The sequence below is a fragment of the Burkholderia sp. 22088 genome (genome assembly GCF_052045915.1).
Classification (GTDB): domain Bacteria; phylum Pseudomonadota; class Gammaproteobacteria; order Burkholderiales; family Burkholderiaceae; genus Burkholderia; species Burkholderia cepacia.
The window spans coordinates 115,344-172,118 of the sequence record NZ_JBQEPY010000005.1; the positions used below are offsets into that span (position 1 = coordinate 115,344).

The 56,775-nt window shown below is 68.1% G+C and carries 49 protein-coding genes (2 of these 49 running past the window's edge); 23 read left to right on the top strand and 26 right to left on the bottom strand.

All coding sequences use genetic code 11. The features are described 5' to 3' along the window. The 3 genes from ACTJLD_RS11290 to ACTJLD_RS11300 all read right to left on the bottom strand — a co-directional run. On the bottom strand, positions 1–9 hold the 5' portion of the coding sequence (locus tag ACTJLD_RS11290) for a glycosyltransferase (RefSeq protein ID WP_440658927.1). 1,140 nt of this gene lie to the left of the window's left edge; the window shows 9 of its 1,149 coding nt (coding positions 1–9); the start codon lies at positions 7–9; its stop codon lies off the left edge, out of view. 453 nt (positions 10–462) lie between these two features. Continuing rightward, the gene (locus tag ACTJLD_RS11295) at positions 463–2,034 is read right to left on the bottom strand and encodes a mannose-1-phosphate guanylyltransferase/mannose-6-phosphate isomerase (RefSeq protein WP_440658754.1); all 1,572 of its coding nucleotides are present in this window, start codon (positions 2,032–2,034) and stop codon (positions 463–465) included. Further along, entirely contained in the window at positions 2,031–2,615 is a 585-nt protein-coding gene (locus tag ACTJLD_RS11300) for a GNAT family N-acetyltransferase (protein ID WP_027791409.1), read from the bottom strand. The genes ACTJLD_RS11295 and ACTJLD_RS11300 overlap by 4 nt, the downstream gene beginning before the upstream one ends. Before the next feature lie 1,438 nt (positions 2,616–4,053). On the opposite strand from ACTJLD_RS11300, the gene ACTJLD_RS11305 reads away from it, so the two are divergent. After that, complete coding sequence (locus ACTJLD_RS11305) at positions 4,054–5,445, top strand: sigma-54 dependent transcriptional regulator (RefSeq protein ID WP_034196042.1); 1,392 nt, start codon at positions 4,054–4,056, stop codon at positions 5,443–5,445. A 45-nt stretch (positions 5,446–5,490) separates the two neighbouring features. On the opposite strand, the gene ACTJLD_RS11310 is transcribed toward ACTJLD_RS11305, so the two are convergent. The 6 genes from ACTJLD_RS11310 to ACTJLD_RS11335 form a co-directional block, all read right to left on the bottom strand. Next, complete coding sequence (locus tag ACTJLD_RS11310) at positions 5,491–7,971, bottom strand: glycoside hydrolase family 2 protein (protein WP_146253249.1); 2,481 nt, start codon at positions 7,969–7,971, stop codon at positions 5,491–5,493. Further along, positions 7,968–9,026: a DUF1839 family protein gene (locus tag ACTJLD_RS11315; RefSeq protein WP_440658757.1), complete on the bottom strand. Its 1,059-nt coding sequence runs from the start codon at positions 9,024–9,026 to the stop codon at positions 7,968–7,970. Before ACTJLD_RS11315 ends, ACTJLD_RS11310 begins: the two co-directional genes overlap by 4 nt. Beyond that, positions 9,023–9,997 (bottom strand): amino acid--[acyl-carrier-protein] ligase, encoded by a 975-nt coding sequence (locus ACTJLD_RS11320; protein WP_059696323.1) that lies wholly within the window; start codon positions 9,995–9,997, stop codon positions 9,023–9,025. Before ACTJLD_RS11320 ends, ACTJLD_RS11315 begins: the two co-directional genes overlap by 4 nt. Further along, positions 9,994–11,190 carry an acyl-CoA dehydrogenase family protein gene (locus ACTJLD_RS11325; RefSeq protein WP_027791415.1) on the bottom strand — a complete coding sequence of 399 codons (1,197 nt, stop codon included), beginning with the start codon at positions 11,188–11,190 and terminating at the stop codon, positions 9,994–9,996. The genes ACTJLD_RS11320 and ACTJLD_RS11325 overlap by 4 nt, the downstream gene beginning before the upstream one ends. Next, positions 11,187–11,438 (bottom strand): acyl carrier protein, encoded by a 252-nt coding sequence (locus tag ACTJLD_RS11330; protein WP_006490451.1) that lies wholly within the window; start codon positions 11,436–11,438, stop codon positions 11,187–11,189. The genes ACTJLD_RS11325 and ACTJLD_RS11330 overlap by 4 nt, the downstream gene beginning before the upstream one ends. A 190-nt stretch (positions 11,439–11,628) precedes the next feature. Next, positions 11,629–12,411, bottom strand: coding sequence for a Crp/Fnr family transcriptional regulator (locus tag ACTJLD_RS11335; protein ID WP_027791416.1), 783 nt, complete (start codon positions 12,409–12,411; stop codon positions 11,629–11,631). Positions 12,412–13,334: 923 nt separating this feature from the next. On the opposite strand from ACTJLD_RS11335, the gene ACTJLD_RS11340 reads away from it, so the two are divergent. From ACTJLD_RS11340 to polX, 4 genes are all read left to right on the top strand, one after another. Beyond that, positions 13,335–14,117 carry a Crp/Fnr family transcriptional regulator gene (locus ACTJLD_RS11340; RefSeq protein WP_027791417.1) on the top strand — a complete coding sequence of 261 codons (783 nt, stop codon included), beginning with the start codon at positions 13,335–13,337 and terminating at the stop codon, positions 14,115–14,117. A gap of 2 nt (positions 14,118–14,119) precedes the next feature. After that, on the top strand, positions 14,120–15,535 hold the full coding sequence (locus ACTJLD_RS11345) for an undecaprenyl-phosphate glucose phosphotransferase (protein ID WP_027791418.1): 1,416 nt from the start codon (positions 14,120–14,122) through the stop codon (positions 15,533–15,535). Positions 15,536–15,915: 380 nt separating this feature from the next. Next, positions 15,916–16,308, top strand: coding sequence for a TraR/DksA family transcriptional regulator (locus ACTJLD_RS11350; protein WP_034196043.1), 393 nt, complete (start codon positions 15,916–15,918; stop codon positions 16,306–16,308). 148 nt (positions 16,309–16,456) lie between these two features. Then, positions 16,457–18,223 carry a DNA polymerase/3'-5' exonuclease PolX gene (gene polX / locus ACTJLD_RS11355; RefSeq protein WP_334003022.1) on the top strand — a complete coding sequence of 589 codons (1,767 nt, stop codon included), beginning with the start codon at positions 16,457–16,459 and terminating at the stop codon, positions 18,221–18,223. A 48-nt stretch (positions 18,224–18,271) separates the two neighbouring features. Here polX and ald read toward each other — a convergent pair whose 3' ends face one another. Next, a complete protein-coding gene (gene ald / locus ACTJLD_RS11360; RefSeq protein WP_060207496.1) occupies positions 18,272–19,387 on the bottom strand; it encodes an alanine dehydrogenase in 1,116 nt (371 codons plus the stop codon). Between the two features lie 301 nt (positions 19,388–19,688). Here ald and ACTJLD_RS11365 point away from each other — a divergent pair, with 301 nt between their 5' ends. Next, complete coding sequence (locus ACTJLD_RS11365) at positions 19,689–20,105, top strand: DUF3995 domain-containing protein (protein WP_027791422.1); 417 nt, start codon at positions 19,689–19,691, stop codon at positions 20,103–20,105. Positions 20,106–20,114: 9 nt separating this feature from the next. Here the strand turns inward: ACTJLD_RS11365 and ACTJLD_RS11370 are convergent, their stop codons facing one another. Then, the gene (locus ACTJLD_RS11370) at positions 20,115–20,699 is read right to left on the bottom strand and encodes an RNA 2'-phosphotransferase (protein WP_440658762.1); all 585 of its coding nucleotides are present in this window, start codon (positions 20,697–20,699) and stop codon (positions 20,115–20,117) included. A gap of 604 nt (positions 20,700–21,303) precedes the next feature. On the opposite strand from ACTJLD_RS11370, the gene ACTJLD_RS11375 reads away from it, so the two are divergent. The 4 genes from ACTJLD_RS11375 to ACTJLD_RS11390 all read left to right on the top strand — a co-directional run bounded on the left by ACTJLD_RS11375 (position 21,304) and on the right by ACTJLD_RS11390 (position 27,152). Then, on the top strand, positions 21,304–22,041 hold the full coding sequence (locus ACTJLD_RS11375) for a gluconate 2-dehydrogenase subunit 3 family protein (RefSeq protein ID WP_060207677.1): 738 nt from the start codon (positions 21,304–21,306) through the stop codon (positions 22,039–22,041). Next, positions 22,041–23,819 carry a GMC family oxidoreductase gene (locus ACTJLD_RS11380; RefSeq protein WP_021163240.1) on the top strand — a complete coding sequence of 593 codons (1,779 nt, stop codon included), beginning with the start codon at positions 22,041–22,043 and terminating at the stop codon, positions 23,817–23,819. The genes ACTJLD_RS11375 and ACTJLD_RS11380 overlap by 1 nt, the downstream gene beginning before the upstream one ends. After that, positions 23,816–25,228: a c-type cytochrome gene (locus ACTJLD_RS11385; protein ID WP_440658764.1), complete on the top strand. Its 1,413-nt coding sequence runs from the start codon at positions 23,816–23,818 to the stop codon at positions 25,226–25,228. The genes ACTJLD_RS11380 and ACTJLD_RS11385 overlap by 4 nt, the downstream gene beginning before the upstream one ends. Positions 25,229–25,436: 208 nt before the next feature. Next, entirely contained in the window at positions 25,437–27,152 is a 1,716-nt protein-coding gene (locus ACTJLD_RS11390; protein ID WP_021164046.1) for a cation:proton antiporter domain-containing protein, read from the top strand. Between the two features lie 58 nt (positions 27,153–27,210). Here ACTJLD_RS11390 and ACTJLD_RS11395 read toward each other — a convergent pair whose 3' ends face one another. The 4 genes from ACTJLD_RS11395 to ACTJLD_RS11410 form a co-directional block, all read right to left on the bottom strand. Next, entirely contained in the window at positions 27,211–27,975 is a 765-nt protein-coding gene (locus ACTJLD_RS11395; protein WP_440658767.1) for an SDR family oxidoreductase, read from the bottom strand. A gap of 19 nt (positions 27,976–27,994) precedes the next feature. Continuing rightward, positions 27,995–28,990: an arabinose ABC transporter substrate-binding protein gene (locus ACTJLD_RS11400; RefSeq protein ID WP_027791427.1), complete on the bottom strand. Its 996-nt coding sequence runs from the start codon at positions 28,988–28,990 to the stop codon at positions 27,995–27,997. Positions 28,991–29,200: 210 nt separating this feature from the next. Beyond that, positions 29,201–31,096, bottom strand: a complete 1,896-nt coding sequence (locus ACTJLD_RS11405) for a peptidoglycan D,D-transpeptidase FtsI family protein (protein WP_027791428.1) — start codon at positions 31,094–31,096, stop codon at positions 29,201–29,203. A 418-nt stretch (positions 31,097–31,514) separates the two neighbouring features. Continuing rightward, positions 31,515–31,859, bottom strand: coding sequence for a DUF3564 family protein (locus tag ACTJLD_RS11410; RefSeq protein ID WP_027791429.1), 345 nt, complete (start codon positions 31,857–31,859; stop codon positions 31,515–31,517). Between the two features lie 645 nt (positions 31,860–32,504). Between ACTJLD_RS11410 and ACTJLD_RS11415 the strand changes: the two genes are divergently transcribed. Then, complete coding sequence (locus tag ACTJLD_RS11415; protein ID WP_021164053.1) at positions 32,505–33,716, top strand: SDR family oxidoreductase; 1,212 nt, start codon at positions 32,505–32,507, stop codon at positions 33,714–33,716. 55 nt (positions 33,717–33,771) lie between these two features. Here the strand turns inward: ACTJLD_RS11415 and hpaR are convergent, their stop codons facing one another. Next, positions 33,772–34,212, bottom strand: a complete 441-nt coding sequence (hpaR, locus tag ACTJLD_RS11420) for a homoprotocatechuate degradation operon regulator HpaR (protein WP_021164054.1) — start codon at positions 34,210–34,212, stop codon at positions 33,772–33,774. 152 nt (positions 34,213–34,364) lie between these two features. Between hpaR and ACTJLD_RS11425 the strand changes: the two genes are divergently transcribed. Genes ACTJLD_RS11425 through hpaI form a run of 7 tightly spaced genes read left to right on the top strand, consistent with a single transcriptional unit; the run spans position 34,365 to position 40,268 of the window. Next, positions 34,365–35,054 carry a fumarylacetoacetate hydrolase family protein gene (locus ACTJLD_RS11425; protein WP_060085165.1) on the top strand — a complete coding sequence of 230 codons (690 nt, stop codon included), beginning with the start codon at positions 34,365–34,367 and terminating at the stop codon, positions 35,052–35,054. After that, complete coding sequence (locus ACTJLD_RS11430) at positions 35,051–35,815, top strand: fumarylacetoacetate hydrolase family protein (RefSeq protein WP_322036299.1); 765 nt, start codon at positions 35,051–35,053, stop codon at positions 35,813–35,815. The genes ACTJLD_RS11425 and ACTJLD_RS11430 overlap by 4 nt, the downstream gene beginning before the upstream one ends. Before the next feature lie 22 nt (positions 35,816–35,837). Continuing rightward, positions 35,838–37,301: a 5-carboxymethyl-2-hydroxymuconate semialdehyde dehydrogenase gene (gene hpaE, locus ACTJLD_RS11435; protein WP_027791432.1), complete on the top strand. Its 1,464-nt coding sequence runs from the start codon at positions 35,838–35,840 to the stop codon at positions 37,299–37,301. A 49-nt stretch (positions 37,302–37,350) separates the two neighbouring features. Continuing rightward, on the top strand, positions 37,351–38,199 hold the full coding sequence (gene hpaD / locus ACTJLD_RS11440; protein ID WP_334003034.1) for a 3,4-dihydroxyphenylacetate 2,3-dioxygenase: 849 nt from the start codon (positions 37,351–37,353) through the stop codon (positions 38,197–38,199). A gap of 33 nt (positions 38,200–38,232) precedes the next feature. Then, a complete protein-coding gene (locus ACTJLD_RS11445; RefSeq protein ID WP_440658771.1) occupies positions 38,233–38,625 on the top strand; it encodes a 5-carboxymethyl-2-hydroxymuconate Delta-isomerase in 393 nt (130 codons plus the stop codon). A gap of 20 nt (positions 38,626–38,645) precedes the next feature. Next, positions 38,646–39,449: a 2-oxo-hept-4-ene-1,7-dioate hydratase gene (gene hpaH, locus ACTJLD_RS11450; protein WP_021164056.1), complete on the top strand. Its 804-nt coding sequence runs from the start codon at positions 38,646–38,648 to the stop codon at positions 39,447–39,449. A gap of 12 nt (positions 39,450–39,461) precedes the next feature. Continuing rightward, positions 39,462–40,268 carry a 4-hydroxy-2-oxoheptanedioate aldolase gene (hpaI, locus tag ACTJLD_RS11455; protein WP_440658773.1) on the top strand — a complete coding sequence of 269 codons (807 nt, stop codon included), beginning with the start codon at positions 39,462–39,464 and terminating at the stop codon, positions 40,266–40,268. A gap of 29 nt (positions 40,269–40,297) precedes the next feature. Here hpaI and ACTJLD_RS11460 read toward each other — a convergent pair whose 3' ends face one another. Further along, entirely contained in the window at positions 40,298–41,089 is a 792-nt protein-coding gene (locus tag ACTJLD_RS11460; protein WP_226149992.1) for an AraC family transcriptional regulator, read from the bottom strand. Between the two features lie 95 nt (positions 41,090–41,184). On the opposite strand from ACTJLD_RS11460, the gene ACTJLD_RS11465 reads away from it, so the two are divergent. Beyond that, positions 41,185–41,436, top strand: coding sequence for a hypothetical protein (locus tag ACTJLD_RS11465; RefSeq protein ID WP_027791439.1), 252 nt, complete (start codon positions 41,185–41,187; stop codon positions 41,434–41,436). A 46-nt stretch (positions 41,437–41,482) separates the two neighbouring features. After that, on the top strand, positions 41,483–42,448 hold the full coding sequence (locus ACTJLD_RS11470) for a quinone oxidoreductase family protein (protein ID WP_440658779.1): 966 nt from the start codon (positions 41,483–41,485) through the stop codon (positions 42,446–42,448). 170 nt (positions 42,449–42,618) lie between these two features. Here ACTJLD_RS11470 and ACTJLD_RS11475 read toward each other — a convergent pair whose 3' ends face one another. The 5 genes from ACTJLD_RS11475 to pdxR form a co-directional block, all read right to left on the bottom strand. Continuing rightward, on the bottom strand, positions 42,619–43,710 hold the full coding sequence (locus ACTJLD_RS11475; protein ID WP_440658781.1) for a porin: 1,092 nt from the start codon (positions 43,708–43,710) through the stop codon (positions 42,619–42,621). Positions 43,711–43,869: 159 nt separating this feature from the next. Then, positions 43,870–44,937 (bottom strand): ABC transporter ATP-binding protein, encoded by a 1,068-nt coding sequence (locus ACTJLD_RS11480; protein WP_027791442.1) that lies wholly within the window; start codon positions 44,935–44,937, stop codon positions 43,870–43,872. Beyond that, the gene (locus tag ACTJLD_RS11485; RefSeq protein ID WP_021164063.1) at positions 44,930–46,702 is read right to left on the bottom strand and encodes an ABC transporter permease; all 1,773 of its coding nucleotides are present in this window, start codon (positions 46,700–46,702) and stop codon (positions 44,930–44,932) included. The genes ACTJLD_RS11480 and ACTJLD_RS11485 overlap by 8 nt, the downstream gene beginning before the upstream one ends. A 114-nt stretch (positions 46,703–46,816) precedes the next feature. After that, a complete protein-coding gene (locus ACTJLD_RS11490; RefSeq protein WP_027791443.1) occupies positions 46,817–47,917 on the bottom strand; it encodes an ABC transporter substrate-binding protein in 1,101 nt (366 codons plus the stop codon). Between the two features lie 218 nt (positions 47,918–48,135). Further along, the gene (gene pdxR, locus ACTJLD_RS11495; RefSeq protein WP_440658782.1) at positions 48,136–49,623 is read right to left on the bottom strand and encodes a MocR-like pyridoxine biosynthesis transcription factor PdxR; all 1,488 of its coding nucleotides are present in this window, start codon (positions 49,621–49,623) and stop codon (positions 48,136–48,138) included. A gap of 102 nt (positions 49,624–49,725) precedes the next feature. Between pdxR and ACTJLD_RS11500 the strand changes: the two genes are divergently transcribed. From ACTJLD_RS11500 to ACTJLD_RS11510, 3 genes are all read left to right on the top strand, one after another. Beyond that, complete coding sequence (locus tag ACTJLD_RS11500; RefSeq protein ID WP_440658784.1) at positions 49,726–50,967, top strand: multidrug effflux MFS transporter; 1,242 nt, start codon at positions 49,726–49,728, stop codon at positions 50,965–50,967. A gap of 131 nt (positions 50,968–51,098) precedes the next feature. Continuing rightward, positions 51,099–51,779, top strand: a complete 681-nt coding sequence (locus ACTJLD_RS11505; protein WP_059696281.1) for a response regulator — start codon at positions 51,099–51,101, stop codon at positions 51,777–51,779. Between the two features lie 79 nt (positions 51,780–51,858). Then, positions 51,859–53,277 (top strand): sensor histidine kinase, encoded by a 1,419-nt coding sequence (locus ACTJLD_RS11510; RefSeq protein WP_060315286.1) that lies wholly within the window; start codon positions 51,859–51,861, stop codon positions 53,275–53,277. Between the two features lie 107 nt (positions 53,278–53,384). On the opposite strand, the gene ACTJLD_RS11515 is transcribed toward ACTJLD_RS11510, so the two are convergent. The 4 genes from ACTJLD_RS11515 to ACTJLD_RS11530 form a co-directional block, all read right to left on the bottom strand. Next, positions 53,385–54,251 carry an MOSC domain-containing protein gene (locus ACTJLD_RS11515; RefSeq protein ID WP_059696279.1) on the bottom strand — a complete coding sequence of 289 codons (867 nt, stop codon included), beginning with the start codon at positions 54,249–54,251 and terminating at the stop codon, positions 53,385–53,387. 88 nt (positions 54,252–54,339) lie between these two features. Beyond that, the gene (locus tag ACTJLD_RS11520) at positions 54,340–55,293 is read right to left on the bottom strand and encodes an ABC transporter substrate-binding protein (protein WP_060085179.1); all 954 of its coding nucleotides are present in this window, start codon (positions 55,291–55,293) and stop codon (positions 54,340–54,342) included. 37 nt (positions 55,294–55,330) lie between these two features. Continuing rightward, a complete protein-coding gene (locus tag ACTJLD_RS11525) occupies positions 55,331–56,524 on the bottom strand; it encodes a c-type cytochrome (RefSeq protein ID WP_440658785.1) in 1,194 nt (397 codons plus the stop codon). Positions 56,525–56,574: 50 nt separating this feature from the next. After that, a protein-coding gene (locus ACTJLD_RS11530) for an ABC transporter ATP-binding protein (protein ID WP_059696271.1) crosses the window boundary here: on the bottom strand, positions 56,575–56,775 show its 3' end. The gene runs 627 nt beyond the window's last position; the window shows 201 of its 828 coding nt (coding positions 628–828); its start codon lies beyond the right edge, outside the window; it ends in the stop codon at positions 56,575–56,577.

A 56,775-nucleotide genomic window follows, 5' to 3' on the forward strand; every position in this document is an offset into this window, starting at 1 on the left:
GGTGGTCATCTTCTGGCCTGCCTGTTCGACCGGATACTGCGCGGTCGACCGCAAAATCGAATATCTGACGGGCCGCCACGTCGACGGCATTCAATTCGGTTGATGGAATACATCGAAAAGATATGTATGACTAAGTGACTGGATGTAATCGAACCGGTCTATCCTTATCCGTTCTACCTTGCTCAGGCGCGCGATATGTCGACTTTGCCGCGGGCTCGATCCGGTCGATCAAGCGCCGACATGGCGAGAGCGCGAAACGCGTCTCCACCGTTGAACGCGATCGGACGATACACGTCATGCAACGACGGTCGCGCATTCGAGGACGCGTGACGCCACGTGTCTGAAGCATTGTGCTACGCACGCACGACGTGCTGGGTGCGATGGCTTACATTGGGCGAGTGAAGCGTGGGTGGCCGCGCATCGGTTTTCTACGCACGTGGTGGCGTGGTCGACACATGCTTGTCAAGCGACGTCCGGTGCGGCCGTTGGCACGTGCGTTTTCTGTGACGCAATCGGAACCGATTGCGCCGCCCGTGCCTCGACCGCCCGCCCATACTGATCGTCGAACCGAACGATATCGTCCTCGCCGAGATAGTCGCCCGATTGCACTTCGATGATTTCGAGCGGAATCCGGCCGGGATTCTCGAGGCGGTGCACTTCGCCGACCGCAATGTACGTCGACTCGTTCTCGCACAGCAGGAACGTCTCGCTGCCACGCGTCACCTTCGCGGTGCCGCGCACGACGATCCAGTGCTCGGCGCGGTGATAGTGCATCTGCAGCGACAGTCGCTTGCCGGGCTCGACGACGATCCGCTTCACCTGGAAGCGCTGGCCGAGATCGATCGAATCGTAGTGCCCCCACGGCCGCTGCACCTTGCGGTGCTCGCGCGCCTGCGGGCGCCGGTCGGTCTTCAGGCGCTCGACGATGTTCTTCACGCGCTGCACGTCGTGCTTGTTCGCGACCAGCACGGCATCGGGCGTCTCGATCACGACGACGTCCTTCATCCCGACGCACGCGATCAGGCGGCCCTCCGAACGCACGAGGCTGTCCTGCGTGTCCTCGAACACGATCGGGCCGCGCGCGACGTTGCCGTGATCGTCCTTCGGCATGATTTCCCAGATCGCATCCCAGGTGCCGACATCCGACCAGCCGGCCGCGAGCGGCACCACGATGCCTTCGATGCCGAGTTCGCCGTGTTCCGCGAGCCGTTCCATCACCGCGTAGTCGATCGAGTCCGACGGGCAAGTGTCGAAGGCCGCCGCATCGATCCGGAAGAACGGATCCTCGGGGATGCCCGCGCGCCACGCGGTTTCGCAGGCCGCATGGATGTCCGGTGCGAGTGCGCCGATCGCCTTCAGCCAGACCGATGCGCGCGTCACGTAAATCCCGCTGTTCCACCAGTAATCGCCGGATTGCAGGTAGCGCTCGGCCAGCGTCGCATCGGGTTTTTCGACGAAGCGTCCGATCGCGTAGCCGCCCTGGCCACCGTGGCGGCCCGTGCGCGGCTCGCCGACCTGGATGTAGCCGTAGCCCGTCTCCGCGCGTCGGGGCAGCACGCCGAGCGTGACGATCGCCCCTTCCTGAGCGTAGCGCGCCGCGCGCGCGATCGCGTCCTGGAACGCGCCGACGTCGGTGATCACGTGATCGGCCGGCATCACCGCGAGCACGGGATCGTCCGCGAGCTGGCTTGCGTCGAGTGCCGCGAGCGTCAGCGCGGGCGCGGTGTTGCGCGCGGCCGGTTCGAGCAGGATGCGGGCGGGCGCCGCGCGACCGAGCACCTGCGCGGCACTCATGACGCGATGCTGTTCGCCGCAGACCAGCAGCAACGTGTCGCCGAGCGACGCGTTCGCGATGCCGTTCAGGCGGCGCGCCGTCGCCGACAGCGGCGATTCGTTCGAAATCAGCTCGATCAACTGCTTCGGATACTGCTCGCGCGACAGCGGCCACAGCCGGGTGCCGGAGCCGCCGGCGAGAATCACCGGCAGGATGCGCGGCAGGTCGGGATCGGGAACCGGGCGAAGGGTGCGGGTCATCGATTGGCTCCGGTGTCGGCGGGCAGCCGGTTGTGTGTACGGCTGTCGGCACGTGCGTCGTCGTCGCGCGACCGGTGTGCCGAAACGACCCGGTGCAGCAGGCCGCGCAGCGCGCCTGCTGCGCGGTCGCTGGGCCGCACCAGGCCGACGAACGGCGCACCCTGTTCGAGATACGGGCCGTAGGCCTTGCGAAATCCGAAACGCTTGTAGAACGCCTGGCGCGGTGCCGGGACGTGCGTGCGCACCGCGGCGTCTGGCCACGCCGCCTGCGCGGCGGTGAGGGCGCGCCCGATCAGCTGCTCGAGCGTAGCGTCGTCGCGCCGGCGCTCGCTCGTCAGCACCTTGTCGATCACGGCGTCCGGGTCGATGTCGTCGCCGGGCAGGATGCGTGCGTAGGCCGCGACTTCCATCGTGTCGCCGTCGCGTACGGTTGCATAGACATGCAGCGCGCCCGCGTCCTTGCCGTCGATGTCGAGATGCGTGTGCGCGTCCTCGACCACCAGCACGGCGTTGCGCGCGCGCAGGATTGCATAGAGATCGACGGCGCCCAGATGTTCGAATTCACAACAATGCCATTCCATGATGCTGTCCTCGCGTGATGCCTTCGGCACGCCGTGCCGCGCGGACGCGATCGTTCCGTGCGGTGCGGCGATTCTCATCATCCGGGTGCGCCGTGCGCCGGTCTGTTCGAAAGCGTACTCTCGCTCCGGATTCGCGCGGCCGGCACGGCATGCACGGCGCGGCCTGCCGCGCGAGCGCCGCAAAGTGCGGTAGCACACACCGCGGCGGCCGGTGCTTTTCCATAATTGATCCATCGTCGCGGCCCGCCTCGATGCGCGGCCAGCCAACATCGAACGTCAATAAAGAACCGGGGCAGGACTTGAAGATTTCGAGCATTCACGACGGGGCGATCGTGCATGGCGGTGCCAGGTGCACCCTCGCGCACGCGGTCGGCTGCATCGCATGGGCAGACCGTGTGGAGCCTCGTCGAATTCCTTCCGGATCGTGCGCGCCCGCGCGGCACACGCGTCCCTCATCCCCACGCCATTGTTTGCACGCATGCGCCACCGCGGCGATGCGTCGTCGCCGCGGCTGGCGACCAGGCGGTGCGGCATGGCCGACTGCGACAACGGGCAGCCCGCATCCTTACAGATGGAATGCAGTGCACGGGCGTGACGCAACCGGGCGTCGCCATGCTGCACTGCGGGAGGCGGCGGTCGGCACGATCGGCATCACGCCTGGCCGCGACGATTCGCCGGAGCATGACCGGCGTGCGCGGCGGGCGTTTCGCCGTGCGCCGGCACAGCGGAACGGGATGCACGACGCGGCGTGGTTGATTACGGCATGTAACCGACAAGAGCAGGACGGGCAGGCCGCATGCGGTCGCGATACGATGCGGCCTGCCGCCGGTGGGCCCGATTATGTGGAAAATGAAATGCGGTGCCGCCCATTCCGGGGGATTTCGATGAATATCACAGGCAATCGACCGTCCCCATCTTGCGGAAAAGTAGTATTTGCCACTGATTGACTGGAATGCTCGTAGATAATCAAATCTCAGTGCACAAACACGTGTGGTGCGGTGCGACAGGTCGCGTAACCGGTTGATTCAGGATTATCTTTTGGTAACACGACCATCTCGAAACGGGGTGTAAATTCAGATGCGGATGAAATGCGGCGGTCATTCCGGGAGCGGGTTGGCGGCCATCCGGTTCGGCATCGGGCGCCATTGTCGTGTACGACGTGACGCACATGCCGGCGGCATTCCCGTCTGCCGACGCGCTCCGCCTTGACGGCGGGTCGCTTCAAAGCGGGAACGTCGTGGCTCCCGCAGCCGCGCGTTCCCTTCGAGTTAGATGACAACGAGGCCGGATGACATCCGGCTCGACCTCCGGGGGTTCTCGCCGTGTGCAGTTTCGATCTTCGCCAAAGCTGCGGAAACGCAGCGCGGAAAGGCGGCCATGCGCCGCCGGCCGCAGCGCACGCGAACGGTTCGCGGAGTGGAGAAAGTGATGGTTCGTTATGAATATGCCAATAACGCGCGATAAGAGCGCCGGCGCGGGGAGTGGTAACGGGCAGCGTCCGCTGATTTACTGGACGCAGTCGCCGTCCGTCATGCTGCGAAAGGAACTGTCGCGACGCGACTGGAAAGTGTCGATCGTCGCGCAGGCGAGTGAGCTGCGCGATACATCCGGCGAGATCACCTGCGGCATCCTCGACCTGAGCGGCGGCCACGCCGACGCGATCGGCAGCATTGCGTCGACCTGCGCGTCGATGCGCGACGTCGTCTGGGTCGCACTCGTCGACGTCGGCCAGACGGCTTCGCCGAACGTGCGCGCGCTGTTGCGCGACTATTGCTTCGATTACGTCACGTTGCCGGCGTCGCACCAGCGGATCGCCGATACGGTTGGCCATGCGTACGGCATGGAATGCCTGTTCGCGCGCGACCGCGAACGGCTCGAATCCGAAGAGAAAGGCATTGTCGGCACCTGCAGCGCGATGCTGCGGCTGTTCGATACGGTGCGGCGCTTCGCGCGCACGGACGCACCGGTGTTCGTGTTCGGCGAAACGGGGACCGGCAAGGAGTTGACGGCCGTCGCGATCCATCGCCATTCGGAGCGCCGCAACGGCCCGTTCGTCGCGGTCAACTGCGGCGCCATTCCGCCACATCTGCTGCAATCCGAACTGTTCGGCTACGAGCGCGGCGCGTTTACGGGCGCGAACGCGCGCAAGATCGGTTATGTCGAAGCGGCGAACGGCGGCACGCTGCTGCTCGACGAGATCGGCGACCTGCCGCACGAGAGCCAGGCAAGCTTGCTGCGTTTTCTGCAGGAGCGTGCGATCCATCGCCTTGGCGGCAGCGATCCGGTGCCGGTCGATGTCAGGATCGTGTCGGCGACGCACGTCGACCTGCGCGACGCGATGGAGGAAGGGCGCTTCCGGGCCGACCTGTTCCACCGGCTGTGCGTGATGCGCATCGACCAGCCGCCGCTGCGCGCGCGCGGCAAGGACATCGAGCTGCTCGCGCATCACATGCTCGAGCGCTTCCGCGGCGACGCGCGCCACCGCGTACGCGGCTTCTCGACGGATGCGATCACGGCGCTGTACAAGCACGACTGGCCCGGCAACGTTCGCGAACTGATCAACCGCGTGCGCCGCGCGGTCGTGATGACGGAAGGCCGCCTGATCACCGCCCAGGATCTCGAACTCGAATACTGTCTCGATGCGGCGTCGCCGTCGGTGGCCGACATCCGCAAGTCGATCGAGCGCGAGGCAATCGAAACGGCGCTGCTGCGCACGCGCGGGCGCGTCGCGGCTTCGGCGCGGGAGCTCGGGGTGTCGCGCGCGACGCTGTACCGCTGGATGGAGGCATACGGGATCGAGCGGCCGCGCGGGACGGGCTCGTCCGACTGAGATTCGACTGCGGCGCTCGCGGCTTGCGCAGCCGCGAGCGCCGCGTCAACCGGCCTGCGTGGCGCGCACCGCGCGCGCGGCGTTCACGGCGCGGATTTCCACGGCCGGCGGCCCATCCGCGGCCCCATTCTTCCCGGCCGTTCCAAGCGGAACGAGCACCACGCGCGCCGGCGTGCCGGGCGCGAGATGGAACCAGTCGTCGCGCGGCACGAATCCCGGCGCATCGATCTGCACATGGCGTGCGACGTGCCGTGTATCGATGTCGACGTGCCACGTGTCGCCGGTACGCGACACACACGCCTCCAGCCCGAGTTCGCGGCGCGCCAGCACCGCCGGATGCGTACGGGACGGGAAATGGAATGCCTGCGACAGCAGGGTGCCGTCGTCGCCGCGCAGGGTCGCGACGACGGTGTCGTGTTCGCAGGGCCCGAAGCGGTACGCGTAGGTCCAGTCGAAGAAGCGGCCGAGCAGCTCGGCCGAACCGATCCGCACCGTGTCGTGCGCGGCGATCCGAACCGGGCAGCCGGCCCGTGCAACCGCCGTGCGGCCGTCGCGCAGCGCGACCAGTTCGAGCGCCGCCGACAGCGGCGCGGGGCGCTCGTTGACGACATGCACGTCGAGCCCGTTCAGGCCTTCGTCGACGAGCAGCACCTGTACGGGTTGCAGCACCTGGCGCAGCGCATGCCACGCCGATTTCGGCCGGTGCGCGGCGTCGATTACCCCCCAGCCGGCACCCGGCATCACGTCCTGGAACTGCCAGACCAGCGCGCCGGCGCAGCGCGAGCCGGTGCGCCGCCATTCGGAAAACGTCTCGCGCATCACGTCGGCGACTACCGCGCGCGACAGTTCGAAGTAGCGCGCCGGATCCTCGCGCCGCAGCCGGTCGGGCACGACGTCGTACAGCGTCTGCAGATAGTGGTCGCGAATGTCCTCGAAATCCCACGACGTGCCGGGGTCGCGCGGCACGGCGGTTTTCCAGCGCGGCTCGTGCACGCCGGGCCAGCCGAGCTCGGCGAGCGTCGCGTCGCATGGCACGTTCGAGAACGCGAGGCATTCGCTCGCGAAGCGCACGTCCGCGCGGCGCGCGTCATCGAGCGGGCGCAGGTAGGCACCGACACCGTAATAGTGCGACACGCGTTCGCGCGGCATGAACGGCAGCACGCCGCCGTCGGGCGAATCGGGCACGTACGGGACGTCGGGCCGGCATGCGGCCGCATGGCCGGCCAGCCGGTCGGCGGTCAGCTCGAGGAAGCGCTGCTTCGGCCCGAGCCCGGACATCGCGGCCTGCTGCGCGATCTCGCTGCCGCCGCACAGGACGGCAAGCGACGGCGATGCGCCGTGACGCGAGAGGAACTGTCGGGCCTCGCGATCGACGTTGTCCGCGAATGCGGGATCGTCGAGCGCGTAGTCGAAGTTCGCGAACATGAAATCCTGCCAGACCAGCAGGCCGAGCCGGTCGCACCACGCGTGAAAGGCATCGGCTTCGTAGGTCATCGTGCCGCCGACGCGGATCATGTTGAAGCCGGCGTCGCGCGCGAGCCCGAGCAGGCGGGCGTAGGTGGCGTCGTCCGCGTGCAGCGCGAGCGGCGCGGCGCTGCTCCAGCACGCGCCGCGCGCGAACACGGGCACGCCGTTGACGCGCAGCCCGAAGCCCTTGCCGTCGGCGCCGGGGTCGACCTCGATCGTGCGAAAGCCCGTCGCGCCGAGCGGCCGACGCTCGGCGCCGATATGCAGCGCGATGTCGTACAGCACCGGCTCGCCGTGCGTATGCGGCCACCAGCGGCACACGTTGGGCACCGCGACGCTAGCGCGCAGGCGGTCGGGACCCGCACGTTCGAGCGTGGCGTGGTGCTGGCCGCACGACAGCCGTGCCGCGAGCGCGTCGGGCAGCGGTGCGGCGAACGTCAGGTCCGCGTCGAGCCAGCCGGTGTCGCCTTCGATGCGCGCATGCAGGTTGCAATCGGCGAGAACGGGCCCGTCGGCCGGATCGAGCACGTCCACGGGCCGCCACGGGCCGGTCGGCACATGCGGCGGAAACCAGCCCGGCATGTGCCCGAACAGCGACGTGCGGATCGTGCGCAGGGCCGCCGGCTCCGCGAGGCGCGTGCGCCAGCGCGCGCGGCGCGGCGCGCGCGCGTCGCGCAGGTGCGGGGCGAGCGCGCGGAAACAGAGGGTCAGCCGGTGCGACCCGTCGAGCGACACGGGCACGTCATGCGCGACGAACATGCTGTCGGAGCGGAGGATCGGCGTGTCGTCGAGCCACGCCTGCGCGAGCGTCGCGAGGCCGTGAAAGCGCAGCACGCGAGGCCCGTGTCCGCGCAGTTCGATCCGGTACCAGTGGTCGCGTTCGTCGAGCGATACGGCTTCGTCGAGCCGGCCGGCGAGCGCGAGCGACTGTGCGACGGTACCGGGCACGGCCGCCGGAATCCAGCCGTTGCCGGCGGCCGGGAGATCGCGCGGTTCCCGTGCGGCCCCCGCGGCCGTCGCCAGCATCGACCACGCGGGCAGGGCGCGCGTGCGCGTCACCGCATGACCGGCACGGGTGCCGCCGTGTCGCTGTGCACGGGCGTCATGTGCCGCAACGGCAAGCCGATCTGCCGCGCGCATGCGACCACGTCCGCGTAGGCGGCCTCGATCGCTTCGAGCGTCGAATCGCCGCGTTCTTCCTTGCCGCGCGCGCAGGCGCGTGCGAGCCGGAATTCCAGCACCATCGCTTCGGACGCGATGCGGTCGCACGCGGCGCGGATCTCGGCGAACGGCCCGACGCAGCCGCTGGCCTGCAGCCAGCGCGCGTAATGGCCGAACAGCTCGAAGTTCGCGCCAAGCTGCCGTACCGAGTTGAACGAGTACGCATGAAAGCGCTCGAGCGGCGAATCGGCGAGCGTCCGCGCGTCGGTCTGCAACTGCCGCCGGAACGCGGCGATCGGGTCGACCACCGGCAGGCGCCGCAGGTGGCGCTGCAGCGCGGCGAGCGACGTCTCGCACAGCGTGCGTTCGTCGAGCGGCGCAAACCGCCGTTTCGCGCATTCGACATAGGGCGGCAGCGTCATCGGCAAGCTGCCGCCGACGAGCCCGTCGTAGTCGAAATCCTCGGCCACGTAATAACCGCTGTTGTGGAAGTAGCCGATCTGGCGATTCGCGCGGTCGATCGCATCGATGCCGATCGTCGTCTTCGTGTGCTGCGTGCGGTAGCTGCTGCCGCGCGTATCGGGCAGGAACCACGCGTCGACTTCGACGATCATCAGGTGACCGCGCGCGACCTGCGTCTCGATGTGCCGGTCGAGCGGTTCGTAGATCGAGTGCTCCTGCACGACGATGCCGTACAGCCGCTCCAGTTCGTCGTGCGGAAACTTGAAGAACGTGAACTGGTCGCCCTCGAAATCGAGCGCGATCGTGAACGGCAGCGCCGCGTACGGATTGAAACCCCACCACCGGAGCACTTCGAGCCACATGTCGACGTAGCAGTTGGTCTGCTTCCAGACCATCTCCTGGCTGTGCAGCGGATGCGGCCGGTAGTGGCGCGCACGGTGGCGCACATCCTCGAACGACGCGTCTTCGCCGTCGCGGGACACGAATCTCATCGCGTGCCCCACAGCACGTCGCGGACTTCACGCGGCCATGCATCGATGTCGAAGCCGTGGTGGCGGAACAGCGCGAGCGTGAGCCGTTCGAGGCCGAAGCCGACGCAGCCCGTGTGCGCGACCTCGTCCGTCGCGGTGCGGATGTTCCACAGCAGCCCGAAATGGTCCATGTGGTAATTGAAGCTCAGGCAGGCGGTCTGGCGATCGTCGTGCTCGATCGGGATCAGCAGCTCGAACTTCAGGTTCTGCTCGCGCTGGCTGTTCGCGACGATCTTGCCGCCGCGCCCGAAGAACGGGTCGTTCGCGAGGTCGATCGCGTTGGGCAGGCGCAGCGCCTCGATCATCCGCGTGCCGCGTTCGATCCAGGTCTCGCGGAACGAGACGATCTGCTCGGGCGTGCCGATCCGCACGTATTCGCGCATCCGGAACAACTGCATGCGGGTCGGATCGAGCGACGGCTCGTGGCGGAAGCAGTACGAGAATACGTCGACGATCCGGCCGTCGGCCGGCAGCGCGCCCGCGCGCGCCACGACAGGGTAGACGGGGTAGCACGCGGCCGGCGTCATCACGACATAGGTCGGCTTCTGGCTTTCCGTCCAGTCGTCGCCGCGGTCGAGGCACTGCAGTACGCGCTGGTGCTGGCGTTCGTCGCCGCAGAACGCATGCACGCTGCCCGCGAGCTGCGGGAAGCTCTTCATGTATTCGCTGCGCTCGAACTCGATGCGGCTCATGGCCGGCGGAAAGCGCAGCACTTCGGCCTGCTGGTCGGCGCCGATGCGCGTGACGAACGCGTCGAGCGCTTCCACGACGCGCTCGAACCGTTCACTGCGGCCGAACAGGCCCTGAATGCCGGTCGAGACCAGCAGGCCCGCGTCGATCAGTTCGTCGCGCAGTGGGTTGACGCCCGGGCGGTCGAGCGGTGCGTCGGCGGGAGCGGAGGCGGCGGAGGGCACGGCAAGGCGATCGTTCACGTATGTTTCTCCAGCGTCGCAGGACGCAGCGCGAGCAGCAGGTTCGAGGTGTTGGTGGCAATGCGGTCGTTGCTGATCATCAGCGGCGCCGCATGCAGGTCGCGAATGTGGCGGCCGATGCTGAACGGCGTGCCTTGCTTGTAGCCGGCCATCCCGCAGATCATCATGGCCTGGTGCGCGACTTCCAGCGCGGTCGTCGACACGTAGGTCTTCAGCGTGTTGATCTCGGCGGCCCAGGCCATCCCGGCCGACCACGAGCGCGCGGTCGCATTCGCGTGGAGGCGCAGCACGTTGTCGACACGGGCCTGCATGGCCTGCATCAGCGCGAGCGATTCGGCGATGCGTCGCGACGCGGGCGACGGTGCGCCGTCGGTCTGGCGTGCCTGCGCGCGGAAGAACTGGTGCGCGCGATGGAACGCGTCGCCGGCCACGCCGATCCAGACCGCGGCCCACAGGATGTGCGACACCGGCACCATCGTTTCCTCGGCGATCTTCGCGAACGGCACCGGCAGGCACTGGACGGCGGCGCCTTGCGCGTCGAGCTCGAAACCGTTGCTGCAGGTGCCGCGCATCCCGAGCGTGTCCCATTCGCCGCGGCGCGTGAGCGTGTAGCCGTCGCGCAGCAGCGTGACGAGCACCTGCTCGGAAGCCGGGGCGTCCGCATCGCGTCGTGCGGTCGCGAGGATGCCGTCCGCATAGTCGCCGTACGAGATCGTCGGCGCGGATTTGCGCAGCCGGAACTCGCCGTTGTCGGTTTCGAGCGCGCACTGGCTTGCGCGCAGGTTGCCGCCGACGCCGTTTTCCGACGTAGCCGATGCGAGCAGCCACTGGTGGCGCACGAGTTGCTGCAGGAACAGCTTGTGCCAGCCCTGGTCGACCGCGTGGTCGACGATGCAGGCGACCTGGATCTGGTGCATCGCGAACACCATGGCCGACGACGCGCAGGCCTGGCCGAGAATCGAACAGGCCGACGCGATGTCCTCCAGCGACGCGCCAGCGCCGCCGAGATGGGTCGGCACCATTGCGCCGAGCAGGCGGCGCGCGCGCATCGCCTCGATCGCCTCGACGGGGCAGCGCGCGTCGCGGTCGACCGCGTCCGCGTGCTGCGCGGCGATCTGCGCGACGGCATGCGCGGCCTCGTCGAGCCGACGCGCATCGCTGTCGGTCGCGAGTTCGGGAAGCAGCGCGCTCATGCGGAATGCTCGGTGCGTTGCAGCGTGGCGATCGTGTCCGCGAGCGCGTCGATGCTGCGGAACAGGTTGCGGTTCAGCATCTCGTCGGGAATCTCGATGTTGAATTGCTTCTCGATCGCGAGCATCAGCTGGATCGTATCGAGCGACGAGAGGCCCGCTTCGTAGAGGTCGTCCCCGTCGCCGATCGAATCGATCGCGGCTTCGAGGTGGGCGACGTGCTTGAGGATGGTTCTGATTTCGTTTTTCACGTGCTGCTCCGGCGTGCGTGGTGTCGTCCGCTCGGGCAGACGCGGCATACGCGCTGACGTCCCCCCGGCAGTCCGGCATCAGTAGACCATTGGCAGGCACGGCGTTCTGTTCGCCACCCTACAAACCGCTAACCCTGCGTACCGAGGAAGCGCAACACCGAAGCGCCGCGCGGGCAGGCGGGGAGGCGGGTCAGGCGCGCGAAGCGGCCGGCACACCCGAGTCGGCCGACAGGATGCGCTTCATCTCGTCACGCACGATCGCGCGGCAGCCGCACGACATCTTCTCGAGACCGTCGAGGTCGGCGAGCTCGATCGAACTCCGGTATTGCCGGATCAGGCCCAGCTTCTGGATCTCGCCGGCGGCATCGGTGACCGTTTCGCGCCGCACGCCGAGCATCTGCGCCAGCATGCTGTGCGTCACCTGGATCTCGATGCTGCGGGTCCGGTCGTACGCGAGCAGGAACCATCTGCATAACTGATGTTTGAGCACGTGATGACGGCTGCAGAACGTGATCTGCGAGACCTGCGCCATCAGCAGCCGCACGCAGACGAACACGAGATGGCGAATGACCGGCGACGCGTCGAACGCGGCGGCGAACACGCGCCGGTCGAGCCGGTAGGCGAAACCGTCGCGGCAGGCCACTGCCCGGCAGGGCATCCGGCCGCTGCCGCCGATCACGTCGTCGCACGCCACGCTCTCGCTGCCGATCTCCGCGACTTCCAGCGTCATGCCGCCGGACGACACGTACTGCAGCGAAATCGCGGTCGTGACGGGCAAGTAGACTGCGGCGAGCATTTCGCCGGGCTCGCAGAGCACTTGCCCCGATTTCAGGTGGACAAGTTGAAGGTGGGGGGCGAATGTCGCGAGCTCGTCGCGGTCGACGGCCGCGAGAAACCGGTTCGCATCGAAGCTGTGAGAAAGCTCGATCATGCCGTTCGCGTACGCGACGGTGTCAGGGGCCTGGTGAGTCACGGCGCATCCTCGTAGGGTGGCGGTCGCGCGTCGTCTCGGCGATACCCCGAAAATGGGGAATTCGCACGATCGTGCGGACTTTTGTTCGTCAGAAATGGAGTGACGATACTCGCGAAAAGGCTAACACGCCATTGAATTCGATCAATTGCACATTGCGTCATTTCACAAAGTTTGACGATTTTTGGCGGGCGGGAATGTTATCCGGATTTAATGATTCGTTTTAGTGGAATTAATCATCCGGAAATCGAATGGGACGTTTGACATTCATTCGATGTCGAACGGGAATCAATCGAACGGTGCCGTGCTTCGTGCGGAGAAAGTGCCGGGCGGACATTGAACATTATTTGACAATCGAATGACGCTAGCAAAAATATCTATAAAAATCAATTGTGTACGAGTGAAATGTGCGTCAGGTAACAGAGCCTGAATTTAGTGTGTCGATTCAAATTTGAGACAGTTTCAAACGGCCGTGCGAGGCATGATGCCGCAGCGAAGTGCTGCAGGGCACATCACGGAAACAATTGAAAATCGACTGTAAGTATATGAGCGACAAGCCTGGCAGCCCCGCCGTATCTGTCTTGGTTCGATGCAGGGGAAATGATCAGTCAAATAGCTCGCGGTGTCCGGCGCCCGGAAGAGTGTCCGGAAATGAGACGCTTTTTCTGGTTTTGAGCCGGTAATTCGGGCGATCTAAATCGGGCGTGATTCACATATTAAGGATGGACAAGGTTTGGCACGTAAATCGCTTATTCGGGCTGGCGTGTCGAAACGGGACGGCCGATTCGATCCGGCGGCAATGAGCCGAGGGTCGGTCGGAATCAGGGTTGTGGGCCGCAACCACCGCCGACGTCCGGGCGCGCATCGCGATAACGAGTTCCGTGCCCGCGGCTGCAAGCGGCGCGAACGATAAAAGGGATACAGACATGCTTCATCTTCACTCGAGCTACTCGGCGAATGCCATCCTCGATGCCCTCCCGGAGGACAGCATCCGCACCATCGCACCGCATCTCGAACTGGTCAGGATCAAGGCCGGGATGCTCGAGCGGGTCGGCGAACCGATGCGCCACGTGCATTTCCCGACGACGTCGATGATGTCGGTGCAGCACCTGATGGAGGATGGTGCGATGGTCGAGGTGGCGCAGGTCGGCCGCGAGGGAGTGGTCGGTCTGGCGACGCTGGTCGGTGGCGCCGCGGCGTCGCACCGGATCGAGGTCCGCATCGGCGGGATGGCCTATCGTGTGCCGAGCTGCGTGATGCGCGCCGAATTCGAGCGGTCGCCGGCGACCTACCGGCTGCTGCTCAGCTACTGCCAGGCCGCGATGGCGCAGATCTCGCGCAGCGCGCTGTGCAACCGGCATCACTCGGTCAGCGAGCAGCTCAGCCGCTGGCTGCTGCTCGCGCACGACCGCATCGACGGCGACGAACTGGCGGTCACGCAGCAGACGATCGCGAACATGCTCGGCGTGCGGCGCGAAGGCGTGACGGAAGCGGCCGGCAACCTGCAGGAAGCCGGACTGATCAGGCAGCGCCGCGGCCGCATCACGGTGCTCGACCGCGACGGCCTCGAACATCACGCGTGCGAATGCTACGACCTGATTCGCGCCGACTATCGCAGGCTGCTCGGCACGCGCGAGACGGCGAGGCCGACACCCGTTCGGCCCCGCATGCCGGACGGGCATCGCGGGTTCCCCGCACATGGTGCGTGACGATGCAGCCGAGGTTCGGTGGAACGAATGCGATGCGGCGTGCCGCGATCGCAGCGACCGACGCCGTACTCGTGCTGGCCGGCGCGCTCGCGGCGCAGGCGGCCTCGGGCCTCGCGTGGCGCGCGCTGTCCGACGCGCAGCGCGGCGCGATCGCGCTGCTGTGCGTGCTGACGGTGGCGTTGCTGCCGCGCTACCTGCGCACCGTGCGCGGCAGCGTGGCGCCGCAAGGCGGCACGCATGCGCTGACGCAGACGATCGTGGCGCTCGTCTGCGCGAGCGTGCTGACGGTGGGCGCCGCGATGTGGATCATGAACCGCGGCGGCACGATCACGACACGCTGGATCGCGCGCACGGTGCTGGCCGGCGACGCGGCGCTGCTGCTCGGCCGTGCCGCGCTGCTGGCGCTGGCACTGACGCGCGACGACCCGCGCGCGCGGCAGCGCCGCGTCGCGGTGGTCGGTGCGACGGCGTACGGGCGTGTCGCGGTCGAGCGGATGCAGCTCGCGCCGCAGGGCCCTTTCGTGGCGGCGTGCGTATTCGATGACGACGCGCCGGCTGCCGCGGGCGGCATCGGCGGCGTGCCGGTGATCGACGACTGGAACGCACTGCGCGACCTGATTCGCGGTGGCGAGATCGACGAGGTATGGCTCACGCTGCCGATGTCGCAAGAGTGGCGGATCCAGCGCATCGTCCGCGAGTTGCGCGACGAGTTCGTGGAATTGCGGCTGCTGCCCGACGTGCGGCAGATGGCGATGGTCGATCGCTCGGCGACCGACGTGCTCGGCATGCCGGCGATCAATCTCGCGACCACGCCGCGCTCGGCGCCGGAGCTGTGGGCGAAGTTCGCGTTCGACCGGCTGTTCGCATTCGGTGTGCTGATTCCGCTGCTGCCGCTGCTGTCGATGCTGGCGATCGCGGTCAAGCTGTCGTCGCCGGGGCCCGTGCTGTTCAGGCAGCGCCGCAAGGGCGTCGACGGCCGGGAGTTCGACATCCTGAAGTTCCGGACGATGCGCGTGCATCGCGCACAACCGGGCGTCGTGCGGCAGGCATCGCGCAACGATGCGCGCATCACGCGCGTCGGCGCGTTCCTGCGGCGCACGTCGCTCGACGAGTTGCCGCAGTTCTTCAACGTGCTGTTCGGGCAGATGTCGGTCGTCGGCCCGCGTCCGCATGCGATCGAACACGACGACCTTTACCGGCAACTGATCGACTGCTACATGTACCGCTACCGCGTGCGGCCCGGCATCACCGGATGGGCACAGGTGAACGGCTATCGCGGCGAGACGCGCAAGGTCGAGGCGATGGAGGCGCGCGTCAAGTTCGACCTGTTCTACATGCAGAACTGGAGCTTCTGGTTCGACATGAAGATCATCCTGTTGACGGTCGTGCGAGGGTTCATCGGCCGGAATGCCTTTTGAGGATTGCGAATCGTCCGGTGCGGTAAATCACGCCGGCGAATCCGTCGGTGGATCGATGCCGAACCGAAGGACAGACGCGATCATGCGGCGAATTGCTGCGCTGCGGCTGCGCTGACGGGCGTTGCGGCGTGAATCCTGCATCGTGTTTTCGCGTCCGTCCCCAGTTTCCGCAAGCCTTCACGTGCATCGCGGGGCACGCTGATTCCGGTCAACACACGCGTGTGCAATGGGTTTATCCTGCATCGAATGCGTCCGGCGCCTGATGCGTCCGGGCGCGTATCCGTGGCGCGGCGGCGCCGGTCGAACCTTGCCCGTCGCACACCGGCGCGACACTGCGCGCGACCATTTTCCGCGCGGAACCCGGAACAGGAGAGACGGCCATGGCGCTCGACGCACAACAACGGCAGACGCTGAAACAGCGGCTGAACGAGAGCGAGCAGACGTTACGTGCGGAGATACGCACGAGCGAAGACCAGCGCGCGTCGGAATCCTATGCAGATCTCGCCGGCGCGGCGCCGGACGAGGGCGACGAGGCGAATGCGGACCTGTTCGTCGACGTCGATCATGCATTGATCGGCATGAAACTGACCGAACTGCGCGCGGTCGGCCGCGCGCAGCAGCGGATGCGCGACGGCAGCTACGGCGAATGCATCGACTGCGACGGTTCGGTCGGCTACGAGCGCCTGCTGGCGCGCCCGGCCGCCGAACGCTGCACGCATTGCCAGTCGATCTACGAGCGGCACTACGCCACGACGCCGCGCGCCACCCTCTGACGTCGCGCCGCAACGTCGCTGCACGCGACGCACGGCCGGCGTACGATGACGAACGTGCGCCCGGCGGCGTCGGCATGCGGCACCGCGCGGGCAGACGGCGTCGCGCACGCGCGCGGCACCATCCACGTGGAAGGGAGCCACGCCGATCATGCCGATCCACAATGCCGGGTGTGCGGCCGTGTTCGCCGAGATCGCCGACATGCTCGAGATCCAGGGCGCCAATCCGTTCCGGGTGCGTGCGTATCGCAACGCCGCGCGCACGATCGCCGACTACGGGCGCGATATCGCGACGATGATCGCGAACGGCGACGATCTCGGGAAGATTCCGTCGATCGGGCCCGATCTCGCGTCGAAGCTGCGCGAGATCGCCGCGACCGGCACCTGCGAACTGCAGCAAACGCTGCGTCACGCGCTGCCGGGCGCGATCGTCGAACTGCTCGACGTGCCGGGGCTCGGCGCGAAACGCGTGAAGGCGCTGCATGACGCGCTGCACGTCGATTCGCTCGAACAGCTTCGCGCCGAGGCGAAGAGCGGGCACGTGCGTGAATTGCCCGGCTTCGGCGCGAAAACCGAAGCCCATCTGCTCGAAGCGATCGACGACCGGCTGCAACGCGAACCCCAACGCTTCCTGCTGCCGGATGCGGCGCACGCGCTGCTGCCGCTGCTCGAACGCCTGCGCGCGATTGCGGGTGTCGGCAAGGCCGTGCCGGCCGGCAGCTTCCGCCGCCGCCGCGAGACGGTCGGCGATCTCGACATCCTCGTCACCGCACGCGACCCGCAGGCCGTCGCCGACGCGTTCGTCGGTTACGGCGAGGTTGCGCGCGTGCTGGCGCACGGCAAGACGAAGTCAAGCGTCGTGCTCGCGAGCGGGTTGCAGGTCGACCTGCGCGTCGTCGATGCCGATGCGTTCGGCGCGGCACTCGTCTACTTCACCGGATCGAAGGCGCACAACATCGCGTTGCGCAGGATCGCGCAGGCCGGCGGGCTGAAGATCAACGAATATGGTGTGTTTCGCGGTGACGAACGGATTGCCGGCGCGACCGAGGCGTCGGTGTACGCGGCGATCGGGCTGCACGAAGTTCCGCCCGAATTGCGCGAGGATCGTGGCGAGATCGACGCGGCGCGCGCGGGCGCGCTACCGGCGCTGGTCGAGCGCAAGCATGTGCATGGCGACCTGCATGCGCATACCGACGCATCGGCCGGCCGCGACAGCTTGCGCGCGATGGTCGATGCGGCACGCGCACGCGGATTCGCGTACCTGGCCATCACCGACCGGGCACCGGATGCCGGCGGCGGCCGCGACGGCTTCGACTGGCTTGCCCGGCAACTCGACGAGATCGACCGCCTGAACGCGTCGTTCGACGATTTCGTGCTGCTCAAGGGCGTGGAGGCTGGCATTCTCGAGGACGGCAGCCTCGACGTGCCCGATGCGTTGCTCGGCCGGCTCGATCTCGTGGTCGGTGCGGTACGCGACGGCTTCGAGTTGTCGCGCGATGCGCAGACCGCGCGCGTGCTGCGCGCGATGGACCAGCCGCATTTCACGATTCTCGCGCACCCGACGGGCCGCATGCTCGGCGAGCGCGCCGCATGCGAACTCGACGTGGCACGCGTGATCGCGCATGCCGCGGCGCGCGGCTGTTTCGTCGAACTCGATGCGCAGCCGCGGCGGCTCGACCTGCCGGACATCTGGTGCCGCGAGGCCGCGAAGGCCGGCGTGCCGGTGGCGATCGGCTCGGATGCGTGCAGCACGGACGATCTCGACAATCTCGCATACGGCGTCGATCAGGCGCGACGCGGCTGGCTGACGCGGCCCGACGTGCTGAACACGCGCACGCTCGCGCAATTGAGGCCGCTGCTTGCACGCACGATGGGAGTAGACGGCGCGTCCAGGCGCCGCGGCTCGAAGGGCGCATGAACGCGGCAGGCGGGCGCGAGCCGCCCGCCGTGCGAGAAGGCGGTCACGTCATGCCAGCACGCCGGCCGCCGGCACGTAGGGCAGGCCGAGCGCCAGCGCGACCGCTTCGTACGTGATGTGTCCGTCGCACACGTTCAGGCCCGCGCGCAGGTGCGGATCGTCGGTCATCGCCTGCTTCCAGCCCTTGTCGGCGAGTGCGAGCGCGTGCCCGAGCGTCGCGTTGTTCAGCGCGAAGGTCGACGTGCGCGCGACCGCGCCGGGCATGTTCGCGACGCAGTAGTGCACGACGCCGTCGACGACGAAGGTCGGGTCCGCGTGCGTCGTCGCATGCGAAGTCTCGAAGCATCCGCCCTGGTCGATCGCGACGTCGACGACGACCGCCCCCTTGCGCATCGTCGCGATCATGTCGCGCGTGACGAGCCGCGGCGCCGATGCGCCCGGCACGAGTACGGCGCCGATCACGACGTCGGCATCGCGCACGGCTTCGTCGATCGTGTGCGCGTTCGAGCAGACGGTCGCTATCCGGTTGGCGAACACGAGGTCGAGCTGGCGCAGCCGGTTCACGTTGGTGTCGAGCACGGTGACGCGCGCGCCGAGGCCGACCGCCATCTGCAGTGCGCCGGTGCCCACCACGCCTGCGCCGAGCACGACGACGTGCGCGGCCGGCACGCCGGGCACACCGGCCATCAGCAGGCCGCGCCCGCCGCGCGGGCTTTCGAGGTGGGTCGCCGCGACCTGGATCGACATGCGCCCGGCCACCTCGCTCATCGGCGCGAGCAGCGGCAGGCCGCCGCCCGGGCCCGTCACGGTTTCGTACGCGATGCAGACGGCGCCGGATTTCACGAGTGCCGCGGCCTGTCCGGGATCGGGCGCGAGATGCAGGTACGTGTAGAGGATCTGCCCGCGCCGCAGCATCGCGCATTCCGCCGGCTGCGGCTCCTTGACCTTGATGATCATGTCGGCACGCGCGAAGACTTCGTCGGCGCCGTCGCAGAGCGATGCGCCCGCGGCCGTGTAGTCGTTGTCGAGCAGGCCGATCGCGGTGCCCGCGCCGCGCTGCACCAGCACGCGGTGGCCGTGCCGAGTGAGTTCGCGCGCGCCGGCCGGCGTGAGGCCGACACGGTATTCGTGGTTCTTGATCTCCTTCGGCACGCCGATCAGCATGAGTCGCCTCCATGGCCTTCGTTATCGTTGTCGTGCAGGTGCGCCGTGCGGCCGATCGCGCGGATGCGTATCGACCGCGGTACTGGAATAACAGGGTAGTAGTGCGCGGAGGGAAGTCAAGCGGCCGGCCCGCGCGCACTGCGTTGCAACATCCGTCTTGGCGGGTTGCGACCGGAGGTCGCAATGCGCGTGTTGCCGGGTTTCGGTATCGTCATGTGTGTCGCGGCCCGGGGCCGCGCGCCGGCGTTTTGCCGGCAGCACGTCGAGATAACGACACAACGAGACGAGGGCATTGACCGACATGACCGGGGCGTATTTCAGCGTGCCGACGCTTTGCGCGATCGCGCTCATTCACGTGTACTGGGCGTTGGGCGGGCGGCGCGGCAAGCGTGCGGCCATTCCGGAGCAGGACGGCGAGCCGCTGCTGCGGCCGACCGCCATCGGCACGCTCGCCGTCGCGGCGGCATTGCTGGGCGGTGCGTGTGTGGTTGCCGCGCGTGCCGGCTGGCTGGGGCCGAACCCGTATCCCGGCACGATCTCGTTCGCGGTCGTTGCGCTCGCATTGATCTTCGCGGTGCGGGCCGTCGGCGATTTCCGTTACGTCGGCTTCTTCAAGCGGATTCGCGGGTCGCGTTTCGCACGGATGGACACACTGTATTACTCGCCGCTTTGCGCGGCGCTGGCGCTGTCCATCGCATCGATGTTCTGGCCGCGGTGACCGCGCGTCTCAGCGTGCAGGCGCGTCCCGCTCCGTAAGGTATTCGGCCGGCACGGCATCCGTCAGCCATACGCCGTTTTCGGCGACGAAGAACGTGTGGCCTTGCCGATGCATGCGCTGCGCATCGACCTCGAGAATCACGGGCACGCCGTAGCGCGTGCCGACGGCCAGCGCGGTCCGGACGTCAGGCGACAGATGCACGTGATGACGGGCGCCGGGTATCAGCCCTTGCGCCCGAATCGAATCCAGGAAGCGCGTCGCGGTGCCGTGATAGAGGCGCTCGGGCGGTTGCGCGACCGGATAGCAGCGCTGCACGACGGGCGTCGAATGGCCTTGTACCGCGCGGATGCGTCGGCCGTCGTCGGAGAGGGCGAAGCGCTGCTTGTCGTTGGTCGCGCAGACGGTTTCGAGCGTCGCGCGATCGACGGGATGCCCCAGGCGGGCGATGCCGGCGATCAGTTCGTCGATGTCGGCCCAGCCTTCCGGGTCGAGCCGCAGCCCGATCGTTTGCGGCGCGTGGCGCAGCAGGTAGCTGAGGGTTCGGCTGATGCGGGTCGCGTCGGCCGCCGGCAGTTCATTCTTCTGTGGTCTCATGAGACGCGGAGGCTACCAGAGCGCGATGCAAACCGGCACCCACGGGTGCGCCGCGTGGCTGGAAAGCCACAGCCTTCCGCGAAACCCGACACACGACAATCCTTTCCCTGACGCCCGTGTCGGCGGGTAATCGCGCGAATCCTTTCGCGTTCCGGCTTCCGGATTTTTCAATTGTTGCGATTTTCGATGCATTGAATTGCATTGGCGTACCTTTGAATGGAACCGGTTCCATATATAATTCGCGGCACTTGTCGCCGGGCCCGAAAGAGGGTCGTGCGCGTTGCGCTTGCTGTCGGCAAACGCGACGTCTAAGTTGAATGAGGGTCATGAGCGATGAGGGGCAGATGCAGGCAGATGCCGGTATTTGTCAGATGATAGGGCTCACAAAGAAGCCGATCCGCGCAGCGCAGCCTGAACCGGCGCGATGCGCGGCCGCATGAAGGCGCTGCCGCGCATTGCACGGGCGGCGCCTGCATCGAGGTTGTTCGCAACAGACGAAAGAACAGGACGGCCAGCCGGTTGCGGCAAGGCTGCCATGCCGGACATGCCGCATGCGGAGTGCGCGCGTCCGGGCCCCGAGATCCCCAACGATCAACATCCGACCATGTCCACGCCACCTGACAAACCCAACTCGCGCCGCCGTTTCCTGCGCACGTCGGTCGCGCTCGTGCCGATCGCGTCGGTCGCCGGCTGCGACCTGCGCTCGTCGTCGCCTTCCGCGACGACCGGCAACGCGCCCGGTGCATCGGCCAGCGCCGAACGCGCCCCGTACAAGCCGACCTTCTTCGATGCGAAGGAATGGGCGTTCGTCCAGGCCGCCGTCGACCGGCTGATTCCGGCCGACGCCGAAGGCCCCGGCGCGCTCGAATCGGGCGTGCCCGAATTCATCGACCGCCAGATGGAGACGCCGTATGCGCACGGCGCGACCTGGTACATGCAGGGGCCGTTCCAGCAGGGCGTGCCCGAGCTTGGCTACCAGCTGAAGCTGGTGCCGCGCGACATCTACCGGCTCGGTATCGCGGCGGTCAACCGCTATTGCGAGAAGACCCACGGCAAGGCGTTCGCGGATCTCGACGCGCCGACGCGCGACACCGTTCTCGGCGCGCTGGAGAAGGGCGGCGCGCAGATCGACGACGTGCCGCCCGGCGTGTTCTTCGGCCAGCTGCTGCAGAACACGCGCGAAGGCTATTTCTGCGATCCGGTGCATGGCGGCAATCACGACATGGCCGCGTGGAAGATGATCGGTTTTCCCGGCGCACGCGCGGACTTCATGGATTTCGTCAACCAGAGCGGCAAGCCCTATCCATACGGCCCCGTCTCGATCAACGGGGAGCGCAGCTGATGGCCGCAGAGAAAAAACCGCATGTCGATGCGGTGATCGTCGGCTTCGGCTGGACTGGCGCGATTCTCGCGAAGGAACTGACCGAAGCGGGCTTGAACGTGGTCGCGCTCGAGCGCGGCGAGTATCGCGACACCTATCCGGACGGCGCGTATCCGAACACGATCGACGAGCTGACCTACAACATCCGCAAGAAGCTGTTCCTCGATCTGTCGAAGACGACGGTGTCGATCCGCCACGGGCTGCAGGACACCGCGCTGCCGTACCGGCAGCTCGCCGCGTTCCTGCCGGGTGAAGGCGTGGGCGGCGCGGGGCTGCACTGGTCGGGCGTGCATTTCCGGATCACGCCGGAAGAGCTGCGCCTGCGCAGCCACTATGAAGAGCGCTACGGCAAGAAGTTCATCCCCGAAGGGATGACGATCCAGGACACCGGCGTGACCTACGACGAGCTCGAGCCGCATTTCGATTTCGCGGAGAAGGTGTTCGGCACGTCGGGGCAGGCGTACAAGGTCGGCGGCAAGGTGGTCGGCGACGGCAACGTGTTCGAAGCGAACCGCAGCGACAACTTCCCGCTGCCCGCGCAGCTCAACACGTATTCGGCGCAGCGCTTCTCCGATGCAGCGAAGTCGCTCGGCCTGCATCCGTACCGGCTGCCGTCGGCGAACACGTCGGGCCCGTACACGAACCCGTACGGCGTACAGATGGGCCCGTGCAACTTCTGCGGCTACTGCAGCGGTTACGCGTGCTACATGTACTCGAAGGCGTCGCCGAACCTGAACATCCTGCCCGCGCTGAAGCAGGCGCCGAACTTCGAGCTGCGCTCGAAGTGCCACGTGCTGCGCGTCGACCTCGACGACACGAAGAAGCGCGCGACGGGCGTGACCTATGTCGACCCGGCCGGGCGTGAAGTGCACCAGCCGGCCGATCTCGTGATCGTGGCCGCGTTCCAGTACCACAACGTGCACCTGCTGCTGCTGTCGGGCATCGGCAAGCCGTACGACCCGATCTCGGGCGAAGGCGTGGTGGGTCGCAATTTCGCGTACCAGAACCTGTCGACGATCAAGGCGTTCTTCGACAAGGATACCTACACGAATCCGTTCATCGGCGCGGGCGGTAACGGCGTCGCGGTGGACGATTTCAACGCGGACAACTTCGACCACGGCCCGCTCGGCTTCGTCGGCGGCTCGCCGCTGTGGGTGAACCAGGCCGGCGTGAAGCCGATCAGCGGCATCGCGACGCCGCCCGGTACGCCGCAGTGGGGCTCGGCGTGGAAGAAGGCGGTCAAGGACAACTACGCGCACACGATCTCGATGGACGCGCACGGCACCAACATGTCGTATCGCGACGTGTACCTCGACCTCGATCCGACCTATCGCGATTCGTACGGCCAGCCGCTGCTGCGGATGACCTTCGACTGGAAGGACAACGACATCAAGATGGCGCAGTACGTGACCGGGCAGATGAAGAAGATCGCGGAGGCGATGGGGCCGAAGGCGATCGGCGTGTCGACGCGCGAGTTCGGCAAGCACTTCGATTCGCGCGCGTACCAGACGACCCACCTCGTCGGCGGCGCGATCATGGGCACCGACCCGAAGACGAGCGTGCTGAACCGTTACCTGCAGTGCTGGGACGTGCACAACGTGTTCGTGATGGGCGCATCGGCGCTGCCGCAGGGCATCGGCTACAACCCGACCGGGATCATCGCGGCGCTGGCCTACTGGTCGGCACGTGCGATCCGCGAGCAATACCTGAAAAATCCCGCTCCGCTGGTGACCGTATGAAGAGGACGATGAACCACAACATCGCGCGCCGGATGTCGCGCGCGCTGGCGGCCGGTGCGGCCTGGGCCGCGCTCGGCTTCGCCGGCTCGACGGCGTTCGCGCAGCCGGCTGCGCCTGCGGCGGCTTCCGGCCCGGCGACCGCACCCGCGGCCCGATCCGCCGACGCGAACCTGATCAAGCGCGGCGAATACCTCGCGCGCGCGGGCGACTGTATCGCGTGTCATACCGCGAGCGGCGGCAAGCCGTTCGCGGGCGGGCTGAAATTCGACACGCCGATCGGCGGCATCTATTCGACGAACATCACGCCGGACCCGAAGACGGGCCTTGGCGGCTGGACTTACGAGGACTTCACGCGCGCGGTGCGCGAAGGCGTGCGCAAGAACGGCGACACGATGTATCCGGCCATGCCGTTCCCGTCGTACGCGCGCCTGACCGACGACGACATGAAGGCGCTGTACGCGTACTTCATGCACGGCGTCGCGCCCGTCGAGCACGAGAACCGTGCGGTCGACATCGTGTGGCCGCTGTCGATGCGCTGGCCGCTTACGATCTGGCGCAAGATGTTCGCCCCGACGCCGAAGCCGTTCGACGCGGCGCCGTACACCGATCCGGTGGTCGCGCGCGGCGCGTATCTCGTGCAGGGTCTCGGCCACTGCGGCGCGTGCCACACGCCGCGCGCGCCGACGATGCAGGAGCGCGGGCTGACCGACGCGGACGGCCCGGACTTCCTGGCCGGCGGTGCGGCGATCGACGGCTGGGTGCCGACGAGCCTGCGCGGCGAGCCGCGCACGGGCCTCGGCACGTGGAATGAAACCGAGATCGTGCAGTTCCTGAAGACGGGCCGCACGCTGCGCACGGCTGCATTCGGCGGGATGACGGACGTGGTCGGCCACAGCATGCAGCACATGACCGACGACGACCTGAACGCAATCGCGCGCTACCTGAAGACGCTGCCGCCGCGCGTGCAGGGCGAGCAGCCGCACGTGTACGACGCGGCGGCTGCCAAGGCCCTGCAGGCCGGCGATGCGAGCAAGCCGGGCGCGGCCGTCTATCGCGACAACTGCACGGCCTGCCACCGCAGCGACGGCCATGGCTACACGCGCGTGTTCCCGGCGCTCGCCGGCAACCCGGTCGTACAGGGCGACGATCCGACCTCGCTGATCCACGTCGTGCTGGAAGGCAGCGCGCTGCAGGGCACGCGCACCGCGCCGTCGACGTTCACGATGCCGCCGTTCGGCTGGCGCCTGTCGGACCAGGAAGTCGCGGACGTGTCCAACTTCGTGCGCACGAGCTGGGGCAACACGGGGGCGCCGGTGACCGCCGCGCAGGTCGCGAAGGTGCGCAAGAGCGTGCCGTCGACCCGGCCCGAACCGCCGCCGGGCGCGCGGTTCCCGCAAGCGTCGCGCTGACGGGGGCGGCGGGGCGCCCGTCCCGCCTGTCCGATGTGCTTCAAGGCGCCGCGCGATCCGCGCGGTGCCTTTCGATTCGCCGGGGTTGTACCCCGCCAAGGCGCGCCGCCGCGTGAATTTTTCGCGGCGGCGCGCCATTCTTCCGCCTCATCCCTTATCCTTTCGTTCTTGAACCTTACTAAATCGTTACAAGAACTCGGGAGGGGGGATGCCTCATGACATCAGCCTGATTGCGTTGCTCGCGGCCGGTTTCGGTCTCGCGATGGTCTTCGGTTACTTCGCGTCGCTGCTGAAAATGCCGCCGCTCGTCGGCTATCTGCTCGCCGGGATCGTGATCGGCCCCGGCACGCCCGGTTTCGTCGGCGACCTGTCGCTCGCACAGCAGCTCGCCGAAGTCGGCGTGATGCTGCTGATGTTCGGCGTCGGCCTGCATTTCTCGCTCGGCGATCTGCTCGCGGTGCGCAAGATCGCGCTGCCGGGGGCCATCGTCCAGATCACGGTGGCCACGCTGCTCGGCGGCGGCCTCGCGCTCACCTGGGGCTGGAGCGTCGGGGCGGCGCTCGTGTTCGGGCTCGCGCTGTCGGTGGCGAGTACCGTCGTGCTGCTGCGTGCGCTCGAAGGGCGCGGGCTCGTCGAGACGGTCAACGGGCGCATCGCGGTCGGCTGGCTCGTCGTCGAGGATCTCGTGATGGTGCTCGTGCTCGTGCTGCTGCCGCCCGTCGCGGGGCTGCTCGGCGGCACGCCGCCCGGCGACGCGCACGCGGCCGGCGGCAGCGTGTGGGGCACGCTCGGCGTCACGATGCTGAAGGTCGCGGCGTTCATCGCATTGATGCTGGTGGTCGGCAAGCGCGTGTTCCCGCGCATTCTGTGGCTCGTCGCGCGCACGGGCTCGCGCGAGCTGTTCACGCTGTGCATGATCGCGGCCGCGGTCGGCATCGCGTTCGGCGCGGCGAAGCTGTTCGACGTGTCGTTCGCGCTCGGCGCGTTCTTCGCCGGGATGATGATGCGCGAGTCGGAGTTCAGCCGGCGCGCGGCCGACGAGACGCTGCCGCTGCGCGATGCGTTCTCGGTGCTGTTCTTCATTTCGGTCGGGATGCTGTTCGACCCGAAGATCCTGCTCGCGGAGCCGCTGCACGTGATCGAGGTCGCGGCGATCGTGGTGATCGGCAAGACGCTCGCGGCGGTCGCGCTCGTGATTGCGTTCCGCTATCCGCTGAATACCGCGCTGACGGTCGGCGCGGGCCTCGCGCAGATCGGCGAGTTCTCGTTCATCCTCGCGGGGCTCGGCCGTGCGCTCGGGCTGCTGTCGGCCGAGGGGCAGAGCCTGATCCTCGCGGTCGCGCTGATCTCGATCGCGATGAACACGCTGCTGTTCGCGATGATCGATCCGGCGCTTGCGTGGATCCGCAAGCATTCGGCGTTTGCGCGCAAGCTCGAGGCGCGCGACGATCCGCTCGCCGCGCTGCCGATGTCGACGCCGCAGACGCATCTCACCGGGCAGGTCGTGATCGTCGGCTACGGCAAGGTCGGCACGCGGATCGCCCATGCGCTCGACGAGCGCGGCATCGCGTACGTCGTCGTCGAGCAGAATCGCGAGCTCGTCGAGAAACTGCGCGCGGAAGGCGTTGCCGCCGTGTCGGGCGATGCGATCGAGCCGATCGTGCTCGTGCAGGCGCATATCGCGCGCGCCGGGATGCTGGTCGTCACGCTGCCCGACGTGTTCGACGTACGGCAGATCGTCGAGATCTCGCGCACGCTCAACCCGGCGCTCGAGGTCGTGCTGTGCACGAACAGCGGCGACGAGGCCGCGCTGCTGTCGAACGAGGGCATCGGCACCGTGTTCATGGGCGAGACCGAACTCGCGCGCGGGATGACCGAGCACGTGCTCGGCAGGATGGCGAAGCCGGTCGCGGCCGCGCATTGACGGTGCGCGGCAGCGCGCCGGGCGGCCCGCGCGGCCGCCGGCGCCGCGTGCTTCGGTTTCAGTAGAACGTCTCGAGCGTCAGCTCCTGCGCCATCACGCGATTGCCGGCCAGCAGGCCGCCGTCGACGGGCAGCGCGACGCCCGTGATGATCCGCGCCGCAGGCGAGCACAGGAACAGCGCGGCCTGCGCGACGTCGTCCGGCGTCGCGAAATCGTCGAGCGGATACCACTTCCTCAATTGCTCGAACACCTGCGGGTTGCGCTGCACGCGCGCTTCCCACGCGGGCGTCTTCACGGTGCCCGGCAGCACGATGTTCGCGCGCACGCCGTCGCGGCCGAATTCGATCGCGAGCGATTTCGTGTAGCTGACCAACCCGGCCTTCGCCGCGCTGTACGCCGGATGCCCGAGCGCATGCACGCCGTTGACCGAACCGATGATCGCGATTGCGCCGCGCCCGCGTGCGCGCATGCCGGGCAGCACGGCTTCGACGCTCATGTAGGTGGCCGTCAGGTTCGCATCGAGATCCGTGCGCCAGGTGGCGGGCGTCGTGTCGCGCAGCGTGGTCGACGCGGCCGTGCCCGCGTTGGCGACGAGCACGTCGGCCTGCGGATGCGATTCGAGCGTCGATTGCAGCCGCTCGGTGTCGGTCAGGTCGTCGACGACCGGCGTTACGTGCGCGTCGCCGAGCGTATCGATGAAGCGGTCGAGCGCCGCGCGGTCGCGATCGAGCGCGAGCACGCAGTCGCCGGCGGCGAGGAAGGTGCGGCACAGCGCCTGGCCGATGCCGCCGGCGGCGCCCGTCACGAGGGTGGTGCGTGTCATGTCGGCTCCTTGTGCCGGCTCACAGGCCGAGCGCGGCGCGCGCCTGCTTTTCGTTGTCGCGCGTGATCAGCGTGCCGGACGTCAGCACGAGCGGCGGCGGCGCCTGGTTCTTCGTGATCCAGTCGTACATGTCGATGCTCGTCTGGTAGCCGTGCTGGCGCGGATTCAGCAGGATCGAGCCGTAGAAGCCCGTCGGCTTCGGCTTCGCGAATTCGTTGAGCGCGATCTGGCTGCCGTTGATGCCGACCGCGACCATCGCGTCCGCGCCGATGCCGCGCCCCTCGGCGGCGCGCACCGCGCCGACCGTCGTGTCGTCGTTCGAGCCGAACGCGACCCAGCGCTTGAAATTCGCATGCTTGGTGAGCGCGATGTTCGCCGCGTTGAACGCGCCTTCGGTGTCGGCCGTCATTTCTGGCGCATCGATCACGTTCGCGGCCGGGAAGCCGGCGGCCTTGAGCGCATCGACCGCGCCGGTCGTGCGTTCGCGTGCGGTCGGCAACTGGTCGTACGCGATCCGGATGATGCCGACCTCGGCCGGGTTCCAGCCGCGCCGCTTCGTCTCGTCCGCGATCGCCTGGCCGACCTGCTGGCCGATCTTGTACGCGGAGATGCCCATGTGCGGCACGCCCTGGAGCGGTGCACCGCGGCCGTCGACGAGCTGGTCGTCGACCGACATCAGCTTGATCCCCGCGCGCTTCGCCTTCGCCGCGATGCCGGGGCCGAGTTTCACGTCGGGTGCGCAGATGATCACGCCCTGTGCCTTTTGCGCGGCGAGGCTGTCGAGCGCGGTCGATACCTTTTCGCCGCTCGGCGTCGCGATCTTGATCAGCGTGAAATGCTTTTCCTTCGCCGCCTGGTCGGCGAAGCGCCATTCGTCCTGGAACCACGGATCGTCCGGCTGTTTGACGAGGAAGCCGATTTTCACGTCGGCGGGGTCGGCGGCATGGGCGGGTACCCCGCCGACCAGTGCCGCGCTCGCGATGGCCAGTGCGAGCGTCTTCCAGTGGAATCGCATGCGTCTCTCTCCTTTTTTGTAGTCGCGCGCACGGGCAGGGCTGCCCGACACGCGGAAAAATTGTAGGAGGAGCGAGCGGGAACGCTCAAATGATGCGCGGCGTTCCTAGAAAGTGGGACAGTGCCCGATGGCGGGGAAATGCGTGGCGGCCGGGGGCCGCCGGTGTGCCGCGCGCGCCGGCGGGCGCCGTGTCGCGGGGACGTGCCGTGCTCATCCGGCCGCGGTGGCCGGCTGCGCCGGTACTTTCGACGGCGCGGCAGTCTTCAGCGGTGCGGCGGTTTTCGGTGCCGCAGCCGTCCTGGTTTGCGCAGCCGCTTGCGGCGCGGCCACCGTCTTCTGCGGCGCGGCGGGCTTCGCCGGCGGCGTTTTCTCGGGCTCGACCGGCGCGTCGGGCGGCACGCCGAGCAGTTGCAGCGACCCGCTCGTGACCGACGCGAACACCGGGCCGGCCACCGTGCCGCCGTAGTAGCCCTTGCCGCGCGGCTCGTCGATCATCACCGCGACGATCAGGCGCGGGTTGCTCATCGGCGCCATCCCCGCGAACAGCGCGCGGTACTTGCCCTTCGCATAGGTCGCGCCGACCTGCTTGCGCGCGGTACCGGTCTTGCCGCCGATCCGGTAGCCGTCGACGCGCGCGCGGCGCCCCGTGCCGCCTTCGCCGACCGCCATCTCGAGCATCGAGCGGATCGACGCGGCCGTTTGCGGCGACGTCACGCGGTGGCCGCGATGCGCGTCGATCGTCTGCTGGTCGGTGCCGTTCTTCAGCAGCGACACCGGGTGCAGCGTGCCGTCGCCGGCATAGGCCGTATAGGTTTGCGCGATCTGCAGCAGCGACATCGACAGGCCGTAGCCGTATGCCATCGTCGCCTGCTCGATCGGCCGCCAGCGCTTGTAGCCGCGCAGCCGGCCCGACGCGACGCCCGGGAACGTCAGTTCCGGCGCGCGGCCGATCCCGTATTCCTGGTACTTGTTCCAGATCGTTTCGGCGGGCAGGTTCAGCGCGAGCTTCGCGAGCGCGACGTTGCTCGACTTCTGCAGCGCCTGCGAGACCGTCAGCGAGCCGTGGTTCGACGTGTCGTGGATCACGGCCGGGCCGATCTTGTAGGTGCCCGGCGACGTATTGATGATCGTGTTCGGCGTGACCTTGCGTTCGTCGATCGACAGCGCGACGACGAGCGGCTTGATCGTCGAGCCCGGTTCGAACGTGTCGATCACCGCGCGGTTGCGCAACTGCTGGCCGGTGAGGCGCGCGCGGTCGTTCGGATCGAAGGTCGGGTAGTTCGCCAGCGCGAGGATCTCGCCGTTCTGCGCGTCGAGCACCACGACGCTGCCGGCCACCGCGTTGTTCTCGATCACGGCCGCCTTGAGCTGGCTGAACGCGAGTTGCTGGATGCGGCGGTCGATCGTCAGCTCGATCGTCGCGCCATGCTGCGCCGGGACGAGCGGGCGCGTGTCCGACACGATGCGGCCGAGCCGGTCGCGGATCACCTCGCGCTGCCCGGACGTGCCCGACAGGCGCGCATTCGCCGCGAGCTCCACGCCTTCCTGGCCCTTGTCCTCGACGTTCGTGAAGCCGACCACGTGCGCGGCCGATTCGCCTTCCGGGTAGAAGCGCTTCGAATCGGCGATCTGCGTGATGCCGTCGATCGCGAGCTTGTCGAGCCTGCCTGCGGTGTCGGCGTCGACCTGCCGCTTGAGCAGCACGAACGTCTTGTCGTTGCCGAGGCGCCGCTTGACCTCGACGAGCGGCATGTCGAGCAGCTTCGAGATCTGCGGGTAGTCGGTGTCGGCGACCTGCTTCGGGTTCGCCCAGATTTCATAGGTCGACAGGCTGACGGCGAGCATCGCGCCGTTGCGGTCGACGATGCGCCCGCGCGTCGCGTCGAGCTCGATCGTGCGCTGGTAGCGTTTCTGGCCCTGACCGACGTAGAACTCCTTGTTCGCGACCTGCACCCAGAACGCGCGGCCGATCAGCGCGGCGAACGCGAGGAACACGATGATCACGATCAGCTTCGAGCGCCACATCGGCAGGCGCGACGCGAGCATCGGGTTCTTGGTCGCGGCCGCGTACGGATCGGCGGGGTGGGTCTTCTTTTTCACGCTCATGCAATGGCCGGGTCGGGCCGCCGGAGGGCGGCGAGTCAGTCTGAATAATGCGATTGTAATAAATGAGTAAACGCCGTGTGGGGAAAGTATGTTCCGGCCCCGTGAAAAGCCGCAAATCGGTGATCCGGCAAAGGGCGGAACAGGGCGTACGAAAAGAGGGCGGAAGCGGAGCTTCACCGACGCAGCAGGCGATTGAAGGCGGCCGATTCTGCGCGTATCGATCCGCTCACACGATCTCCCGGACAATCGATGCCGACCGCCCTCCGGCGCGCGGTCAATTGCCCGGCTCGCGATTATTTATTTGCACCAGAAAATGAAAACGCCCCGAAAAGGGGCGCCGCTAATACTGAATATCGAAATGAATATCACTGAAACCGGAATAAACCCGAAAACCGCAGACGAATTACGTCGATCATTTCTACCGGGTGACGGAAATGAATTCCCGGTATTCCGGCTCGCTCGTGCAGCGATCGACCGCCTGCAGCCGCCATGCACCGGGGTGATTGCCGGCGAGTACGGCGGAGCCCTGTTCGCGCTGGGTCGCACCGAACGACAGTCCCTTCAACTGGCACACGGCATTCCCGCCATCAGCCGCGCAGAGCGCCATCGCACCCTCGACGTCGCGGACCTTGCCCCAGGCCGGAAGATCGATGCCCTGATGTGCCTCGCGCGACCACAGTCCTTCGTCGGTGTCGACCCACAGTACCGCGAACGAGTTTCGGGTTGCTGATTCGCTGCCATTAATCCGAATGGTGAGGCGCATTGTGATCGTCTCCAAAAAATGAACATTCGACCGTTTTGACTTGATCAGTCTAGATAGACTGGTGTGAAACGCAAGTGATAATCCTCAATAAATCCGAATTGAGTTCATTGCGGTTTCAGATGAAACGACGTCTGACGATTCATGGTTATTCCGGCAGCGCGCGCGGGCACACGCCTAACGGCGATCGCCGCGCCGATCAGGGCCCGGTCGATCTTCGAGACATGGGATGACATCGCCGCGAGGCGCGTCGATCTGTCGCGCGCGACCGGCCGCGGAAACCGGGCCGGCCGACGCGGTCCGCCATGCCGGAGGGCGGCGCGACCGGATGTTGAGGCGTTCCGACTGCATTGCTGGACGACAGACTCCGACAATCGCATACAAATCGGCACACTTTCACGAAACTTTCGGGACAGACTTGCCTGCGGTCGGGCCCCACACTGAGATATTCCCGATCCAGTGCCGCGGACGCCCGTCCTCGGCGGCTGCCGCCGCCTCGTGCCAGAGACGCGATCGACGCGATCGCGGGCCGCACGCCCGATCGGGACTGCCGGGGCGCGCGTCAGGCCCCGGCCCGGCCGGTGAGCCGTGCGCAGCCCGCAACCGCGGGCGCCGCGCCGCCCGGCCGATTCTTCGAAGGAGACTATCGTGCTGATCTGGAAAACCGCGTTGTCGCTCAACTGGCGGACGAGCCTCGTGTCGCCGGCCAGCGCACCGGTCGCGGCGGCGAACGTCGGACGGCTGGTGCTGACCGGCGCAACCGGCTTCATCGGCAGTACCGTCCTGACGGCGCTCGTCAATGCGGGGCTGCTCGACCGCATCGTCTGCGTCGTGCGCGCGCAGGATCGCGGCCATGCCGTCGCACGGCTGCGCGAAGCGGCGCTGCGCGCGGGGCTGGCGCCGTATTGGGCGTCGCGCCTGACCGACGCGAACGTGATCGTCGGTGCGCTCGGCGACGTGTGGCAGGGCGCCGACGCACCGCGCCTCGCCGCCGCGACGCACGTGATTCACTGCGCAGGCCACGCGTCGCCGGCCGACGGCGCGCACCTGCGGGCCGACATCGCCGACGCGGTGCGCTTCGCCGAGCGTTTTGCACGGGCGCCGCGCCTGCTGCGCTTCGTCTACGTCGGCACGGCCTACGCGCATGCGGGCCGTGGCGGGATCGTGCAGGAAGAGGCGGCGGGCGACGCGGCGAACGACGTCGCGCGCGACGAAGAAGGCCTGCCGGGCGCGGTGCTCGCCGCGGACTACCTGCACGCGAAGGCGGAGACCGAGCAGCGCCTGCGTGCGCTCGGGCTGCCGCTCGTCGTGGTGCGGCCGTCGCATGTGGTCGGCCACACGGTGCTCGGTACGCGGCCCGCGCCGAATTCGTTCTGGATGTTCCGGCTGGCGCATGCCGCACGCCGCTTCACCGCGCGACCGATGACGCGCATCGATATCGTGTCGGTCGACGACGTGGCGCGCGCGACGATGCTGCTGGCCGTCAAGCCGACGCTCGCACACGACCTGTATCACGTGTCGGCCGGCGACGAGGCGCCGCAGGTCGCGCAGATCGTGCGTGCGATGGACGAGGCGGCGGGGATGACCGGCGCACCGCGCTACGCGGCGTGTGCGCCGGCCGAATTGCCGCTCGTGGTGCGCGACGTGCTCGGGCGAACCGATCCGGCACTCGAGCGCGTAATCGGCCGGGCGTTGCAGCGCTGCGGGGAATTCGCGACGGTCGATCGCGTGTTCGACAACCGTCGCGTGCGCGACGAAATCGATTTCGAGCCGCTGCCGTTCATCGATTACGTCGAGGAATGCATGCGCACGTCGCGCGGCGTGGCCGTGACCGAGCTGATGCGCGGCGCAGTGCATTGACCGCCCGCGCCGCACCGGCCCCCGTTCCCGCGGCTGGCGGGAACGGGGGCCGTCATCACGTGTTGCCGCCGAGCTCGATGAGCCGGTCGAGCGCGCGATAGATGTCTTCGAGGCCGTCCTCGCCGAACCGCGATTCGAGCTGCCGGTACTGCTCGTCGATCCGCGGGCCGATTTCCGTGACCAGTTTCCTGCTTTGCGGCGTCAGGCTCACCAGCAGCCGGCGCTGATCTTCCTGCGCGCGCGTGCGCGTGATCAGGCCGTCGCGCTCCATCCGTTCCAGCACGCCCGTGAGGCTCGGGCTCAGGATGCAGCAGCGCCGCGCGATCTGTCCCGCTTCGAGCGCTTGCGCCGGTTCGCCGTCGAGCACGCGGATGATCCGCCATTGCTGTTCGGTCAGCGCGAATTCCTTGAGAATGGGGCGGAACAGACCCATCAGCGTTTCGCGGGCCTCGAGCAGCAGCATGGCCAGGTTGCGATGGTCGAGCGTACGGTTCATCGGGGTGAGCAGTGGACGGGGACGCATCAATCTTAACAGCCGAAAGGCGTGAATTTCGCGTATCAGGGTAATCGAGGTTGCCAGCGTTCGATTATTTACTTAAGATGTTAAGTATTTACGATGCGCCGCGACGCGCGGCAGGGGAATGACGCATGGAGCTGTCTTGCATGACCGCCGCGGCGCCGCCGTTGCCGGTCGCCATCGGTACCGTCTACGGTGCGCTGCTCAACGAGCGTGCGGCGCTCGACGCGCTCGGCGATGCCGTGAACGCACCGCCTTATGGCCGCCCGCCGCAGGCGCCGATCCTGTACATCAAGCCCGCCAACACGCATGCGGCCGACGGCGCGACCGTCGTCGTGCCGGCCGGCGTCGACTCCCTGGAGATCGGCGCGTCGGTGGCCGTCGTGTTCGCCCGGCGCGCGACGCGCGTGCCGGCCGCGCTGGCGCTCGACTACCTTCACGGCTTCACGCTCGCCAGCGACGTGTCGGTCCCCCATCCCGACTACTACCGTCCGGCCGTGCGCTTCAAGTGCCGCGACGGGTTCTGCCCGATGGGCCCGGTCATCGTGCCGGCCGCCGCGCTTGGCGATGTCGACACGATCGGCCTGACCGTGCGGATCGATGGCGAGGTGGCCGTGTCCGCCTCGACGGCCACGCTGATCCGCTCCGTGCGCGAACTGATCGCCGACGTGACGGCCTTCATGTCGTTCGACGCGGGCGATGTCTTGCTGCTCGGCGTCGCGGGCGGCGCACCGCGCGCCCGCGCGGGCAGCACGATCGAGATCGCCGCCGCCGGCATCGGCACGTTGCGGCACACGCTGATCGCGGAGGAAACACGATGAAGACGGCACGCGTGATCTACAACGGTGCAGTGCATGCGGCCGAACCGGCCGGCGACGGCGCGATCCGTCTCGATACGGGGCGGGTCGTTGCCGAGGACGCGGTTGCGTGGCTGCCGCCCGTCGCGCCGCGCACCACGTTCGCGCTCGGCCTCAACTACGCCGACCATGCGAAGGAGCTCGCGTTCAAGGCGCCGAGCGAACCGCTGATCTTCCTGAAGGGGCCGAACACGTTCATCGGCCACCGGTCGCGCACCGTGCGCCCGGCGGACGCCACCCACATGCATTACGAGTGCGAGCTGGCCGTCGTGATCGGCCGGCCCGCGCGCAACGTGAGCCGCGCGCAGGCGCTCGACTACGTGGCCGGATATACGGTCGCGAACGACTACGCGATCCGCGACTATCTCGAGAACTACTACCGTCCGAACCTGCGCGTGAAGAACCGCGACACCTGCACGCCGCTCGGGCCGTGGTTCGTCAGCCGCGACGAGATCGGCGATGCGGGCGACCTGACGCTGCGCACGACGGTGAACGGCCGGGAGACGCAGCGCGGCAGCACGCGCGACATGATCTTCGACGTGCCCGCGTTGATCGAGTACATCAGCGGCTTCATGACGCTCTCGCCGGGCGACCTGATCCTGACCGGTACGCCCGAGGGGCTGGCGGACACGAAGCCGGGCGACGAGGTCGTGACCGAGATCGAAGGGATCGGCCGGCTCGTGAACACGATCGTCGGCGAAGCAGACTACTATCGCGCGGGCTGAGCCCGTCGCCCAAGGAGAGAGCATGACCATCAAGCACTGGATCGACGGCCGCGAAGTCGAGAGCCGCGAGACGTTCACGACGCTGAATCCCGCGACGGGGGAAGTCATCACCGACGTCGCATCGGGCGGCGAGGCCGAAGTCGACGCGGCCGTGCGCGCCGCGAAGGACGCCTTCCCGAAATGGGCGAACACGCCCGCCAAGGAGCGCGCGAAGCTGATGCGCAAGCTCGGCGAGCTGATCGAAAAGAACGTGCCGATGCTCGCGGCGCTGGAGACGCAGGACACCGGCCTGCCGATCGCACAGACGAGCAAGCAGCTGATTCCGCGCGCGTCCGAGAATTTCAACTTCTTCGCGGAAGTGTGCGTGCAGATGAACGGCCGCACCTATCCGGTCGACGACCAGATGCTGAACTACACGCTGTACCAGCCGGTCGGCGTGTGCGCGCTGGTGTCGCCGTGGAACGTGCCGTTCATGACCGCGACGTGGAAGACGGCGCCGTGCCTCGCGCTCGGCAACACGGCCGTGCTGAAGATGTCGGAGCTGTCGCCGCTGACGGCCGACCAGCTCGGCCGCCTCGCGCTCGAAGCCGGCATCCCGCCGGGCGTGCTCAACGTCGTGCAGGGTTACGGCGCGACAGCAGGCGACGCGCTGGTACGCCATCCGGACGTGCGTGCGGTGTCGTTCACCGGCGGTACGGTGACCGGCAAGCGGATCATGGAGCGTGCGGGCCTGAAGAAGTATTCGATGGAACTCGGCGGCAAGTCGCCGGTGCTGATCTTCGACGACGCCGATTTCGACCGCGCGCTCGACGCGTCGCTGTTCACGATCTTCTCGATCAACGGCGAACGCTGCACGGCCGGCTCGCGGATCTTCGTGCAGCGCACGATCTACGACCGCTTCGTGCAGGAATTCGCGCGCCGCGCGAACAACCTGGTGGTCGGCGATCCGTCCGATCCGGCCACGAACCTCGGCGCGATGATCACGCGCCAGCACTGGGAAAAGGTGACGGGCTATATCCGCATCGGCGAGCAGGAAGGCGCGCGTGTGGTTGCGGGCGGCGCCGACAAGCCGGCGGGCTTGCCCGACCACCTGCGCAACGGCAACTTCGTGCGGCCGACCGTGCTGGCCGACGTCGACAACCGGATGCGCGTCGCACAGGAAGAAATCTTCGGGCCGGTCGCGTGCCTGATTCCGTTCGAGGACGAGGAAGAAGGGCTGCGGCTCGCGAACGACACGTCGTACGGCCTTGCGTCGTACATCTGGACGCAGGATGTCGGCAAGGTGCATCGCCTCGCGCGCGGCATCGAGGCCGGGATGGTGTTCGTGAACAGCCAGAACGTACGCGACCTGCGCCAGCCGTTCGGCGGCGTGAAGGAGTCGGGCACCGGGCGCGAGGGCGGCGAATACAGCTTCGAGGTGTTCGCGGAGATCAAGAACGTGTGCATCTCGATGGGTTCGCACCACATTCCGCGCTGGGGCGTGTGACGGGCGCGGGACGTCTGCAGCACGAAAGAACCAAACGGAGACTTGAACGATGGGCAAACTGTCCCTCGCCGCGAAAATCACGCACGTGCCGTCGATGTACCTGTCGGAATTGCCCGGCAGGCATCACGGCTGCCGCGAGGCGGCGATCCGCGGCCATCAACTGATCGGCGAGCGCTGCCGCGCGCTCGGCGTCGACACGATCGTCGTGTCGGACGTGCACTGGCTCGTCAACGCCGGTTATCACGTGAACTGCAATGCGCGATTCGCGGGCACGTACACGAGCAACGAGCTGCCGCATTTCATCCGCGACATGGAGTATGCGTATCCGGGCAACCCGGCGCTCGGCCGGCTGATCGCCGAGACGGCCAGTGCGCGCGGCGTCGCGACGCGCGCACACGAGATCGATAGCCTCGAACTCGAATACGGCACGCTCGTGCCGATGCGCTACATGAACGCCGACCAGCACTTCAAGGTCGTGTCGATCGCCGGCTGGTGCATGTGGCATCAGCTCGACGAAAGCCGGCGCTTCGGCGAGGCGCTGCTCGAGGCGATCGAGAAAAGCGATTCGAACGTCGCATTCCTCGCGAGCGGCTCGCTGTCGCACCGTTTCAACGACAACGGCAGCCCCGAGGAATCGATCCACCAGATCAGCCGCGAATTCTTCCGGCAGGTCGACCTGCGCGTGGTCGAGCTGTGGAAGCAGGGCGATTTCAAGACCTTCTGCGCGATGCTGCCCGAGTACAACATGCATTGCCACGGCGAAGGCGGGATGCACGACACGGCGATGCTGCTCGGCCTGCTCGGCTGGGATCGCTACGATAAGCCCGTCGAGATCGTCACCGACTATTTCGCGAGTTCGGGTACCGGGCAGATCAATGCGATCTTTCCGGTGGCCTGAGCACCGCGCCACGCACTCGACTGGAGACCCGCCATGCCACATATCGTCGTCGAATACACCGCGAACATCCGCGACGACGCATGCATTCCCGCGCTGCTGCGCACGATCAACGCCACGCTGATCGCGCAGGGCGGCGTGTTCCCGACGGGCGGCATCCGCTCGCGCGCGATCGAACTGCAGGACTACTGCGTAGCCGACGGCACGGAAGACGATGCGTTCGTGCACGTGACGCTGAAGATCGGCTCAGGCCGCAGCGACGCGCAGAAAAAGGCCGCGTGCGACGCGCTGTTCGACGCGATCAAGGCGCATTTCGCGGAACTGTACGCGAAACGGTACCTCGCGCTGTCGATGGAACTGACCGAGTTCAGCGAAAGCGGCTCGTACAAGCACAACAACATCCACGCCCGCTACAAGCGGGCCGGCTGAACCCCATTCCCGATCCGACCATGCTCGAAACCGCCCTCATCGACCAGCTCGCGCAGCGTCTGCACGACGCCGAGCGCGAGCGCAAGCAGATCCGCCAGATCTCGCTCGACCATCCCGACATCACGATCGACGACGCGTATGCGATCCAGCGCGCGTGGGTCGCCCTCAAGCTCGCGGAAGGACGCACGCTGAAGGGCCACAAGATCGGCCTCACGTCGAAGGCGATGCAGAACACGTCGCAGATCGACGAGCCCGACTACGGCGCGCTGCTCGACGACATGTTCTTTGCCGACGGCGGCACGATCCCCACCGGGCGCTTCATCGTGCCGCGCGTCGAGGTCGAACTCGCGTTCGTGCTCGGCAAGCGGCTCACCGGCCCGGACTGCACGATCTTCGACGTGTACGACGCAGTCGACTACGTGGTGCCCGCGCTCGAGATCATCGATGCGCGCAGCCAGTCGATCGACCCCGATACGAAACGGCCGCGCAAGGTATTCGACACGATCGCCGACAACGCGGCGAACGCGGGCGTGGTGATCGGCGGGCGGCCCGTGAAGCCGCAGGACGTCGACCTGCGGTGGGTCGCAGCGATCATGTCGCGTAACGGCGTGGTCGAGGAAACGGGCGTCGCGGCCGGCGTGCTGAACCATCCGGCGAACGGTGTCGCGTGGCTCGCGAACCGGCTGGCCCGCTTCGACGTCGCGCTGGAGCCGGGGCAGATCGTGCTCGGCGGTTCGTTCACGCGGCCGTGCGCGGCGCGGCCGGGCGACACGTTCAGCGTGGACTACGGTCCGCTCGGGACGATCCAGTGCTACTTCGAGTGAGGTGAGCGAACGATGCAGATTCCGACGAATGTCTTCAAGGCCGCGCTCGCGCGCGGCGACGCGCAGGTCGGGCTGTGGCTCGGGCTCGCCAATCCGTACAGCGCGGAAGTGGTCGCGGGCGCCGGTTTCGACTGGCTGCTGATCGACGGCGAGCATGCGCCGAATACGGTGCCGACGATTCTTGCGCAGTTGCAGGCGATCGCGCCGTATCCGTCGCATCCGGTCGTGCGCGTACCGTGGAACGATCCGGTGATCGTCAAGCAGGTGCTCGATCTCGGCGCGCAGACGTTGCTCGTGCCGATGGTGCAGAGCGCGGACGAGGCGCGTGCGGCGGTGGCCGCGACACGCTATCCGCCGCACGGGATTCGCGGCGTGGGCAGCGCGCTGGCGCGTGCGTCGCGGTGGAATCGCGTCGGCGATTACCTGCATCGCGCGAACGACGAGATGGCCGTGCTCGTGCAGGTCGAGACACGCGCGGGGCTCGACGCGATCGATGCGATAACGCGGGTCGAGGGCGTGGATGGCGTGTTCATCGGGCCGGCGGATCTCGCGGCCGATCTCGGGCATCTCGGCCATCCGGGGCACCCGGACGTTCAGGCCGCGATCGATGGCGCGATCCGGGCGATCAAGGTGGCCGGCAAGGCGCCGGGCATTCTCAGCGCGGATGAGGCGGCCGCGCGGCGTTATCTGGAAGCGGGAGCGCTGTTCGTCGCGGTCGGGGTCGATACGACGCTGCTGGCGAGGAGTGCGGAGCGGTTGGTGGGGCAGTTCAAGGGGAAAGGGGGTGAGGCGGTGAAGAAGGGGGACGGGACGTATTGAACCGGTCTCCGACGGCACTGTAGAGGGCGCTATGCGTCGCTGTGCCGCCCCGCCTCCATATACTTCCCCGGCGTCGTCCCCAACGCCCGCCTGAACATGTCGATGAACGCGCTCACGTTGTCGTACCCGAGATCGAGAGCGATCGTCGTTACGGGCACGCCGTCGGCGATTTTCTCCAGCGCCCGCAGCAGCCTGGCCTGCTGACGCCACTGCGCGAACGTCAGCCCCGTCTCGGCCACGAAGCGGCGGCTCATCGTCCGCGCGCTGATTCCCGCCCATTCGGCCCATTCCTCCAGCCGCCGGTTGTCCGCGAGATCCGCGGCAAGCGCATCGGTGATCCTCGTCAGCCGCGGATCCCGCGGCCGCGCCAGCCCCAGCGCCTCGACTTCCGACGACGCGATTTCATCGAGGATCACGTCGGCGATCCGGGTTCGAGCGGCATCCAGCTCCGAACCCTCCCAACTCGCCGCGCGCTGCACGGCTTCGCGCAGCAACGGCGTCGTGCGGATCGCGCGCGGCGTATCCGGCAGCGCCGCGCAGCGCGCTTCGGCGATGAACGCCGACCAGCCGGAAATCGGCCCGAACGAATGCAACGAATGGCGGCAATGCGGTGGAATCCAGATCGCATGGATCGCCGGCACGACCCAGTCCTGGTCGTCGAGGCCGATCGTCAGCAACCCGCTCAGCGCGCCGACGAGCTGGCCGCGCGCATGCGAATGAGGTGGCGTCACGCGCGGGTCGCGTTGCGACAGCACTGCGGCGACGACGAACGGGCCGTCGTCGGACGTGACGAAGCGGGCGGGGAGGAGCGGATCGGACATGGCCGGATATCGGTATCGAATGGCCGTTATACCGGAGATCGGCCGAATTTGCACGCCTACACTGCGTCCATCGATAACAACCGGAGTACGACACGATGCGAGCCGAACAGATGCTTCCCGACCATGCCAACCAAGTCGATGCCGGCGGAACGACGATCCGCAAGGGGACCGTTGGCGCGTTCCTGGTCAACGCGCGGGTGCTGACCGACCCGAACGCTACGCCCGCCGACCGGGCGCGCGCCGAAGCCGACACGATCGACGCGTTGCCCGCGCTGCGGGCACTCGGCCTGTTCGACGTGCTGGAAGTACGCGATCCCGCGCTGCGCGCGTGGCTCGACGCACGCTGATGCGCACCTGGGCCGTCGATCGAGATCCCCGATTCAAGGAGTCGTCATGAAAGCAGCAGTCGTGACGGGCGCCGGCGTGCGCCCCGTTCATATGGAGTTCGATGCGCCGCACGCGATGCCGGGCCACAGCCTGATCGACGTGACGGCGTCCGCGCTGAGCCGGATCGCGCAGGGGCGCGCGGCCGGCACGCATTACTCGTCGGACGGGCGTTATCCGTTCGTCGTTGGCGTCGACGGGGTTGGCCGTCGTCTCGACGACGGGCAGCGCGTCTACTTCTTCGGCGCGCCCGCACCGTTCGGTGCGATGGCCGAACGCACGATCGCGCCCGATACGCGGTGCGTGCCGCTGCCGGATACGCTCGACGACGTCACGGCGGCCGCGATCGCGATTCCCGGGATGTCGTCGTGGGCGGCGCTGACCGAACGCGCGCGGCTCGTCGCGGGCGAGACGGTACTCGTCAACGGTGCGACAGGTACGTCGGGGCGGCTGGCAGTGCGGATCGCGAAGCATCTCGGCGCCGCGAAGGTGATCGCGACGGGCCGCAACGCGGCCGCGCTGCAGGCGTTGCTGAATGCCGGCGCGGATGCCGTCGTGTCGTTGCAGCAGGACGACGCGCATCTGGCGCGTGCGCTCGAACCGCACTTCCGCGCGGGTGTGGACGTCGTGCTCGACTATCTGTGGGGCGCCAGCGCGCAGACGCTGCTGGTGGCCGCCGCGAAGGCGACCCCCGAGGGCCGCCGGCTGCGTTTCGTGCAGATCGGCTCGATCGGCGGCGCGGACGTGCTGCTGCCGGGGGCGGTGCTGCGGGCGACCGCGATCGAACTGATGGGTAGCGGCATCGGCAGCGTGTCGCTGCCGCGTTTGCTGGCGTCGGTGCGCGGTGTGTTCGACGCGGCCGGACCGGCGGGGCTGACGATCGACACGCGCACGGTGCCGCTATCGGCGGTTGGCGAGCACTGGAGCGATACGAGCAGCCTCGTTCGCCTGGTGTTCACGATGCGCGGCGAATGACCGGCAAGGGCCACGGATGAGGGCGCGGCCGTCGTGTGCGGGAAGCTGGCCGATCGCCCGTTGTCACGCTGATGCGCGCGGCGGATGCGATGCAGGGCGGCACGCGCGCGATGAACCGCACAAGACGGGCGGCGCGATTCGAAGACCGCTCGCCGCCCGTATCGTCAAACTCAGAACCGCTGCTGAATCCCCGCCGTGACGCCGACCTGCGTGGTGCCGTAGCCCACGAAATCGCGCGACACGCCGACCTTCTGGTCGTGCTTCGCGATCGCGAACGCGCCGGCCGCGTACAGCACGGTGCGCTTCGACAACGCGTAGTTCGCGCGCAACGACACGAGCGTCGGGTCGGCATCGCTGCCGCCCTTGATGTTCTGGTGATAGACGGCCGCGATCAGCGAGAACGCCGGCGTGAACTGGTACGCGCCGCCGAGCCAGTACGTGTCGCTCAACTGGTTCGCCGCCGTGGTGCGGAACGTGCGCTTGTAGTTGCGATAGCCGGCCATCGTCTTCAGGTTGCCGAAGTCGTAGCTCAGGCCCGCGTGGATGCCCTGGATGTAGTTGACGGTATCGGCCGGCGTGACGCTGTCGGCCGCGCCGTTCTGCCGGTCGAACGTGACCACCGCCGCGAACGGGCCTTTCTCGTAGCCGACCGCGAAATCGTATTTGGAGCTGGTCTTCACGCTGCCCGGCACATTGCCGAAGCCGTACAGCGCGCCGAACTTGAACCCGCTGAACTCGCCGTCGTAGCGCACCGCGTTCGACGAGCGCGTGAACATGCCGTCCTTGCGGCCGCCCGTCGCCATCGACGCCGAGGCCCACGAGTAGTTCTGCGCGTAACCCATCGGGTCGAACGGCAGCATGTAGTCGTAGGTGACGGTGTAGTTGCGGCCGAGCGTCAGTTCGCCCCATTTGCTTTTCAGGCCGACCGTCGCGCGGCGCGCGAAGATCGAATCGGGGCCGTCGTCGAGCGCGCCGTTCGCGAGGTCGATCCCGCTTTCGAGGCGGAACACGGCCTTCAGCCCGCCGCCGAGATCCTCGACGCCGCGCAGGCCCCAGCGCGACGTGTTCTTGTTGCCCGACTTCAGCTTGACCGCGCTGCCGCCCTCCGGCGCCGCGTGGTTCGTGTATTCGATGCCGGCATCCATGATCCCGTACATCGTGACCGACGACTGCGCGTGCGCGGCGGGTGCGGCGATGCAGGCCGCGGCGGCCGATCCCGTGAGGACTACTGTGCGAATCGAACGTTCTGAGCGTGACTTCATTGACGGTGTCTCCTTGGTTCTTGTGGGTTGGGGTGAAACGGATGCGGCGCGCAGTAGCCCACGACAGACGCCGGAAGACGTCCGCCGGAAGGCATGTCATCGCATGACGAGATGTGCGCGGTGTGCGTGCGCGACGGCGAGCGTGCCGCCGCGCGCGGGTCAGCCCGCTTTCGCGAACGCCCAGCAGTCGTTGGTCGGGAATTCGATCCAGTGCTTGCCCGCGGCGCGCGGCACGTGGCCGAATGCGCGAAGGCGCATCTCGCCGCAATGGAACAGGTATTCCCAGCGATCGCCGAGATACATCGACGTGACGAGGTCGGCCTGCAGCCGGTTCGCGCCCGGGCCGTCGGCGACCTGCACGCGTTCGAGGCGGATCACGGCCTGCGCGTCCTGGCCCGGTGCGAACGTGTCGCGGGCGAGGGCCTGCAGCTCCCAGCCGTCGCCGGCGAGCGTCACGCGTTCGCCGTCGACGGCCGCGACGCGCGCGTCGATCCGGTTGTTGCTGCCCATGAACTCGGCCGTATACAGCGAGCGCGGCGCGCCGTACAGCTCGGCCGGCGTGCCTTCCTGCTCGATGCGGCCGTTGCGCAGCAGCAGGATGCGGTCGGACATCGCCATCGCCTCGGTCTGGTCGTGCGTCACGCACAGGGCCGACAGCCCGAGCGACACGATCAGCTCGCGCAGCCACGCGCGCGCTTCCTCGCGCAGCTTCGCGTCGAGGTTCGACAGCGGCTCGTCGAGGAGGATCACCGGCGGGTTGTAGACGAGCGCGCGCGCGATCGCGACGCGCTGCTGCTGGCCGCCCGACAGCTGATGCGGGAAGCGTTCCGCGAGATGGCCGAGGCCGAGCTGGTCGAGCGCGGTCTGCACGCGGCGCTTCTGTTCGGCCGGCGCGACGCGGCGCAGCTTCAGCCCGTAGCCGACGTTGTCGGCGACGGTGCGGTGCGGCCACAGCGCGTACGACTGGAACACGAGGCCGAGCGAGCGCTGTTCGACGGGCAGGTCGACGCGCTGCGCGCCGTCGAAGAACACGCGCTCGTCGAGCTGGATGCGGCCGTCGGACGGCTGTTCGAGGCCCGCGACCGCGCGCAGCAGCGTGGTCTTGCCGCTGCCCGACGCGCCGAGCAGGCACACGACTTCGCCGGCCTTCAGTTCGAACGACACGCCCTTGAGGATCGGATTGGCGCCGTAGCTGAGATGCAGGTCGTCGACGATGAGCTTATCCATGAAGTTTCACTCCGAAGCGCAGGGCCACGCCGAGACCGGCGCCGACCATCGCGATGTTGATGACAGAAAGCGCGGCGACCTGGTCGACGGCGCCGGTCGCCCACAGCGACACGAGCAGCGCGCCGATCACTTCGGTGCCGGGCGACAGCAGGTAGACGGCCGTCGAGTATTCGCGCTCGAAGATCATGAAGATCAGCAGCCACGCGGCGAGCAGGCCGAAGCGCACGAGCGGCAGCGTCACGTCGAGCGACACGCGGCTGCGGGTCGCGCCGACGCTGCGGCCGGCTTCCTCGAGTTCCGGGCCGACCTGCAGCAGCGCGCTCTGGATGAGCCGCATCCCGTACGCCAGCCACACGACCGTGTACGCGATCCAGATGCTCCACATCGAGTTCTTCAGCTCGCGCAGGCCGGGCACGAACAGGAAGATCCACAGGAACGCGAGACCGGCGAGCAGGCCGGGCACCGCGCGCGGCAGCAGCACGAGGTAGTCGAGCAGCTTGGTCGCCCAGTCGGGGCGGCGGTGGCCGGCGAACGCGACGAGCGAGTAGAAGCCGATCGCGAGCGCGCCGCCGATCACGCCGATGCCGAGCGTGTTGACGATCGCGCGCACGAGGTTGTCCTGCTCGAACAGCTCGATGAAGTTCGACAGCGTCAGTACCTCGGCGAGCGCGACGCCTTCGCCCCAGTTGGTCACGAACGCGCGCAGCACGATGCCCGAGATCGGGACGATCACGGTCAGCATCAGCCACAGCACGACGATCGCGAGCGCAACCCAGCGCCACACGCCGAGCGGCAGCACCGTCGTACGGCCGGCCTTGCCCTTCACGGTGACGAAGCGGTTCGCCGTCTTCAGCAGCCGGCGCTGCAGCAGCACGAGCGGGAACGTGATCGCGACGATGCACACCGCGACCGCGGCCATCAGGTGATACGACGGCACGCCGAGCTTGTTGGTCAGCTTGTACAGGTAGGTCGCGAGCACGAGGTGGCCTTCCGGGTCGCCGAGCACGAGCGGCAGCCCGAACACCTCGAAGCCGAGGAAGAATACGAGCACGCCGGCGAACAGCAGCGCGGGCATCGTCATCGGCAGGCTCACGTCGAGCGCGACGCGGAACGGGCGGGCACCCGTGACGCGCGCGGCTTCCTCGACGTCCGAGCCGAGGTTGCGCAGCGCGGCCGACGAATACAGGTACACGTGCGGCACGTGCGTGAGGCCGACGATCACCGTGATCGCGAAGATCGAATACACGTTCCAGGGCACGTTCTGCACCCCGAACAGCTCCTTGAACCACACGGAGTAGAAGCCGACCGGGCCGGCCGCGACCACGTAGCCGAACGCGAGCACCATCGGCGACACGAACACGGGCGTGAGCAGCAGCGGTTCGAGCCAGCGGCGGCCGGGCAGGTCGGTGCGCACCATCAGGAACGCGAGGATGCCACCGAGCGGGATCGAGATGAACAGCATCCCGCCGGCGATGATGAACGAGTTCTTCACGGCCGACCAGAAGTCGGGATCGCTGAAGACGAAGCGGAAGCCCTCGATGCCGAGCGTCTTGTTCGCATCGAAGAACGGCGCGGACAGCAGGCTCTGGAACAGGATGAAGCCGAGCGGCAGTGCGACGGCGATGGTGAGTACCGCGACGACGATCCAGCGCAGCATGCCGGCGAGCGGCTGCAGGCTGTTGACCGGCAGCGCGGGAATGGCGTCGCGCGGGCCGGCGGCGGGTGGCGCGGCCGGTGCCGTGCCGCGGGTGCTGGTTGAAAGCATGAGTTCGCCCCTGCGGCCATCCGGATGGCCGCCTCAAGGAAGTCGGTAAGGGGAAGGGGCCGCCCGCGCGACGTGCGGCGGGCGGCCATGGGTCAGCCGGAGCCGATCAGCGGATCAGCTCTTGATCGCCTGCTGCCATTGCTTCAGGAACGCGAGCCGCTTCGACTGGTCCAGGTAGACGAGCAGGCCGGTGCCGATCTGGATCGGCTTCAGCGAATCGCCGAGTTCCTTCGTGAGGCTCGCGGCCGACGTCTCGCCGGTCACGTCCGTGCGGATCGCGTACAGGTTCGCCTGGTTCGCGATCATGGTCTGGCCGCGCTTCGACAGCAGGTAGTCCACCCACAGCCTGGCGGCGTTCGGGTTCTTCGCCTTCTTCGAGATGGTGGCGAGGCGGCTCACGATCTGCGTGTAGTCCTTCGGGAATACGTAGCCGATCGACTTGTCCTTCTTCGCCTTCGCGTACGCATACGAACCGATGATGTTGTAGCCGATCAGGTTCTCGCCCGACGAGATGCGCTCCATCATCGCGCCGGTGCTCGATTGCAGCTTCGGGCCGGTCTTGCCGATGGCCTTCACGAGTTCCCACGTGACCTTCTCGTTCAGGTGCGCGTCCTGCGTCAGCGCGTTGAAGCCGACGCCGGATTTCTCGACGTCGTACGTCGTGAGCTTGCCCTTGAACTTGTCCGGTTGCGACGCGAGCAGCTTGATCAGGTCGGTGCGCGTCTTCGGCACTTCGTTTTCGGGGATCAGGCGCTTGTTGTAAACGATCGCGAGCGGCTCGAACGTCGTGCCGTACGCCTGCTTCTGGTATTGCGCCCATTGCGGCACGTTCGGGCCTTCCGGCGAATCGTACGACGCCATCAGGCCGTCGTTGACGAGCTTGACCTGCAGGTCCATCGCCGAGCTCCACAGCACGTCGGCGCTGGTGCTGCTCGCCGCGTTCTCGCTGATGTAGCGGTTGTACAGCTCGGTGCTGTTCATGTCGTTGTACTCGACCTTCACGCCGTACAGGCTTTCGAAGTCCTTGATCAGCGGGCGCACGAGGCCCGTGTCGGTCGTCGAGTAGACGATCAGCTTGCCTTCCTTCTTCGCGGCGTCGATCACGCCCTGGTAACTCCCCGGATACCCGGCCGGAACCTGCGCGGCGGCGCTGCCGGCGGCAGTGCCCAGAACGACCGCCAGCGCGGCGGCGAGGTGCTTCGGTGCAAACGGCATGTCTTCCTCCAGTTACGTCTAGGTGTTGTTCGAGTGACGCGGATGTTAATTGCGGCGCACTTTCAGCCCGCTTTCATTTCAGTTCACAATCGCGTCGTTCGTGTCATGGATTTCCCGAGGTCGATGCGGCGGCGGCCCGCCGTTTCGCGGCGCGCGGCACGATCCGGCAACGGAGGGAAGCGGGTTGCCGCGGGGCGGGGCAACGACGGCGGGGGCGCCTAGACGGGGTGCGCGAGCAGCTTCGCGAGCAGCCGGCCGCCATGCCGCGCGTGCGCGGCCGTCAGTGCCGAATACCCGACGACGACGCCTGCTTCGCACCGCGCGCTTCGACAGAATCCGCGGACCGGCTGCAACTCGATGCCCGCCGCCCAGGCTTGCGCGACATACGTTGCGTCGTCCATTCCGGGCGGCAGCCACAGCACGAAATGAAAGCCCGCGTGTTCGCCGGACACCGTGTACCGTCCGCCGGCGTGTTTCGCCAACTGGTCGAGCACGATGTCGCGCCGCTGGCGGTAGGCGTGACGCGCCGCGCGCAGGTGTTTCGCAAAATCGCCGTGCGCGATGAAGCGGGCCAGCGCCAGCTGGGGCGCCACGCCGACCGAGCGCGCGGTCGCGTGCCACACGGCCGACAGCGCCGGCCGCAGTGCCGCCGGCACGACCATGAAGCCGATGCGCAGCCCCGAGAACAGCGTCTTGTTGAACGAGCCGCAGTAGATCACGCGATCGCACGCGTCGAGCGATTTCAGCGCGGGCAGCGGGGCGGTCTGGTAGCTGAATTCGCCGTCGTAGTCGTCTTCGACGATCCACGCGTGGTTGCGCTGCGCCCAGTCGAGCAGTTCGAGCCGGCGCGACACCGACATCGTGACGCCGAGCGGCGCCTGGTGGGCGGGCGTCACGTAGGCCGCGCGCGCATCGGGATGCCGGTCCAGCGACGCGGTATCGATGCCTTCCCGATCGACCGGCACGTCGATCACGGTCGCGCCCGCGATCGTGAAGATCTGCCAGGCCGACGCGTAGCCGGGGTCCTCCATCAGCACCGTCGAGCCGGGCGTGAGCAGCGTGCGCGCGACGAGATCGATCGAATGCCGGATGCCGGTCGTGATGAAGATGTCGCCGGCGCTGCACGGGATGCCGCGATATTCGCGCAGGTAGGCGGCGATTTCGTCGCGCAGGCTTTCGACGCCTTGCGCCGGCGTCGCCCCGAGGTCGTTCGCCGTCGCGGCAAGCAGGCTGGCCCCGAGCGCCTTCTTCCATTGCTGCATCGGCAGCAGGCCGGGATCGGCAAGCCGCGCGACGAACGGGACGCCCGGACGCACGCCTTGTTCCGGCTCGGTGGCGTCGGTCGTGCGCGCCGGCGCGGGGCGTGTGTCGACAGGGGGTGCGCCGTTGTCGCGCGACTGCGCGGCCGCGCGCAGGTAGCTCTCCGGTACCACCGCGCATACCCGCGACCCCGACCCTTGCGCGCGGGCGATGTAGCCCTCCGAGCACAGCCGGTCGTATGCCGCCTCGACCGTCCCCCGGGCGACGCTCCAGCGCGCCGCGAGGGTGCGGCTGGACGGCAGCGGGCTGTCGCCGGGGAGCAGGCGTTTCAGGATCGCGTCGCGCAGCGCGTCGGCGATGCATTCCTGCTTCGACTGCGGATTGCCCGTGGACAGCCCCGCAGGGCACGGCAGATCGAGCGGAATCGCGGCTTTGCCTCGCGCCATAGTGGTCCAGTCAGTGTCGAATTTAATGGCCCTTCAGCTTATATCACTTTGACCTTAGATTTCAGTCGACCACATCGATCCGACCGGAGGCGGGCTCACCGCATGAAAACGCGTTCATTACCCCAGTGGGGCTGGCTGTTCCTGTTGATGCTCGTCGTGTGCCTGCCGCGCGTCACGATCGATGCGTACCTGCCGTCGCTGCCCGCGATGGCCGACACGCTGCACGGCACCGACGCCCAGTTGCAGCTCACGCTGACCCTCTACATGGTCGGTTATGCGCTGTCGATGCTGGTGTCGGGGCCGTTGTCCGACCGTTACGGCCGTCGCCCCGTCCTGATCGGCGGCCTGTGTCTCTACGTGGTCGCGAGCGTCGCCTGCGCGTGCTCGACCAGCATCGCGGCGATCGTCGCCGCACGCATCTTCCAGGCATTGGGCGGCTGCTGCGGCACGGTGGTCGGGCGGGTGATCGTGCGCGAGCGCTTCCCGGCCGCGATGCAGGCGACGATGCTGGGCCGGATCTCGGCCGGCATGGCGCTGTCGCCCGTGATTGCGCCGCTGGCCGGCAGCGCGCTGGCCGAGTGGCTAGGATGGCGCGGCGTGTTCGGATCGCTGGCGGCGGGCGGGGTGGTCGCGGCGGCGATGGTGCTGCGCTACCTGCCGGAGACCCGCGAACGCGACGCGCGGCCGGCGCCGGGCGCGGGGCTCGTGCGGACCTACGCGGGCCTGCTGCGCGAGCGCCGTTTCCTGCGCTACTCGCTCGCGATCAGTTTCGCGTACTGCACGTACTACCCGTTCATCGCGGAATCGTCGACGCTGTTCCAGCGGCAGCGAGGCGTATCCGGCCCGGTGTATGCCGCGATCTTCGGCCTGACCGTGCTCGGCTACCTGATCGGCTCGCACGTGTTCGCGCGGACCGGCACGCGCTGGAAGGCCGATTCGGTCATCGCGGCGGCGGCGGGCGTGAATCTGGCCGGCACCGCCGCGTTGTGGATCGGCGGAGCGGTCGCGCCGACGGCGGTGGCGGTGCTCGTCGTCCCGATGTTCGTCGTGATGATCGCCGTCGGGATCGCGATCCCGGCCTGCCAGTTCGCGGTGATGCAGCCGTACACGACGATCGCCGGGACGGCGTCCGGGCTGTTCTTCTTTATCCAGATGGCGATCACGGCCGCGTGCGGCGGCGTGCTGGCGTGGCTGTCGGACGGCACCGCGCGCCCGATGATCGTCGTCACGGCCGGGGCGAGCGTCGCGTTCCTGGCGGTGGTGGTCGGCCTGCGCGAGCGGCGGCGCGCAGGTGAAGGTTCGCGCTTCGCGCCGCGCAGCCGTGCCACCGCCGCCGAGCGCTGAGCGTTCAGAGACGGTCGGCGGGCCGGCCGACGCGCGGGCGCGCCGGCGGCGCAACCGGTGTTTCCGCGAGGCGTCGCGACGGAAAGGATCATGTAATGTAGCGGCCTGTCGCTGACCTTCCCGGAATCCCCATGCGTGTGCTGCTCGTCGAAGACAACCCGAACCTCGCCCAGTCGCTGAACGACGCGCTGAGCGCGGCGCGCTTCGCTGTCGATCACATGGCGGACGGCGAGGCGGCCGACCACGTGCTGCGCACGCAGGACTACGCACTGGTGATCCTCGATCTCGGGCTGCCGAAGCTCGACGGGCTGGAGGTGCTGCGGCGGCTGCGCGCGCGGCGCAATCCGGTGCCGGTGCTGATCCTGACCGCGCACGGGTCGGTCGAGGATCGCGTGAAGGGGCTCGATCTCGGCGCCGACGACTATCTCGCGAAGCCGTTCGAGCTGACCGAACTGGAGGCGCGCGCCCGCGCGCTGATCCGCCGCAGCCTCGGCCACGAGCATTCGCGGGTCGAATGCGGGCCGCTTTCCTACGACAGTATCGACCGCAGCTTCCATCTCGCGGGCGAGCCGCTGTCGCTCACGCCGCGCGAGCGTTCGGTTCTCGAGGTGCTGATCCTGCGCAACGGCCGTGCGATCAACAAGGAAACGCTGTCGGAGAAGATTTTCGGGCTCGACGAGTCGGTCAACGCCGACGCGATCGAGATCTACGTCTACCGGCTGCGCAAGAAGCTCGAGAACACGGGTATCGCGATCGTCACGCTGCGCGGGCTCGGTTATCTGCTGGAGGCGAGGGCGGAGGCGGCGGAATGAGCGCCCCGCCCATCCGCGGCGGTTCGCTGCGCCCCGACATGGCGCCTGGCGTCGGGGCGGCGGCCCGGCGGAACGCATGATGCCCCGCCCGAACCTGCGCACGCAGGTCGCGCTGTGGCTGCTGCTGCCGCTGCTCGGCCTGCTCGCGCTCGACTCGTGGCTCACGTACCAGCGCGCGATGAACGCCGCGCACGTCGCGTTCGACCGCACGCTGTCGTCGTCGCTGAAGTCGATCCGCGAAGGCGTGCGGCTCAATGACGGCGAGATCGAGGTCGACCTGCCGTATCTCGCGCTCGAAATGCTCGAATCGAGCGACGGCGGCAAGATCTACTACCTGATCCGCGAGGACAACGGCCACACGGTCACCGGCTACCCGGACCTGCCGCTGCCGCACGGGCGCGACGCGGGCGACGGTGCGCTGTTCGTCACGCGCTACTACGACGTCGTCTATCGCGGCGAACAGTTGCGGATGGCCGCGCTGCGCATCCCGGTGCACGACGTGCCGACCGCGCAGTCGCGCATCGTGTGGGTGATGGTCGGCGAGACGATCGAGGCGCGCCAGGCGCTCGCGCGCGAGATCCTGGTGGGGTCGCTGCTGCAGGAAGGGCTGCTGGTCGTGCTGGCGCTCGGCATCGTGTGGCTCGGCGTCGGGCGCGGGCTGCGGCCGCTGAACCGGCTGTCGGCGACGGTCGCCGCGCGCAGCGAGGACGACACGACGCCGCTCGATACCGGCGCGATGCCGAGCGAACTTGCGCCGCTCGTCGAGTCGATCAACCAGTACATCGGCCGCACGCAGCGGATGCAGGTCGCGCGGCGCCGCTTCTTCGCGGACGCGGCCCATCAACTGAAGACGCCGCTCGCGGCCGTGCAGGCGGGCGTCGAGCTCGCGCTGCGGCCCGACGAGCAGCCGCGCGCGAACGGGCACCTGCGGCGCGCGAACGGCGCGGTGCGGCAGGCCGCGAAGATCGTCCAGCAACTGCTGTCGCTGTCGCGGCTCGATTCGGACAGCGGCCACGCTGTTGCCCACCAGCCGGTCGCGCTGCACCGGCTCGCGCGCAGCGTGACGCTCGACTGGTCGCCGGTCGCACGCGCGCGCGACATCGATCTCGGCTTCGAGCACGAGGCCGACATCGACGTGCACGGGCAGCCCGACCTGCTCGGCGAGATGATCGGCAACCTGATCGACAACGCGATCCGTTATGCGGGCGATCGCGCGGTGATTACGGTACGCGTGTCGCGCGACGGGGAGCACGCGCGGCTCGACGTGATCGACAACGGGCCGGGCGTGCCGGCGGACGAGCGCGACGCGGTGTTCGAGCGTTTCCATCGCGGCAGCAAGACGCAGACGGTCGAAGGGACGGGGCTCGGGCTGTCGATCGTGCGGGAGATCGCGCGCGTGCATCAGGGCACGGTGACGCTTGCCGATGCGGCCGGCGGGGGGCTGGTCGTGACGATCCGGTTGCCGGCGGCGAACGACGCGGGGGCGCATGCCGCGTGATGGCGAGTCGTGAGTCGCGATGAGGGCAGTGGGAAGCAGGAAGCCGCTCGGGCGGCTTCCGGGCTACGAAGACGATGTGATCGGATGCGCGGTGCCGTGTACGCGCGTCAATCGCCGAACCCGATCTCCGCTTCCAGCGACTGACCGACCTCGAGCCACCCGCCCGCGCCTTCGACGACGATCGCGTTGATGCCGAACGTCAGCTCGCCGCCGAAGTTCGGGTTCGCGCGATAGGTCTGCATCGTGTCGGTCGGCTCGTGCGGCCACGCGGGATCGGGCGCGCCGGTGACCTGGTCGATCGTCGGCATCGGGCAGCGCGTGCACGGCTTCACGAGCCGAAGCCGCACGGGCGACGCTCCTTCCGTGTCGAGATGCTCGACGAAATCCTCTTCGTACGCGTCGAGATCCGACACCACGATGTTCGGCCGGAAGCGGTTCATCGGAATCGCCGGTGCACCTTTGGCGGTGAGCCGTGCGTTCAGGTCGTCGAGCGACGACTGGCCGATCACGAGCAGCGGGTAGCCGTCCGCGAACTGCGTGTGCGTATCGATCTCGCCGGTCCATTTACGGTTGCAGCCGCGGCGTGCGTCGGGCGCGAAGCGCGCGAGCTTCGCGGGCGTGCCGAGGAATTCGGTGAGCCAGGCGGCCGTTTCGGCGCCCGTGTCGATCGCATCGACGGTGTCGCGCCACACGGTCGCGGCCATTTTCGGCGTGGCGGGCGATACGTCGCCGTCGAGCGGCGTGCGGATCTCGCGCATGCCCGGCGCGCTCAGCACGAGCGCATCGCTGTTCAGTGCGGTGCGGATCAGCGCGAGGCGCGGGTGCGTGCGCTGCGTGATCATCTGTCCGGCGGGGTCGGTGATCAGCCAGTGTCGGTCGTACGCCAGGCCCGTTTCGAGCAGTTGCGCGCGCGACAGCGCGATGCCGGCGCAGGATTTGATCGGATACACGAAGAGTTCGGCGATGGCTGGCATGACGCTGGCTGAAGGCGGATGGCGAGACTGCGATTGTGCCAGATCGCGCCGCAGCCGTTCGGACGGCTGCGCTGCGTCGCGCGGCCGGTCATGCGAGCGGGAAGCCGGGGTCGAACGTGGTACGCACGTCGAGCGGCTGGCGCAGCAGTCCCGCCTTCAGGTAGAAGTCGGCCGTGCGCTGCTGTTCGGCGATGACCGTCGCGTCGATCGGCAACCAGCGCGTGTTGCGGCGCTCGAACTGCAGCTTCGCGGCTGCCGGCGGAATGCCGATGATGCGTGCGAGCGCTGCCGAATACGCGTCGGCATGCCGGTACGACCAGGCCTGCGCGCGCACGACGCGCCGCAGGAAATCGTGCAGCACGTCGCGCTTCGACGCGATCGCCGCGTCGGTCGCCGCGATGTAGCTGAGGCCCGACCACAGCCCGCGGCCGCTGACGAGCACGCGCGCGCGCCCGCTCGTTTCCGCGAGTGCGGTATAGGGCTCCCAGGTCGCCCACGCATCGATCGAACCGGTTGCGAGCGCAAGCATCGTATCGGCCGGCGGCAGGAAGCGGAACGAGACGGCGTCGGGAGGCAGGCCGGCCGCGTCGAGCGCCTTCAGCGTGACGAAATGCCCGATCGAGCCGCGCGTGGTGCCGATGCGCTTGCCTTTGAGGTCGGCCGGGCTTTTCAGCGCGGCGTCGGGCCGCACGAGCACCGCCGTGCCGTACGGGTCGGAGCGGTTCGCGCCGATCACCTTGATGCGTGCGCCCGACGCGAGCGCGAAGATCACCGGCGCATCGCCGATCGGCCCGCAGTCGACGGCGGCCGCGTTCAGCGCTTCGGCGAGCGGCGCGGCGGCCGGGAACTCGGTCCACGCGATGTCGTACGGCAGGCCGTTCAGTTCGCCGGCTGCTTCGAGCAGCGCGCGCAGCCCGCCTTTCTGGTCGCCGGCGCGCAGCAGCGGCCGCGTGCCCGATTGCGCGCGCACGGCGGCCGGGGCCGCGGCGATCGCGGCGAGGGCGCTTGCTTGCGCGAGGAAGTGGCGTCGGGTCGGATTCATCGTGAAGTTCGGTCGGAAGAGAAAGTCAGGGATTCGATCAATGCGGGAGCCCGGCCTGTACGTCGCGCACGGGTTCCGTGTCGACGCGCAGCAGCAGCGCGGTCAGCGCGTCGCCGTTCGCGGCCGGTACTGCCGGCCGTGGCGTGGCGTCCGAGCGGCACAGCAGGTCGGCGTCCGACCAGCCCGCGCTGCCCGGCAACGCACGCGCCCGCAGCCAGCCGCGGCGATCGGCGAGGAGCTGCGTGCCGCCGAGCGCGGCGGGCGTCACGCCGGCGATCGTCGCGAAGGCGAGCCATGCATCGGGCGTCGACGCGACGCAATCGGCTCGCGCCGCGCCGGCCGCCTGGGCCACGGGCGTGCCGCTTGCCGTGACGAGCAAGGTTTGCCAGCGCGCGTCTTCCGGCGGGGGCGGCGCGCCTGGCGCGAGCGCGACGATGCGCACGCGCTGGCCTGCGCGCCAGCGATCGAGCGGTTGGGGCGCGGCGCTGCCGCAGCGCACGTCGAGCGCCGGCAGCGGCACGGGCACGGGCCACGCGCCTTCTGCCTGCGCGCCGCTGCCCGCGGCGAGCGCTTTCAGGTAGTCGAGCACGGCCCAGGTGTCGCGGGGTCCGAGTGTCGCGGCGAAGCCGGGCATCGTCGGCGCGCTGCGTTCGTCGCGTGTCCCGTGACGCACGCGCCAGAACAGCTCGCCGTCGAGGCGGCGGGCGAGCAGGGCGCCGGCGAAGGTCGGCGGCCAGTGCGGGAGCGTGGCCGCAAGCGGCCCTTCCCCGCGTCCGTCCACGCCGTGGCATGCCACGCAGTGTTGCGCATACAAGTGCGCGCCGCGTATCACGTTCGATACCGAAAACGGCGCGGGATCACGCTGGAAACTCGTCGGCACGGCAGGCGAAAGCCACAGCGAAGCCGGCGGCCACGGCGCGAACCACGCAACGGCCAGCGCGGCAAGCACCGCAAGCGCCGACGCCACACGCCGCTTGCGTAACGCGAGCGCGATGCACGCGAGCACGGCGGCCAGCGTCGTCACCGCGACGGCGAACGCGAGTTGCCGCGTGAGCCCGGCGTCGATGCGCAGCGTTTCGAGCGCGATGCGACGGGCCCACGGCCAGGCAGGCTGGCCGTCGGCGTCGCCCGTCAGCCCGATTGCATGCAGCACGCGCGACAGCGCGACTTGCGCGCGATACAGCCCTTGCAGAAACAGCAGCGCCCAGTCGGAGAACGTCGGTGCATTCATCGGCTACGTTCCCGCCGCACGGCGGCCCATCGTCGAACGGTACCGCGCATCTACCAGCTCGCATCGAGCCCGAGATGCCGCAACGCGTCGTGACGCAGCTCGGCGAGGCGCGGGTCGCCGCGATGACGCGGATAGGGCAGGTCGACGCGCAACTCGGCGACGATCCGCGCGGGACGCGGCCCGAACACGATCACGCGCTGCGCGAGGAACAGCGCTTCCTCGACATCGTGCGTGACGAGCAATGCAGAGAA

Excerpts from the sequence above, each read along its gene's own strand:
- ACTJLD_RS11485 (WP_021164063.1), bottom strand. The coding sequence starts at position 46,702 with ATGCTTTCAACCAGCACCCGCGGCACGGCACCGGCCGCGCCACCCGCC.
- ACTJLD_RS11385 (WP_440658764.1), top strand. The coding sequence starts at position 23,816 with ATGAAGAGGACGATGAACCACAACATCGCGCGCCGGATGTCGCGCGCG.
- ACTJLD_RS11375 (WP_060207677.1), top strand. The coding sequence starts at position 21,304 with ATGTCCACGCCACCTGACAAACCCAACTCGCGCCGCCGTTTCCTGCGC.
- ACTJLD_RS11525 (WP_440658785.1), bottom strand. The coding sequence starts at position 56,524 with ATGAATGCACCGACGTTCTCCGACTGGGCGCTGCTGTTTCTGCAAGGG.
- ACTJLD_RS11395 (WP_440658767.1), bottom strand. The coding sequence starts at position 27,975 with ATGACACGCACCACCCTCGTGACGGGCGCCGCCGGCGGCATCGGCCAG.
- ACTJLD_RS11505 (WP_059696281.1), top strand. The coding sequence starts at position 51,099 with ATGCGTGTGCTGCTCGTCGAAGACAACCCGAACCTCGCCCAGTCGCTG.
- ACTJLD_RS11300 (WP_027791409.1), bottom strand. The coding sequence starts at position 2,615 with ATGGAATGGCATTGTTGTGAATTCGAACATCTGGGCGCCGTCGATCTC.
- hpaR (WP_021164054.1), bottom strand. The coding sequence starts at position 34,212 with ATGAACCGTACGCTCGACCATCGCAACCTGGCCATGCTGCTGCTCGAG.
- ACTJLD_RS11425 (WP_060085165.1), top strand. The coding sequence starts at position 34,365 with ATGGAGCTGTCTTGCATGACCGCCGCGGCGCCGCCGTTGCCGGTCGCC.
- ACTJLD_RS11400 (WP_027791427.1), bottom strand. The coding sequence starts at position 28,990 with ATGCGATTCCACTGGAAGACGCTCGCACTGGCCATCGCGAGCGCGGCA.
- polX (WP_334003022.1), top strand. The coding sequence starts at position 16,457 with ATGCCGATCCACAATGCCGGGTGTGCGGCCGTGTTCGCCGAGATCGCC.
- ACTJLD_RS11315 (WP_440658757.1), bottom strand. The coding sequence starts at position 9,026 with ATGAGATTCGTGTCCCGCGACGGCGAAGACGCGTCGTTCGAGGATGTG.
- ACTJLD_RS11475 (WP_440658781.1), bottom strand. The coding sequence starts at position 43,710 with ATGAAGTCACGCTCAGAACGTTCGATTCGCACAGTAGTCCTCACGGGA.
- ACTJLD_RS11380 (WP_021163240.1), top strand. The coding sequence starts at position 22,041 with ATGGCCGCAGAGAAAAAACCGCATGTCGATGCGGTGATCGTCGGCTTC.
- hpaH (WP_021164056.1), top strand. The coding sequence starts at position 38,646 with ATGCTCGAAACCGCCCTCATCGACCAGCTCGCGCAGCGTCTGCACGAC.
- ACTJLD_RS11465 (WP_027791439.1), top strand. The coding sequence starts at position 41,185 with ATGCGAGCCGAACAGATGCTTCCCGACCATGCCAACCAAGTCGATGCC.
- ACTJLD_RS11390 (WP_021164046.1), top strand. The coding sequence starts at position 25,437 with ATGCCTCATGACATCAGCCTGATTGCGTTGCTCGCGGCCGGTTTCGGT.
- hpaD (WP_334003034.1), top strand. The coding sequence starts at position 37,351 with ATGGGCAAACTGTCCCTCGCCGCGAAAATCACGCACGTGCCGTCGATG.
- hpaE (WP_027791432.1), top strand. The coding sequence starts at position 35,838 with ATGACCATCAAGCACTGGATCGACGGCCGCGAAGTCGAGAGCCGCGAG.
- ACTJLD_RS11405 (WP_027791428.1), bottom strand. The coding sequence starts at position 31,096 with ATGAGCGTGAAAAAGAAGACCCACCCCGCCGATCCGTACGCGGCCGCG.
- ACTJLD_RS11410 (WP_027791429.1), bottom strand. The coding sequence starts at position 31,859 with ATGCGCCTCACCATTCGGATTAATGGCAGCGAATCAGCAACCCGAAAC.
- ACTJLD_RS11295 (WP_440658754.1), bottom strand. The coding sequence starts at position 2,034 with ATGACCCGCACCCTTCGCCCGGTTCCCGATCCCGACCTGCCGCGCATC.
- pdxR (WP_440658782.1), bottom strand. The coding sequence starts at position 49,623 with ATGGCGCGAGGCAAAGCCGCGATTCCGCTCGATCTGCCGTGCCCTGCG.
- ACTJLD_RS11500 (WP_440658784.1), top strand. The coding sequence starts at position 49,726 with ATGAAAACGCGTTCATTACCCCAGTGGGGCTGGCTGTTCCTGTTGATG.
- ACTJLD_RS11470 (WP_440658779.1), top strand. The coding sequence starts at position 41,483 with ATGAAAGCAGCAGTCGTGACGGGCGCCGGCGTGCGCCCCGTTCATATG.
- ACTJLD_RS11480 (WP_027791442.1), bottom strand. The coding sequence starts at position 44,937 with ATGGATAAGCTCATCGTCGACGACCTGCATCTCAGCTACGGCGCCAAT.
- ACTJLD_RS11325 (WP_027791415.1), bottom strand. The coding sequence starts at position 11,190 with ATGAGCGCGCTGCTTCCCGAACTCGCGACCGACAGCGATGCGCGTCGG.
- hpaI (WP_440658773.1), top strand. The coding sequence starts at position 39,462 with ATGCAGATTCCGACGAATGTCTTCAAGGCCGCGCTCGCGCGCGGCGAC.
- ACTJLD_RS11340 (WP_027791417.1), top strand. The coding sequence starts at position 13,335 with ATGCTTCATCTTCACTCGAGCTACTCGGCGAATGCCATCCTCGATGCC.
- ACTJLD_RS11490 (WP_027791443.1), bottom strand. The coding sequence starts at position 47,917 with ATGCCGTTTGCACCGAAGCACCTCGCCGCCGCGCTGGCGGTCGTTCTG.
- ACTJLD_RS11305 (WP_034196042.1), top strand. The coding sequence starts at position 4,054 with ATGAATATGCCAATAACGCGCGATAAGAGCGCCGGCGCGGGGAGTGGT.
- ald (WP_060207496.1), bottom strand. The coding sequence starts at position 19,387 with ATGCTGATCGGCGTGCCGAAGGAGATCAAGAACCACGAATACCGTGTC.
- ACTJLD_RS11345 (WP_027791418.1), top strand. The coding sequence starts at position 14,120 with ATGCAGCCGAGGTTCGGTGGAACGAATGCGATGCGGCGTGCCGCGATC.
- ACTJLD_RS11370 (WP_440658762.1), bottom strand. The coding sequence starts at position 20,699 with ATGAGACCACAGAAGAATGAACTGCCGGCGGCCGACGCGACCCGCATC.
- ACTJLD_RS11350 (WP_034196043.1), top strand. The coding sequence starts at position 15,916 with ATGGCGCTCGACGCACAACAACGGCAGACGCTGAAACAGCGGCTGAAC.
- ACTJLD_RS11460 (WP_226149992.1), bottom strand. The coding sequence starts at position 41,089 with ATGTCCGATCCGCTCCTCCCCGCCCGCTTCGTCACGTCCGACGACGGC.
- ACTJLD_RS11430 (WP_322036299.1), top strand. The coding sequence starts at position 35,051 with ATGAAGACGGCACGCGTGATCTACAACGGTGCAGTGCATGCGGCCGAA.
- ACTJLD_RS11365 (WP_027791422.1), top strand. The coding sequence starts at position 19,689 with ATGACCGGGGCGTATTTCAGCGTGCCGACGCTTTGCGCGATCGCGCTC.
- ACTJLD_RS11510 (WP_060315286.1), top strand. The coding sequence starts at position 51,859 with ATGCCCCGCCCGAACCTGCGCACGCAGGTCGCGCTGTGGCTGCTGCTG.
- ACTJLD_RS11515 (WP_059696279.1), bottom strand. The coding sequence starts at position 54,251 with ATGCCAGCCATCGCCGAACTCTTCGTGTATCCGATCAAATCCTGCGCC.
- ACTJLD_RS11520 (WP_060085179.1), bottom strand. The coding sequence starts at position 55,293 with ATGAATCCGACCCGACGCCACTTCCTCGCGCAAGCAAGCGCCCTCGCC.
- ACTJLD_RS11445 (WP_440658771.1), top strand. The coding sequence starts at position 38,233 with ATGCCACATATCGTCGTCGAATACACCGCGAACATCCGCGACGACGCA.